This is a genomic window from Shewanella sp. 10N.286.52.B9 (assembly GCF_002873635.1).
Lineage (GTDB): Bacteria > Pseudomonadota > Gammaproteobacteria > Enterobacterales > Shewanellaceae > Shewanella.
Genome location: NZ_MCTY01000231.1, coordinates 1 through 51964, shown reverse-complemented (window position 1 = coordinate 51964; position 51964 = coordinate 1). Strand labels below are relative to the sequence as shown.

General features: G+C 40.2%; 47 protein-coding genes and 1 rRNA gene. 41 read left to right on the top strand and 7 right to left on the bottom strand.

The genetic code is table 11. The features are described 5' to 3' along the window. Positions 1-137: 137 nt before the first annotated feature. On the bottom strand, positions 138-941 hold the full coding sequence (gene suhB / locus BCU91_RS19515) for an inositol-1-monophosphatase (RefSeq protein WP_076542340.1): 804 nt from the start codon (positions 939-941) through the stop codon (positions 138-140). A gap of 149 nt (positions 942-1090) precedes the next feature. On the opposite strand from suhB, the gene trmJ reads away from it, so the two are divergent. The 15 genes from trmJ to BCU91_RS19440 all read left to right on the top strand — a co-directional run bounded on the left by trmJ (position 1091) and on the right by BCU91_RS19440 (position 15875). Further along, complete coding sequence (gene trmJ / locus BCU91_RS19510) at positions 1091-1828, top strand: tRNA (cytosine(32)/uridine(32)-2'-O)-methyltransferase TrmJ (RefSeq protein WP_102440394.1); 738 nt, start codon at positions 1091-1093, stop codon at positions 1826-1828. Between the two features lie 24 nt (positions 1829-1852). Then, a complete protein-coding gene (gene cysE, locus BCU91_RS19505) occupies positions 1853-2674 on the top strand; it encodes a serine O-acetyltransferase (RefSeq protein ID WP_102476087.1) in 822 nt (273 codons plus the stop codon). A 313-nt stretch (positions 2675-2987) separates the two neighbouring features. Then, the gene (iscR, locus tag BCU91_RS19500) at positions 2988-3449 is read left to right on the top strand and encodes a Fe-S cluster assembly transcriptional regulator IscR (RefSeq protein WP_076542338.1); all 462 of its coding nucleotides are present in this window, start codon (positions 2988-2990) and stop codon (positions 3447-3449) included. A 79-nt stretch (positions 3450-3528) separates the two neighbouring features. Continuing rightward, positions 3529-4743 (top strand): IscS subfamily cysteine desulfurase, encoded by a 1215-nt coding sequence (locus BCU91_RS19495; protein ID WP_102440392.1) that lies wholly within the window; start codon positions 3529-3531, stop codon positions 4741-4743. A gap of 39 nt (positions 4744-4782) precedes the next feature. Beyond that, positions 4783-5166, top strand: a complete 384-nt coding sequence (iscU, locus tag BCU91_RS19490; RefSeq protein ID WP_076542320.1) for a Fe-S cluster assembly scaffold IscU — start codon at positions 4783-4785, stop codon at positions 5164-5166. Positions 5167-5180: 14 nt separating this feature from the next. Then, complete coding sequence (gene iscA / locus BCU91_RS19485) at positions 5181-5504, top strand: iron-sulfur cluster assembly protein IscA (protein ID WP_102440391.1); 324 nt, start codon at positions 5181-5183, stop codon at positions 5502-5504. Between the two features lie 60 nt (positions 5505-5564). Beyond that, a complete protein-coding gene (hscB, locus tag BCU91_RS19480; RefSeq protein WP_102440390.1) occupies positions 5565-6089 on the top strand; it encodes a co-chaperone HscB in 525 nt (174 codons plus the stop codon). Positions 6090-6178: 89 nt separating this feature from the next. After that, positions 6179-8041 (top strand): Fe-S protein assembly chaperone HscA, encoded by a 1863-nt coding sequence (hscA, locus tag BCU91_RS19475; protein ID WP_102440389.1) that lies wholly within the window; start codon positions 6179-6181, stop codon positions 8039-8041. 8 nt (positions 8042-8049) lie between these two features. Further along, positions 8050-8385: an ISC system 2Fe-2S type ferredoxin gene (gene fdx / locus BCU91_RS19470; protein WP_076542310.1), complete on the top strand. Its 336-nt coding sequence runs from the start codon at positions 8050-8052 to the stop codon at positions 8383-8385. Positions 8386-8672: 287 nt separating this feature from the next. Next, complete coding sequence (locus BCU91_RS19465; RefSeq protein ID WP_102440387.1) at positions 8673-9080, top strand: GFA family protein; 408 nt, start codon at positions 8673-8675, stop codon at positions 9078-9080. Positions 9081-9095: 15 nt separating this feature from the next. Continuing rightward, a complete protein-coding gene (locus BCU91_RS19460; RefSeq protein WP_102532190.1) occupies positions 9096-9578 on the top strand; it encodes a Rid family detoxifying hydrolase in 483 nt (160 codons plus the stop codon). Positions 9579-9670: 92 nt separating this feature from the next. Then, the gene (locus tag BCU91_RS19455) at positions 9671-11074 is read left to right on the top strand and encodes an amidohydrolase family protein (protein WP_102532189.1); all 1404 of its coding nucleotides are present in this window, start codon (positions 9671-9673) and stop codon (positions 11072-11074) included. 126 nt (positions 11075-11200) lie between these two features. Further along, a complete protein-coding gene (locus tag BCU91_RS19450) occupies positions 11201-11848 on the top strand; it encodes a TetR/AcrR family transcriptional regulator (protein WP_102519477.1) in 648 nt (215 codons plus the stop codon). 148 nt (positions 11849-11996) lie between these two features. Continuing rightward, a complete protein-coding gene (gene ndk / locus BCU91_RS19445; RefSeq protein ID WP_102440383.1) occupies positions 11997-12428 on the top strand; it encodes a nucleoside-diphosphate kinase in 432 nt (143 codons plus the stop codon). An 816-nt stretch (positions 12429-13244) separates the two neighbouring features. Continuing rightward, entirely contained in the window at positions 13245-15875 is a 2631-nt protein-coding gene (locus tag BCU91_RS19440; protein WP_102532188.1) for a TonB-dependent receptor, read from the top strand. 177 nt (positions 15876-16052) lie between these two features. On the opposite strand, the gene BCU91_RS19435 is transcribed toward BCU91_RS19440, so the two are convergent. Both BCU91_RS19435 and BCU91_RS19430 read right to left on the bottom strand, forming a co-directional pair. Then, positions 16053-16415, bottom strand: coding sequence for a TraR/DksA C4-type zinc finger protein (locus BCU91_RS19435; RefSeq protein WP_241904123.1), 363 nt, complete (start codon positions 16413-16415; stop codon positions 16053-16055). A gap of 333 nt (positions 16416-16748) precedes the next feature. Next, positions 16749-17705: a tRNA-dihydrouridine synthase gene (locus tag BCU91_RS19430; protein ID WP_102476091.1), complete on the bottom strand. Its 957-nt coding sequence runs from the start codon at positions 17703-17705 to the stop codon at positions 16749-16751. 314 nt (positions 17706-18019) lie between these two features. Here BCU91_RS19430 and BCU91_RS19425 point away from each other — a divergent pair, with 314 nt between their 5' ends. The 16 genes from BCU91_RS19425 (at position 18020) to nadE (ending at position 33707) form a co-directional block, all read left to right on the top strand. Then, on the top strand, positions 18020-18481 hold the full coding sequence (locus tag BCU91_RS19425; RefSeq protein WP_102532187.1) for a hypothetical protein: 462 nt from the start codon (positions 18020-18022) through the stop codon (positions 18479-18481). A gap of 156 nt (positions 18482-18637) precedes the next feature. After that, positions 18638-19471, top strand: a complete 834-nt coding sequence (locus BCU91_RS19420; RefSeq protein WP_102532186.1) for a DUF692 domain-containing protein — start codon at positions 18638-18640, stop codon at positions 19469-19471. Continuing rightward, positions 19471-20220 (top strand): putative DNA-binding domain-containing protein, encoded by a 750-nt coding sequence (locus BCU91_RS19415; RefSeq protein ID WP_102436340.1) that lies wholly within the window; start codon positions 19471-19473, stop codon positions 20218-20220. Before BCU91_RS19420 ends, BCU91_RS19415 begins: the two co-directional genes overlap by 1 nt. Positions 20221-20569: 349 nt before the next feature. Continuing rightward, on the top strand, positions 20570-20935 hold the full coding sequence (locus BCU91_RS19405; RefSeq protein WP_102436336.1) for a YbaN family protein: 366 nt from the start codon (positions 20570-20572) through the stop codon (positions 20933-20935). Between the two features lie 158 nt (positions 20936-21093). Then, positions 21094-21645 (top strand): adenine phosphoribosyltransferase, encoded by a 552-nt coding sequence (apt, locus tag BCU91_RS19400; RefSeq protein WP_198589273.1) that lies wholly within the window; start codon positions 21094-21096, stop codon positions 21643-21645. A 219-nt stretch (positions 21646-21864) separates the two neighbouring features. Further along, on the top strand, positions 21865-24579 hold the full coding sequence (gene dnaX / locus BCU91_RS19395) for a DNA polymerase III subunit gamma/tau (RefSeq protein WP_102532185.1): 2715 nt from the start codon (positions 21865-21867) through the stop codon (positions 24577-24579). Positions 24580-24709: 130 nt separating this feature from the next. After that, the gene (locus tag BCU91_RS19390; RefSeq protein ID WP_076542292.1) at positions 24710-25039 is read left to right on the top strand and encodes a YbaB/EbfC family nucleoid-associated protein; all 330 of its coding nucleotides are present in this window, start codon (positions 24710-24712) and stop codon (positions 25037-25039) included. 121 nt (positions 25040-25160) lie between these two features. Beyond that, positions 25161-25556 (top strand): GFA family protein, encoded by a 396-nt coding sequence (locus tag BCU91_RS19385; protein ID WP_102436332.1) that lies wholly within the window; start codon positions 25161-25163, stop codon positions 25554-25556. 114 nt (positions 25557-25670) lie between these two features. Then, complete coding sequence (locus BCU91_RS19380) at positions 25671-26168, top strand: hypothetical protein (RefSeq protein WP_102532184.1); 498 nt, start codon at positions 25671-25673, stop codon at positions 26166-26168. Beyond that, positions 26161-26391, top strand: coding sequence for a helix-turn-helix transcriptional regulator (locus BCU91_RS19375; protein ID WP_102436328.1), 231 nt, complete (start codon positions 26161-26163; stop codon positions 26389-26391). Before BCU91_RS19380 ends, BCU91_RS19375 begins: the two co-directional genes overlap by 8 nt. A 219-nt stretch (positions 26392-26610) precedes the next feature. Then, the gene (recR, locus tag BCU91_RS19370) at positions 26611-27210 is read left to right on the top strand and encodes a recombination mediator RecR (protein WP_076542258.1); all 600 of its coding nucleotides are present in this window, start codon (positions 26611-26613) and stop codon (positions 27208-27210) included. 295 nt (positions 27211-27505) lie between these two features. Further along, the gene (gene htpG / locus BCU91_RS19365) at positions 27506-29419 is read left to right on the top strand and encodes a molecular chaperone HtpG (RefSeq protein ID WP_102435782.1); all 1914 of its coding nucleotides are present in this window, start codon (positions 27506-27508) and stop codon (positions 29417-29419) included. A 74-nt stretch (positions 29420-29493) separates the two neighbouring features. Next, entirely contained in the window at positions 29494-30366 is an 873-nt protein-coding gene (locus tag BCU91_RS19360; protein ID WP_102435780.1) for a tetratricopeptide repeat protein, read from the top strand. 120 nt (positions 30367-30486) lie between these two features. Then, positions 30487-31131, top strand: coding sequence for an adenylate kinase (adk, locus tag BCU91_RS19355; RefSeq protein ID WP_076542252.1), 645 nt, complete (start codon positions 30487-30489; stop codon positions 31129-31131). Positions 31132-31380: 249 nt separating this feature from the next. Continuing rightward, the gene (locus BCU91_RS19350) at positions 31381-32685 is read left to right on the top strand and encodes an inosine/guanosine kinase (RefSeq protein ID WP_102435778.1); all 1305 of its coding nucleotides are present in this window, start codon (positions 31381-31383) and stop codon (positions 32683-32685) included. Positions 32686-32876: 191 nt separating this feature from the next. Continuing rightward, the gene (gene nadE / locus BCU91_RS19345; protein ID WP_102435776.1) at positions 32877-33707 is read left to right on the top strand and encodes an ammonia-dependent NAD(+) synthetase; all 831 of its coding nucleotides are present in this window, start codon (positions 32877-32879) and stop codon (positions 33705-33707) included. Between the two features lie 17 nt (positions 33708-33724). Here nadE and BCU91_RS19340 read toward each other — a convergent pair whose 3' ends face one another. After that, entirely contained in the window at positions 33725-34324 is a 600-nt protein-coding gene (locus tag BCU91_RS19340; RefSeq protein ID WP_241903441.1) for a hypothetical protein, read from the bottom strand. 118 nt (positions 34325-34442) lie between these two features. On the opposite strand from BCU91_RS19340, the gene BCU91_RS19335 reads away from it, so the two are divergent. Beyond that, a complete protein-coding gene (locus BCU91_RS19335; protein WP_102476096.1) occupies positions 34443-35888 on the top strand; it encodes an alpha/beta fold hydrolase in 1446 nt (481 codons plus the stop codon). A gap of 65 nt (positions 35889-35953) precedes the next feature. Here the strand turns inward: BCU91_RS19335 and BCU91_RS19330 are convergent, their stop codons facing one another. Continuing rightward, entirely contained in the window at positions 35954-38074 is a 2121-nt protein-coding gene (locus BCU91_RS19330; RefSeq protein WP_102532183.1) for a diguanylate cyclase, read from the bottom strand. Between the two features lie 445 nt (positions 38075-38519). Between BCU91_RS19330 and BCU91_RS19325 the strand changes: the two genes are divergently transcribed. The 4 genes from BCU91_RS19325 (at position 38520) to BCU91_RS19310 (ending at position 43342) form a co-directional block, all read left to right on the top strand. After that, entirely contained in the window at positions 38520-38786 is a 267-nt protein-coding gene (locus tag BCU91_RS19325) for a DUF4212 domain-containing protein (protein WP_076542242.1), read from the top strand. A gap of 10 nt (positions 38787-38796) precedes the next feature. Further along, positions 38797-40515 (top strand): sodium:solute symporter family protein, encoded by a 1719-nt coding sequence (locus tag BCU91_RS19320; protein ID WP_102435770.1) that lies wholly within the window; start codon positions 38797-38799, stop codon positions 40513-40515. A 243-nt stretch (positions 40516-40758) separates the two neighbouring features. Further along, positions 40759-42609 (top strand): DUF294 nucleotidyltransferase-like domain-containing protein, encoded by a 1851-nt coding sequence (locus BCU91_RS19315; protein ID WP_102532182.1) that lies wholly within the window; start codon positions 40759-40761, stop codon positions 42607-42609. A 55-nt stretch (positions 42610-42664) separates the two neighbouring features. Further along, the gene (locus BCU91_RS19310; protein WP_241900982.1) at positions 42665-43342 is read left to right on the top strand and encodes an exonuclease domain-containing protein; all 678 of its coding nucleotides are present in this window, start codon (positions 42665-42667) and stop codon (positions 43340-43342) included. Between the two features lie 96 nt (positions 43343-43438). Here BCU91_RS19310 and BCU91_RS19305 read toward each other — a convergent pair whose 3' ends face one another. Both BCU91_RS19305 and BCU91_RS19300 read right to left on the bottom strand, forming a co-directional pair. Continuing rightward, positions 43439-44512: a ketoacyl-ACP synthase III gene (locus tag BCU91_RS19305; RefSeq protein WP_102435766.1), complete on the bottom strand. Its 1074-nt coding sequence runs from the start codon at positions 44510-44512 to the stop codon at positions 43439-43441. A gap of 86 nt (positions 44513-44598) precedes the next feature. Beyond that, complete coding sequence (locus BCU91_RS19300) at positions 44599-45270, bottom strand: GntR family transcriptional regulator (protein WP_102435764.1); 672 nt, start codon at positions 45268-45270, stop codon at positions 44599-44601. A 156-nt stretch (positions 45271-45426) separates the two neighbouring features. Here BCU91_RS19300 and gmhB point away from each other — a divergent pair, with 156 nt between their 5' ends. The 5 genes from gmhB to BCU91_RS19275 all read left to right on the top strand — a co-directional run. Then, complete coding sequence (gene gmhB, locus BCU91_RS19295; RefSeq protein ID WP_102532181.1) at positions 45427-45981, top strand: D-glycero-beta-D-manno-heptose 1,7-bisphosphate 7-phosphatase; 555 nt, start codon at positions 45427-45429, stop codon at positions 45979-45981. 144 nt (positions 45982-46125) lie between these two features. Further along, complete coding sequence (locus tag BCU91_RS19290; protein ID WP_102532180.1) at positions 46126-48051, top strand: hypothetical protein; 1926 nt, start codon at positions 46126-46128, stop codon at positions 48049-48051. A 48-nt stretch (positions 48052-48099) separates the two neighbouring features. Then, positions 48100-50553 (top strand): WD40 repeat domain-containing protein, encoded by a 2454-nt coding sequence (locus tag BCU91_RS19285; protein ID WP_102532179.1) that lies wholly within the window; start codon positions 48100-48102, stop codon positions 50551-50553. Between the two features lie 37 nt (positions 50554-50590). Further along, complete coding sequence (locus BCU91_RS19280; protein WP_102532178.1) at positions 50591-51463, top strand: toll/interleukin-1 receptor domain-containing protein; 873 nt, start codon at positions 50591-50593, stop codon at positions 51461-51463. Positions 51464-51852: 389 nt separating this feature from the next. Further along, positions 51853-51964 (top strand): 16S ribosomal RNA (locus BCU91_RS19275); the annotation flags it as partial.

The following is a 51964-nucleotide window of genomic DNA, read 5'->3' as shown; positions in this document are numbered from 1 at the left end:
GAATAATACTGAGTGATCTAGTTCAAATAATATAAATTTATCCCAATATCATCACTATTTAGCAGTGCCATTGAAGGCTAAAGAACTGCAGATACAAAAAAGCCGCCATAAAAGGCGGCTTTTGGCATTAATTGAAATTAGCGTTTTAAGCCTTCATTTAATAAAGGACGCATAATTTTAACTAACTCGGAAGTCACTTTAGGAGAACCTGCAACAATATTACCTGAAGTCATATAGTTATGGTTTCCGGTAAAGTCAGCTACAGTACCGCCAGCTTCACGACAGATTAAGTCGCCTGCTGCGATGTCCCAAGGCTTAAGACCGATTTCAAAGAAACCGTCAAAACGACCCGCGGCAACATAGGCTAAATCAAGTGCTGCTGAACCGGTGCGACGAATGTCTGCACATACAGGGAATACTTCACCTAAGATGTTTAGGTAAGATTCAGTGTGTTGGCGAGCTTTGAACGGGAAACCAGTACCAATAATGGTGCCATCAAGTGTTTTAACATTAGTTACACGTAGACGGAAGTCATTAACTTTAGCGCCTTTACCACGAACGGCAGAGAACAGTTCTTCGCGTACAGGATCGTAAACAACGGCAACTTCAATTTTGCCTTTGTATTGAACAGCGATAGAAACTGCGAAATGAGGGATACCACGAACGAAGTTGTTGGTACCATCCAAAGGATCAACTATCCACACATAATCTTTATTGGTGCCACGGTTTTCACCGTTTTCTTCGCCAACAATCGTATGATCTGGGTAAGATTTACGAATTTGGTATGTAATGGTAGATTCAGCTTCCTTGTCTACACTCGTAACAAAGTCATTTAGACCTTTTGAATCAATCTCAACATTGTCGAGTTCAGTGTAGGCGCGCATAATAGTTTGGCCCGCAGCGCGTGCAGCGCGCGTGGCAATAGTCAGCATCGGATGCATAGCAATCCCCTGGATGTTAAAGAACGAATAAATCAGCGGCATATTATACGCTTTTTGACAGTTATATCAAATGCAGATTTTCATATAACGAATTAATTGCTGCTTGTGTTACTATTCCAAAATAGTTTTTTAAAGAATAAAGTAGTTTCATGCTGAGTAATATACGCGTTGTTTTAGTGGGTACATCACACCCTGGTAATATTGGTTCTACAGCAAGAGCCATGAAAACCATGGGGTTATCAAATTTATATTTGGCTGAACCAAGAGTTGAGCCTGATGGGCAATCTATTGCACTTGCTGCTGGCGCAGCAGATTTAATCCGAGATATCACTATTGTTGATTCTTTAACGGATGCAATCAAAGACTGTAGCTTAGTCATTGCAACCAGTGCCAGAAGTCGTACTTTAGATTGGCCAATGCTAGTGCCAAAAGAAGCAGGTGAAAAACTTGCTCTTGAAGGGATAAAAGGGCCTGTAGCGATTGTCTTTGGTCGTGAGAACCACGGGTTAAGCAATGAGGAATTACAAGAGTGTCATTATCATGTAGCCATACCTGCAAATCCAGAATATAGCTCATTGAACTTGGCGCAAGCGGTACAAATCATTTGTTATGAAACCCGCATGGCCCACCTTGCGTTAGATGAAAAAGCAACGGTTGAAGAAGAATACCCGTTAGCAGAAGACTTACAGCGTTTTTATGTACACCTTGAGTCAACACTAACAAAAACTAACTTCATTATTAAGAATCATCCAGGGCAGATTATGACCAAACTTAAACGTTTATTCGCCCGTGCAAGGGTTGAAACTGCGGAGATGAATATTCTGCGCGGTATATTGACTTCAATCGATAAAAAAGTCGCGAAATCAGACGAGAACAAAGATTCATAACGTTAACGTATTAAGGATTGTTATATGGGCGTGATTGCGCGACTAAAAGAAGATATTGAATCTATATATCACCGCGATCCCGCGGCGAACAGTAGTTTCGAAATATTAATGAACTACCCTGGTATGCAGGCAATTTGGATCCATCGCATCAGTAACAAGCTTTGGAATGCAAATTGGCGTCTGCTATCTCGATGTTTGTCTACTTTTTCGCGTTGGTTAACAGGGGTCGAAATTCATCCTGGTGCGACTATTGGCCGTCGATTCTTTATCGATCATGGTATGGGCGTTGTGATTGGTGAAACAGCCGAAATTGGTGATGATTGTACGCTTTATCATGGCGTTACCTTAGGTGGCACAACATGGCAAGCGGGAAAACGTCACCCAACACTGCAAAATAATGTGGTGGTTGGTGCTGGGGCACAAATTCTGGGGCCTATTACGATGCATGATGGCGCAAGAGTTGGCTCAAATTCAGTAGTGGTTAAAGATGTTGCTAAAGACACTACTGTAGTGGGTATACCTGGCCGTGTGGTATCAAGTCCTTCAGCGCAATCGAAAGAACAAACTGAGCGTAGAAGCGCCATGGCGAAAAAATACGGCTTTGATGCCTATGCAGTGTCGCCAGACAACCCAGATCCTGTTGCCAGTGCCATTGGGCAAATGCTTGATCATATGCATTTAATGGACTCTAAAGTACAAGAGATTTGCCAAGCGGTGCAAACCATGGGCGGTGAAGTCTGTACTGAAAAGCTACCAGAGTTGAATGTTGACGACTTTACTGAAGCTGAACAAGAAGCGGCTGAAAAACGTACTCAAGAAATTGATAAGTTTGACCCGATTATATAATCAGTAGACTTGAAAATGACACAATCGGCACCCACTTATCTGGGTGTCGATTTTTTATTTCTGTACTGCAAATTTTAACAACTGAAGCATTTTTGTAAAAGTAGGACGAATTTATCACAAATTAGGGCTTTTAATGGCTCGCTGGCATTGAATCTTGCACTATAAAAAGGTTAAATAGCCCTGCAAATTTTAAGACCTAAATTGTTAGATGTGAACGAGAGATAATACTTGAGTAAATTACTTGGTTAAATACTTGACTAAAATACTCGGGTATGGTGAAATTGCTCTATGGTTTATGGGAGCAAATAACGTTATGAAACTGACATCAAAAGGTCGCTACGCAGTGACAGCTATGCTGGACGTTGCAATTCACTCAGCTACCGGACCAGTTCCCTTAGCGGATATTTCTGAGAGACAGGGGATATCGCTTTCCTATCTTGAGCAACTTTTCGCCAAGCTTCGTAAACATGGTCTTGTATCAAGCGTGCGTGGTCCTGGTGGCGGTTATCGCCTAGGCCAAGAAGCCAATGATATCTCTGTAGGCATGGTTGTCCATGCTGTTGACGAGTCTGTCGATGCGACTCGTTGTCAGGGAAAAGGGAACTGCCAAAGTGGCACCCGCTGTCTAACCCATTCGCTATGGGGTGACTTAAGTAAACAAATTTCAGATTTCTTAGATGGCATTACACTTGCTGGATTGATGCACAAACGAGATGTTCAATTTATCTCACTAAAGCAAGATGAAATGCAGAATGAACATAGAGTTAGTTTATAATTTCCTGTTCATATATTGATAACTATTTATATGTACGTTGTTAGTAGCCTCCTTTGGGCTACTCAGTACGGAGTGTATGATGAAGCTTCCTATCTATTTAGACTATGCCGCAACAACCCCTGTCGACAAACGCGTTGCCGACAAGATGGTGCAATTTATGACAATGGACGGTGTGTTTGGTAACCCAGCATCTCGTTCTCATCGTTATGGTTGGCAAGCCGAAGAAGCAGTTGATATTGCTCGTAACCAAGTAGCAGATTTAATCAACGCTGATCACCGTGAAATTGTATTTACATCTGGTGCGACTGAATCAAGTAACCTTGCCATTAAAGGTATTGCGCATTTCTATCACAAGAAAGGCAAGCACATCATCACTAGCAAGACAGAACATAAAGCAACGTTAGATGTATGTCGTCAGCTTGAACGTGAAGGCTTTGAGGTCACTTACCTTGAACCAAGTGCAAACGGTTTAATTGCATTGTCAGTGATTGAAGCTGCCATGCGTGAAGACACTATTTTAGTGAGCATCATGCATGTAAACAATGAAATTGGTGTGATTCAAGACATCGAAGCCATTGGCGAATTATGTCGCTCAAAAGGTATTTTCTTCCATATGGATGCAGCACAAAGTGCTGGTAAATTACCGATTGATGTACAAGCAATTAAAGTTGATTTGATTTCAATTTCTGGCCATAAAATGTATGGGCCTAAAGGCGTAGGTGCATTATATGTGCGCCGTAAGCCTCGTATCCGTTTAGAGTCACAAATGCATGGTGGCGGACATGAACGTGGTATGCGTAGTGGTACATTAGCGACACATCAACTTGTTGGTTTAGGCGAAGCAGCCGCGATTGCTAAGCAAGATATGATTGAAGACAGTGCCCGTATCCTTCGTCTACGTGACAAGTTATGGAATGGCATTAAACATATTGAAGAAACTTATATTAATGGTGACATGCAGCAACGTTATTGCGGCATTTTCAACGTCAGCTTCAACTTTGTTGAAGGCGAGTCATTAATGATGGCGCTTAAAGATTTAGCGGTTTCATCAGGGTCTGCATGTACTTCAGCAAGCCTAGAACCAAGTTACGTATTACGTGCACTAGGCTTAAATGATGAAATGGCACATAGCTCAATTCGCTTCTCAATCGGTCGTTTTACCACTGATGAAGAAATCGAGCATGCAATTAAAGTAATTGATGAATCTATCGGTAAATTACGTGAAATGTCTCCATTATGGGAGATGTTCAAAGATGGTATCGACCTTGATCAAGTTCAATGGGCACATCACTAATACATTATTATCGATAGCGATAAACGGAGCAGAATTGTTATGGCTTACAGCGAAAAAGTAATCGAACATTATGAAAATCCACGTAACGTTGGTTCATTTGATAAAAATGATCCATCAGTGGTAACCGGAATGGTAGGTGCACCCGCATGTGGTGATGTAATGAAATTACAACTTAAAATAGGCGAGAATGGCATCATTGAAGATGCTAAATTCAAAACTTATGGTTGTGGTAGTGCCATTGCATCAAGCTCATTAGTAACAGAATGGGTTAAAGGCAAAACTGTTGAAGAAGCCGCTACGATTAAAAATGCAGACATTGCAGAAGAGTTAGCGCTTCCACCAGTTAAAATCCATTGCTCAATTTTAGCTGAAGATGCTATTAAAGCAGCGTTGGATGAGTACAAATCAAAGCAAGATAAGTAATACCTGGAGTTAAGATGGCAATTACAATGACCCCAGCTGCGGCTGATAGAGTTAAATCTTTTCTAGTAAATCGTGGGAAAGGTTTAGGTTTACGCCTTGGGTTAAGAACATCTGGTTGTTCAGGTATGGCTTATGTCATCGAGTTTGTCGATGAAATTAATGACGACGATGAAGTTTATGACATCGAAGGCGTAAATATCATCATAGATGCCAAAAGCTTTATTTATCTGCAAGGTATAGAGTTAGATTTTGTTAAAGAAGGCCTAAACGAAGGTTTTCAATTTAACAACCCTAATGCCAAAGGTGAATGTGGTTGTGGTGAAAGTTTCACTGTTTAGTTAATCTATACTATGAAGCTTGTATCGCAAATCACCAATCAAAGAGCATGATATCTGCCAATGAATTATTTTGAGTTATTTCAATTTTCACCTTCCTTTGATATCGATATCGCCCAACTTGCAGAACGCTACCGCGAACTGCAAAGGGCGGTTCATCCCGATAAATTCGCTAATGGATCTGAGCAACAAAAATTATTATCCGTGCAGCGTACTGCACAAGTTAATGATGGTTATCAGACTCTCAAGAATCCGCTCAGACGTGCCGAACACATATTGAGCCTTCGTGGTATTGATATAAGCCATGAAACCACCACAGTTAAAGACACTGCATTTTTAATGCAGCAGATGGAATGGCGTGAAGCATTAGAAGATATCGAGCACAGCCAGCAACCCGACGACTTAATCAGTGACTTATTTGACTCTTTTGCTGATTTTGAAAAGTCACTCTCGCAAAGCCTTGCTATTTTACTGGTTAAAGACACCGATAATGATAATTTATTAGCGGCAGATCAGATCAGAAAGCTAAAATTTATGGCAAAATTGCAAGATGAACTCGCTAAAATTGAAGATTCATTACTAGACTAATGGATTGGTAAACTTAATGCTCTGTTTTTAACAGAGCATTTTGTTTTGATTTAATCGATGAATGTTCACTAATAAACTATTGGATTACTATGGCCCTTTTTCAAATCGCTGAGCCCGGTCAAAGCGCCGCGCCCCATCAGCATCGTCTCGCTGTTGGTATCGACTTAGGTACCACAAACTCTTTAGTAGCGGCTGTTAGAAGTGGCGAAGCATCAACATTAGTTGATGATAACGGACAGCATTCTCTTCCTTCTGTGGTCCATTATAATGCCGAATCTATTGATGTTGGTGTTAATGCGCAAGCACAATCTGCCCAAGATCCTAAAAATACCATTGTTTCAGTAAAACGTTTTATGGGTAGAAGCCTTGCTGATATTCAAGCAAAAGAGCAACAGTTACCCTACGACTTTAGCTCAAGTGACAATGGCTTACCGATTTTTAATACTGCTTTTGGCGCTGTTAACCCCGTGCAAGTCTCGGCTGAAATTTTAAAGCCTCTTATTGCTCGCGCCGAGTTGACATTAGGTGGCAATCTTGAAGGTGTGGTGATTACCGTACCGGCTTATTTTGATGATGCCCAGCGTCAAGGCACTAAAGATGCAGCAGAGCTATTAGGTGTTAAAGTATTACGTTTACTCAATGAGCCAACGGCAGCAGCAATTGCCTATGGTTTAGATTCAAAACAAGAAGGTGTGATTGCCATTTACGACTTAGGTGGCGGCACATTTGATATTTCAATACTGCGCCTAAATCGCGGCGTGTTTGAAGTATTAGCCACTGGTGGTGACTCTGCGTTAGGTGGTGATGACTTTGACCATTTATTGCAAGCACATCTACAGCAAGCTTTTGGTTTAACTGATTTGTCTGCCACGCTTTCACGTCAATTATTGATTGAATCGAGAAGAGTTAAAGAGCACTTAACCACATCTGAGAGCTGCATAGCATCGATTACGTTAGATAATGCTGAGCGCGTAGAAACACAAGTGACTAAAGCTGATTTTGAAACATTGATCAGTTCACTGGTGAAAAAAACCATTGCCAGTTGTCGCCGCACGTTACGTGATGCCGATGTCAGTACTGATGAGATTATCGAAACTGTAATGGTTGGTGGTTCAACTCGCGTGCCTTTAGTACGTGAACAAGTTGAAAATTTCTTTAAGAAAACCCCGTTAACCTCAATCGATCCTGATCGCGTGGTTGCCATTGGCGCTGCGATCCAGGCTGACATTTTGGTGGGTAACAAACCAGAATCTGACTTATTATTACTTGATGTTATTCCATTGTCTTTGGGTATCGAAACTATGGGTGGGCTGATTGAAAAAGTCGTCACCCGTAACACCACCATTCCAGTGGCGCGAGCTCAAGAGTTTACCACCTTTAAAGATGGTCAAACGGCGATGGCATTTCATGTGGTGCAGGGCGAGCGTGAAATGGTTGACGATTGTCGCTCATTAGCGCGCTTTACCTTAAATGGTATTCCAGCACTTGCAGCCGGCGCTGCGCATATTCGCGTGACCTTCCAAGTGGATGCAGATGGTTTACTTAGCGTAACCGCTATGGAAAAATCAACCGAAGTGAAGACCACGATTCAGGTTAAACCTTCATTTGGTTTATCTGACTCTGAAATAGCGACTATGCTGAAAGATTCAATGAAGCATGCTAAAGATGACATTAGCCGTCGTATGCTAGCTGAGCAGCAAGTTGAAGCGTCTCGAGTAGTGGAAACACTAACCGCAGCATTAGCAAAAGATGCGGACTTATTAAATGAGCAAGAGCGCAGTGCTATTTATAGCGCCATTGAACAGTTACAAGTGACCGCTCAAAGCGATGATACTGACGCGATTGAAAAAGCGATTGAAGCGTTAGATGCACAAACCCAAGAGTTTGCTAATCGTCGTATGGATAATTCAATTCGAACAGCACTGAAAGGCCAGTCTGTCGATAATATATAGGTGAACAAATGCCGCAGTTAGTATTTTTACCCCATGAAGAGCTGTGTCCTGATGGAGCAGTTCTTGAAGCAGAAATAGGCGAAACGATTTTAGACGTTGCTTTAAAAAATGGCATTCATATTGAACATGCTTGTGAAAAGTCATGTGCCTGTACCACTTGTCATTGTATCGTCCGTGAAGGCTTTGATGAGCTAGAAGAAAGTGATGAATTGGAAGATGACATGCTAGATAAAGCTTGGGGTTTAGAGCCTGAAAGTCGTCTAGCTTGTCAGGCTAAAGTGGTTGATACCGATATGGTTATCGAAATACCTAAATATACTATTAATATGGTCAGTGAAGGCTAGAATCTTCAAATACAGTTAACGGGTGTAATAAATTGAGCAACGTCTATATCTATAGAGGTTGCTTTTTTTTGGACAATTTTTAGAAACAGTTAACTTTTCTTTGCGTCATTATTCATATCCCCCTTCGCTCGATATTCTTTATGTTCGTTATGCTAATTATCTCTAAAGCAATTTACTTCTTTACTCATTGACACGATTTTAAGTTGCAATGTTGAATTAATGTAACTATCTTGTTTGTGAATTTGCATTCGCAAACTAAGTTGGCATCATTTTATCTAGAGGACTATATGAACATCACCGGACATTGCCATTGTGGTGAGTTAGTTTTTACTGCCAAGGTTTTACCAGAAAAAGTTGTCATCTGTCATTGCACTGATTGCCAATTACTATCGGCTAGCGCCTTTAGGACGGTAGTGATGTCAGAAGTTGACGGTATGAATTTTATCAAAGGCACGCCAAAGGAATACATCAAAGTTGCCGAAAGTGGTAATCAACGAGCCCAAGGTTTTTGTCAGCAATGTGGCTCAGCAATGTACGCCACTTCCGTTGGTGATAAGTCTAGGGTGTATGGAATTCGTTTAGGGGTTGTGGATCAAAGAAATGAATTAACGCCGGTTATGCAAATCTGGCATCGTTCAGCACAACCTTGGTTGAATACTTTAAATGACATAAGCACATTTTCAACAACACCATAATATTAAGGGATGACAATGAAATTGATCGTCAGTTTATCTATTTTAGCGAGTTTTTATGTTAATGCTGTGCAGAGTTCTGAACAGAAAGTGCTGCCAGTAAATCTTGGTAGCTATTCAGAGGGTGAAGTTAGTTTTTTAAATACCCAGCAAGGTGACATGACCTTGCCATTTTCTGAAGGGGTGAAAGTCGGCGGGACTGTCTATTTATCTGGTCAAATAGGATTTAACCCTGAGACTAAGACCTTAGTTAAAGGTGGCATCGTTGCGGAAGCTCAATCGACATTATTAGGCATTAAAGGGTCTTTAGGTCGAATGGGTTATGAAATGAAAGATGTGGTTAAGTGCACTGTGATGCTTACGGATATTGAAGATTTCTCAGCATTTAATCAGGTATATAAGCAGCATTTTAGTTCCCCATATCCCGCAAGAAGTACTATGGCAGTCAAAGGTCTCGCTCTTGGTGCCAGCATTGAAATTGAATGTATTGCTGCAAAATAACAATAAAAACCGCCCCTAATGTGAATCTAAATTTACATAAATCTGTTTGCACGATATCATCTTGTTCAAAATAAATTTGAATAAGGTTAAGGATGAATCAATCTAAATTGTTTTGCACATTAGGTATGCTGCTTTACAGTATTTCTTTAAGTGCTGTGGCGAGTGGTTATGTATCATATGATCAACCTAAAATTGCAATTACCAATGTCAATATCATCGATGGCACTGGCAGTAAAATTAAGGAAGCGCAAACTGTTGTTATTGAGGCTGGGAAAATTAAAACGATAATGGCTTCTGCTTCGACAACGATTGCAGAGGACGTCACTATCATCGATGGTAAGGGAAAAACCTTAATTCCTGGCCTGATCATGATGCATGAGCATATGTTTTATCCCACCGGAAATGCCCATTACACCGAAATGCTCCACAGCTTTCCCAAACTTTACCTAGCTGGCGGTGCAACCACGGTAAGGACTGCTGGCACCACTTCACCTTACGGGGATTTAAATGTAAGAGATGCCATTAACTCAGGTGACACTATTGGGCCTGCTATGGATGTTACTGCGCCGTATTTAAATGGTCCTGGGCTGCCAATTCTAAAACTCAAAGCGCTGCGGGATGCAGAAAATGCTAAGGCAATGATAGATTACTGGGTTTCTGAAGGGGTAACGTCATATAAAGCCTATATTAATATTCGTACAAAAGAGCTTGAAACAGTCATAGAGCAAGCGCATTTGCGGGATCATAAAGTGACAGCACATCTTTGCTCTATTACTTACCGAGAAGCCGCTGAGATGGGAATTGATAACCTTGAACATGGTTTCTTTGCCGCAACTGATTTTGTTAAAGACAAACAGAAAGATATGTGCCCAGAAGGGGCACATCAGTCATTAGTTGATTTAGATATTGATTCACCTGAGGTCAATGATCTCATTGCCTATTTAGTCGAAAAGAAAGTCGCTATTACTTCTACGCTAACTATTTATGAAACGTTCACAAAAGGGCGACCACAAGCCTACCCATTAGCATTAGAAGCGCTTATTCCACAAGTTAGGGAGCAGTATCAAAATCGTTGGCTCACTATCTCTCAGCAAGAAGATGCTACTTGGCCTGTCGTGTTTAATAAAATGATGCAATTAGAAAAGAAGTTTGTTGCAGCTGGCGGCTTGTTGATGGCCGGAACGGATCCTACCGGTTATGGCGGGGTCGTCGCTGGATTTTCAAATCAACGTATGATTGAGCTACTTTATGAAGCAGGCTTTAGTGTCGAAGAAGTGATTAAAATCGCCACCTTGAATGCAGCAAACTATCTTAATAAGCAGCAAACTATTGGCTCAGTTGAGGCCGGTAAAAATGCTGATCTAGTATTAATAAATGGCGATTTGAGTGTTGATATTAGTCGTATTCAAGACATGCCAGTAGTATTTAAAAATGGCATTGGCTTTGACACTAAAAAAATCGTTGCTGATAATAAAGCGATAGTAGGGTTACATTAACTTAACAGCGCAGTAAATGACCTGTTGAATTAGAGTTTAGCCAGTAGAAATTGTATGATGCTTAAGGTAACAATACACTGGGTTTGTTACCTTGGTTTCCTCCCTGATTTCGAACTGGAAAAATGCATGTCAGCCATAGATTTACGCCCAAAACAAAAACGTAGCCAAGTGACTCATGATAAATTTCTGCAGTCTTTACAAGATGCATTAAAGGTTAAGTACTTTGAACATATCAGTATTAAAGAATTAGCTGAAGGTGCAGGGGTGTCTGTAGGGACGTTTTATCGTCGATTTGAGAACAAAGAAGCCTTGTTGCCTTTGTTATACGATGACTTTGGGCGCGAATTATCTCAATGGGTTGATGAATTAGAATTGATAGAGTGTGAAACCTTAGAACAGCAAGTTTTGTTGATGTGTCAGCAAACATTTGATTTTCTTGATAGCAGACGCAGTGTTTTTAGAACTATTCATCTTAATGCGCGATTGCATCCGGACACTATTTTTTCTAATCCTACCTTAAGCAGGAATGAAACCTATAATCGACTTTCTAAGCTGTTGTTGAAGTTCACTGTGACCATAGCGCCATCAAACGTTGAGCAACAAGCAGCCGATATGGTTATTTATATGCTGATAAATAGTTTGCTGGATAAGATCTTATATCCTACATTGACCCCAGCAATTGCATGTTCGATGTCTAGTGCTAAATTTGTGGAGCAGTTACCTAAAATGCTATTGGGCTATCTTAATCAATCTTTCCAACAGCATTCGTTGTAAGTATGAGTTTAATCACAATTTTTGTATAACCTAGCTCACATGATTACAATTTGGTTATGTGACATCAATAACACTATGCATTACAGGCTAAATTACGTATAATCCGCGCGAATTTTAAAATATATTTGTTATTTAAAGGAAGCTCACAATGGCGATCGAACGCACTTTTTCAATTATTAAACCAGATGCAGTTGCTAAAAACCACATCGGTGCTATCTACAACCGTTTTGAAACTGCTGGTCTTAAGATCATCGCTTCTAAAATGGTGCACCTTACTAAAGAGCAAGCAGAAGGTTTCTACGCTGAGCATAGCGAGCGTCCTTTTTTCGGTGCTTTAGTTGCATTCATGACTTCTGGTCCTATCATGGTTCAAACGCTTGAAGGTGAAAACGCTGTTCTAGCTCACCGTGAAATCTTAGGTGCGACTAACCCAGCTGAAGCTGCTGAAGGCACTATCCGTGCAGATTTCGCAGAAAGCATTGATGAGAACGCTGCTCACGGTTCTGATTCTGTAGCATCTGCTGAACGTGAAGTTGCTTACTTCTTCAGTGCAGAAGAGTTGTGTGCACGCACACGCTAAATTCTACATTGATTTTAAAAAGGAGCCTTATGGCTCCTTTTTTATGCCTGTCTATCCAGCAACGTAGAGATGCCCTTATTTCTGACTTACCCAAGCTTGTTGCTTACTTCGTAATTATCACCCCAGCCATAACAACTCAGTAAAATTACTCTTCTATAAAACCCCATTCTAACTTTTACTTCATCGTCTCAAGCCCCAGGCCCGAAGTTCCAAGTTCCAAGTTCCAAGTTCCAAGTCCAAAGTCCAGTTCGAACTATCAAGATTAAGCTAGATATATTTCACTATCGCCAAGTGAAAAGTCATACAAAATTGAAACCAAACGCACTTTTGACTGAAGAGATTGAACTAAAATGCTATCTAAATGTTAATTTCAAAGGGCGATTTAATAATGAAATAAAATTAAACCATAATAAATAAAGGTTACTTAGGTTAATGGTTTGTTATAAGTGTTGATTTATATGATCTTGGTGTTACTTTTAATTGGTGTTTAATCTATTTATTTAAGCTGAGCTGTTCGTTTATCGATCCTTTTTAATGTTACCGATTACAACCTGGTAACATTAGTATCGGTTGGCGGTAACATTGTTTGTTTTTTTAAATATAAGGCGTTGTAAATAAAAGGTTTACTTATTATGTAATTATTACTTACTTGTTTTGTATATAGATGCTCAAGTGGTTGTTTATTTATTTGTGAAAGATGTTGACTAATTCGTCTTTATTTAACAATATTAACCTTAGTTAATAGGAGCTATTAACTTAAAAAATAAAAATATAACGTTGTGGCTTTATTTAGAACATAACGAAGGGAGTATAATAATGAGTTCATTATCTTTGACAGCTAAGGCTATTCGCCGTGGTTTATTAACTGTAGCTGCAACAGCCGTTGCAACAACTTCAACTTTTTCTGTTAGCGCTGCAGAAGAAGCTCAAGTTGATAAAGTAGAAAGAATTGAGGTTACTGGTTCTCGCATTAAACGTACCGATATGGAAGGTTCATCACCAATTACTACCATTGATGCTGCCGCAATCGAAAAAACTGGTGAAATGTCAGTAGCCGATGTATTGCGTCGCTCAAATCTAAATACTTTTGGTTCTTTTTCTGAATCTTCAGGTAGTACTTGGCAGAGTCAATCAAATATTAATTTACGTGGTGCCGGTGCTGATAGAACTTTAGTTCTATTAAATGGTAAACGTATGCCAGGTTCACCAACTATGGGTGGAACGGCAGTAAACTTAAATACAATCCCAACAGCAGCTATTGCGCGTATTGAAGTTTTAACTGACGGAGCATCAGCTGTATATGGTTCAGATGCTGTTGCAGGTGTTGTTAATATTATCACTAAGAAAGGTTATGAAGGTGTAGAGGTTTCTGCAACTATGACTAACCCTCAACAGGCTGGCGGCGATGAGTGGAAAACTCACGTAGTTGGTGGTGTCAATAGTGATAAAGGTAGTATGACTTTCTCTTTCGAGCATCAAAATCGAGATATTATTTATCAAAGAGATCGTTGGTTCACAAGCTCTACTAATGTATTAGCTCCAAACTATGGCGATACTACAGGTGTTTCACCCTACGCTCGAAACTTCTTAGATATGACAACTTTCCAGTTTAGCCCAATGGATGCTTGTAACAATGATAAAATGGTAGGTGGTGGTCATGTTTATGATTGGGGTGGTGGCGATTTTATCTGTGGTTATGACTACACTTCAGAAGCTGCAGACCATGCCTCAAGAGGCTATACTGCTGGCTATGTAAATGCTGATTATGAAATTTCTGATGAAATAACATTTATTGGTCAGGGTTTATTTTCTCGCAATGAAACTTTTGGTCGTTTTGCTCCTGCTGCTGGTTGGTTTAATGTCGATGCAGGCCAGATTGATATTCAAAACTATGACGAAAATGGGAACTATCTAGGCACCTCGAAGAACGAAAATGCTGGTCGTACGTATTATCGTTTTACAGATGTAGGCACTCGTGATTCGACCACAATCGACTATAGTACCGATATCCAAATTGGTTTAGAAGGTTCACACGATGACTTTGGCTGGGATTTCACATATCACTATAACTTAGCTGAAAATAGTAACTACGGTTCAGGTTATGTTCATCGCCCTACAGTAGAAGCGCTTGTTAAGTCTGGCGATTTTAACTTTGGCCCAGAAGGTAATAACGCTGCTGTTGTCGCTTCAATCAGCCACGATGTTCTAGCTCAAGATATTATGGAGTTTCAAAGTGTTAATGCCGGTATAAACTTTGAGGCATTTGAATTACCAGCTGGTACAGTTGGATTCTATTTTGGAACAGAGTTCGCTCAGTATAAATATACTTCTAAAGTTGATGCTGAGTCTGCGGCAGGGGAAGTAATTGGTTCTTCGGGTAACGGTTCTGGCGGCGATAGAGATGTATTTGCTGTGTTTGGTGAGTCAATTATACCCGTTACTGATGACTTAGAGTTTAACGTTGCTCTTCGTTTTGATGATTATTCTGATTTTGGTAATGCGACAACACCAAAAGTTGCTTTAAGATATAACATTGTAGATGATTTAGTACTTAGAGCTTCTTGGGGACAAGGTTTTAGAGCTCCTGCATTATCAGATTTATATGCCGCAGATTCATACAGTGCAGACGACGCGACGGATTATCATGTTTGTGAATTAGCGGGCACAGCACCTGTTGATTGTCCTTCCGCTCAATACGATGTTACTCGAACGGCTAACTCAGAATTAGAAGCTGAAACATCTGACTTCTATAACATGGGTTTAATTTGGAATCTAACGGATGATTTAAGTGCTAAAGCTGAGTACTACCATTTATCTGTTGATAATGTTATTCAATTCGTTTCATTAGACTCATTGTTAAAAGAAGAAGCGAGTGTAGGATACGGTAACTTGTCTCGCGGTGAAATTATACGAGCGGGCGATAATGCTGACGGTAAAATCTTAGAAGCAACAACTCCTCAAGTAAATGGTAATGGATTTGATACATCTGGTATTGATTTTAATATAACTTATACAGGTCTTGAAACTGCAGTTGGTGACTTTGGGACTACCTTTGACTTGACTTGGGTTCTTGCATACAACGATGAAGAATATTTCGATGGCCCTGTAAATGATCAAATTGGTCGTAATGGTTTACCTGAATACAGATTTACTTGGGTAATCGATTGGTCATACGGCGATCACGCAGCATCATTATTAACTCAATATATTGATGGGCAGGCTGAAACAATAGATCCAGAAACATATGCTCAAGTTGGTAAACTGAATTCGCAAACTACTTTCGATGCAAGTTATAGTTACTCTACATCGTGGAATGGTAAGTTCGGATTAGGTGTTCGTAATATCACCAATGAAGATCCAGTTTTAGATTCAAATCTTGCTTATGACTCAGCACTTTATAATTTATACGGTCGTACATATACAGCAAGTTATACGCAAAAATTCTAAAAAAACTTAGAATTTTGGCCTTCAATATTATTGAGGGGATTGTATAAGAAACCAAAAAACCTCCGCTTGCGGAGGTTTTTTTTATTTATAAAAGCAATTAATCGCAGCGACTATAAAGCCTTTAGTGAAGAGTAATGTTTATTGGCATGATATAAGTGCATTAGTAATACAGGCCAATTAATGACTTAATTTAAGTTCATGGCGATGTTGCTGATGGTATTTTTCTGCACAATGAGCACAGCGCTGCTCTGTGGGGTCGGCGGCCAAGCGCTCCGCTTCAATGTCAGACTCACAGTCAGAACATAAACCATAGAGGCCAAGTTCAAGCTGGCAAAGAGCGGCATCAAGACGGGTTAGTTGTCCAAATAGAGGGGTGTCAGTTAATCGCTGCTCACTCATGAGTTCAATCAACTCGGTCAAACTCATATTAAATTGAACTTGAGCAGAAGGCTGAGTTTGTTGGTTTAATTGATGTACAAGTTCATATTTTAACTGTGCTTCTCGTTGCAATAATATTTGTTGTACGTCTTGAGTGTTCACAAGATCACCTAATTAGTTTGTTCATTTCACTGGTTATCCAGTCTACCGTTAATCAATATGCTTACTATGATGGAGATCAATTGAGAGTTAATTTAGGATTTCAGTATTAGGCTTTATTTATATAGTGTGAACTATGTAGGTAACTAAACGCGCAAAATCTTATATTTTGTGCTGTAAATTAAGCAAGATAGCGAAGGGGATAGCTCAATGATGGTCTGTATCGGGGCAAATTGCTGACTCAAAAAGAATTATGCAGTTTGTTTAACCGAAAACCCATCACTGAAATGAGTTCTCAGTTAATGAAAGCTGTTAATGCTAAAAAGACTGCTTAAGTTAGCCGTTAGTCGCTAACTGTTGTTCATGGGCTTTTTCTAAAATGGCAATGATACCTTCAGCCGTTTTAAGCACTCTGAGCTCTCTGAATAACACATCAGCTTCAGGGTACTGTTTATTCAAATAAGTAAACCATTGCTTTACTCGGGCAGGGTAATAATCAATTTTCTTGTTAACCAACTGCTTTTGGGTGTAGTTCAGTAACAAATTTAGCGTTTGTGACCAAGTGTAAGGCGCTTCAACGCCTTTTATGGTGGCAGCAAGGTTTGGCAGAGACATTGCCCCGCGCCCCAGCATTATGCTGTCACAGCCTGTAACTGCCATACAGCGCTTAGCATCATCACTATTCCAAATCTCACCGTTAGCAATAATAGGGATAGGTAAACGCTCACGCACCTCGGTTATGTATTCCCAATAAGCAGGCGGCTTGTAACCGTCAGTCTTACTGCGAGCATGAATAGCAAGCTCGGTAGCACCCGCTTCATACACAGCGATAGCGTTTTCCATAAATAATGATTTATCTTCGTAACCGAGACGGATTTTAGCAGTAACAGGTTGATCTGCTGGTACTGCATCACGCATTGCTTTGACTATATCGTGAATTTTATCCGGGTATTGCAGTAATACTGCGCCGCCATTACTGCGGTTAACCATTTTAGCAGGGCAGCCAAAGTTAGCATCAACACCGCATGAGCCTAGCTCAACCGCGCGCTGGGCGTTTTCTGCCATCACTTGCGGATGTTGCCCTAATAATTGAATTCTTACCGGGGTGCCTGATGCGGTCAAACCGCCATTACGCAGCTCAGGGCATAATTTATGATAAACCTTCTCAGGAAGTAACTGATTAATCACCCGCACAAATTCGGTTACCACCAAATCATAAGGGTTGATTTCAGATAAAATTTCTCGCATCAAATCATCAATGACGCCTTCCATCGGAGCTAAGACTACGTGCACAGTACTACCTGGTTAACTATAAAAGGAGCGCTATTCTAGCGAGTTTAATTTTTTATACAAATTCATTTCAAGTATTTGAATTCACTGTTATCTGCTGCAACTGCATATTTAATCTTTTATATCAAATTGATAGATGAATATTTTGTCCTATCCTTAATCATTAGAGAACTTCTCTAGCAATATTTTTAATAAAAAATGATGATTTAGATCAATTAATGTGAAATAAAAGTAACAGGTTGTAGGTCTATTCATCTGTAAGCCAGCACTGTTTGTTGTTGGTCATCATTATTAAGTTTGAATTTAAGGAAATTATTATGAACTCAGTAAAGCAAACAACAGTCGCATTGGCATTAGGTGCAGTAGTATTAACCGCTGGCGTATCAACGTCTGTAGAGGCAAATCCATTTGGTTTTGAGCAAATGAATTCAGGTTACCAGTTAGATGGCGGCGATAAAAAAGCTAAAGAAGGCAAGTGTGGTGAAGGTAAATGCGGCGGCGATATGAAAAAAGCTGCAGGTAAAGCCGCTGAAGGTAAATGTGGTGAAGGTAAGTGCGGTGAAGGTAAGTGCGGCGGTGATATGAAAAATGCTGCAGGTAAAGCCGCAGAAGGCAAATGTGGTGAAGGTAAGTGTGGCGGCGATATGAAAAAAGCTGCAGGTAAAGCCGCAGAAGGTAAATGTGGTGAAGGCAAATGCGGCGGCGATATGAAAAAAGCGGCTGAAGGTAAAGCCAAAGAAGGCAAATGTGGCGAAGGTAAATGTGGTGGTGCTAAATAATCAACTAGATTATTAGCATGTTGATTAAGTGGCTTATATTGTTTTAAAAGCTTTCATGCCAGTTAAATCTACGCCAAAATAAGGCCTGTTATGCAGGCCTTTTTAGTCGATAACTTTCATTCATTTTAGTGATTAATAGCGTGTTTGAGGTGATTTATGGCAAAACAAGCAACCGTAGGACTAGGTTTACGCCGAGAGATGCTTGAAGAGTTTTGTCAGCATGTACCTGATGAAATAAACTTTTTCGAAGTGGCGCCTGAAAACTGGATGACCCTAGGCGGTAAGTTTGGTAAGCAGTTTAGGCAACTTACAGAGCAACATGAATTTTTTTGCCATGGTTTATCTTTATCTATCGGCAGCCCACATGCGTTAGATACTGAGTTCGTTAAGCAAGTAAAACGCTTTTTAGATAGCCATCAAATCAATATCTACTCTGAGCACTTAAGTTATTGCTCTGGTAGCGGCCACATGTATGACTTAATGCCGATCCCCTTTACCGAAGAAGCGGTAACTTATGTTGCAAAGCGTATTAACCAAGTTGAAGATATTTTAGAGCGGCCGTTTATTTTAGAAAATGTGTCTTTCTACGCTGCGCCTGGCGCGAAAATGACTGAGCAGCAATTTGTTAATGCTGTGCTGGATGAGGCAGATTGTAAACTGCTGCTTGATGTTAATAATATTTATGTAAACTCAATAAACCATCAATATGATGCCGCTGAATTTCTCAGCTCAATGCCGACCAAGCGGATTGAATATATGCATATCGCGGGTCATTATGAAGAATCATCCCAGTTAATGGTCGATACCCACGGCGCTGATGTGATTGATCCTGTTTGGCAATTATTGCAACAGAGTTATCAGCAACATGGGGTGTTTCCGACATTATTAGAGCGTGACTTTAATATCCCCAAAACCGCTGAATTACTGCAAGAGATCAATCAAATTCATCGCTATCAACAAGCCGCAAAAGCGATCAAAAGGAGTGCTTAATGGATTTTATTAACACTCAACAAGCCTTTATGGATTATATTCGCGATCCCAGCAAGCCACTGCCACAAGGCATGACATTTGAGCGAATGAATGTTTACCGTGAGCTATTTTTCAATAACATCAATGGCTTTGTGTCAGGCGCGTTTCCGGTACTGAAAAGTCTTTATACTGATGATGCATGGACCAAACTCATTCAACAGTTTTTTGTAAGTTTTGACTGTAAAACCCCCATATTTATTGAAATATCCCAAGAGTTTATCTGTTTTTTGCAAACTCAATATCAGCCTGCGGATTACGACCCTGCCTTTATGTTGGAGCTAGCACATTACGAATGGCTAGAGTTATATATTGCCACTGTTTTCGATGATGTTAATGAGCAGCCAATTGCCAAAGACTTGATTACCGAGCTACCGCTAAAGCTGTCAGTGACCGCCACTGTGGCGCAATATCAATATGATGTGCAACACATCAGTGTCGATTACCAACCCACAGAGCCCAGTGAGCAGGGGCAAAGCTTTTGTGTTTATCGCGATGAACATGATGAAGTTAACTTTTTAAAGTTAAACCCATTAACAGCCCAAGTGTTAGCCTATATTGCTCAAGCCGAGCAATGTTACTTTAATGATGTATTGACATGGCTTAGCGAGACCTACCCACAGATGACGCCGGAAACCTTATCTAATGGCTGCTTGCAAATGTTGCAACAATTGGCCGACAAAAGGGTTATCTGTTCGTTAACACAGGCTTAAACAGTGGATAAAACTCCTACTTAATTTGTGGTTTATATTAAAAGTCTTTTTACATACAATAGCGCAATTTTTGTGATCCAGTTCACGCTGCTGTAAGGCGGCCAACATTACTGTTAGGAAGTAAAAACTATGAGTCAGCCGTTTAAAGACCCATTTAACATTATGTATTTTATTGGTTTTATTCTTGTTTTATTGTTACCAACGCTACCAGCGTCTCTATCTGCCTTGCGACTTGCAGGCTTAATTTAACAGCCAATCTCAGTTATTATACCGCTCAGTTAAGTCATAGAGTCGGTTATCCAAAAACCATTCTATTGAATGGTTTTTTTTGATTTGGGCTTGGAGTCATATGGCGTTAAAACGAGGCTTGTTCCTCATTACTGGTTTAACGAGCTTAACGCTTGGCACCATTGGTATTGTGGTGCCCTTATTACCAACAGTGCCTTTTATCTTGCTGGCTGCTTATTGTTTTGCCCGCTCAAGTACGCGCATGCATCACTGGTTGATGACTCATCCTTGGTTTGCTCAAGGGTTAAATGATTGGCAAGATAAACGAGCAATCAACAAACGGCTGAAGAAAAAAGCCATGATAATGACCACCTTAAGCTTTGTTGTGAGCATTTTAATTGTGCCATTAGTTTGGGTGAAAGTGATGCTCGCTTGCATGTTATGTTGCCTACTGGTTTATCTGTGGCAGATCCCAGAGTTAGATTAAAAGTTACCTTTAATTTGCTCGTTAGTTGCAACTATCTTAAAACATGCTTAGTATCACTGCCATTGAGTGATATGCCAGAAACTATATTTTCAATTTCAAGCTAATGATATTGAAAATGATGGCTATTAAAACATTCCTTTTACAATAGATTATCTAATATGACTATGAACTCAGAACGTTTAGCGCTTATCAAAAACAGTATTAAAGCTATTCCTGATTACCCAATCCCAGGCATTATGTTTCGCGATGTCACCAGCCTTTTAGAAGACTCTGAAGCTTATAAAGCCACTATCGCTTTATTTGTAGAGCATTATAAAGATCAAGGTTTCACTAAAGTTGTCGGTACTGAAGCGCGTGGATTTTTATTCGGTGCGCCATTAGCATTAGAGCTTGGTATTGGTTTTGTACCCGTACGTAAGCCGGGAAAATTGCCGAGAAAGACGATTGCGCAAACATACGATCTTGAATACGGTAAAGACACCTTAGAAATTCACGTAGATGCGATCACCCCTGAAGATAAAGTATTGGTCGTTGATGACTTACTTGCTACAGGCGGCACCATTGAAGCAACGGTAAAATTAATTCGTGAATTAGGCGGCGAAGTTAAGCACGCTGCATTTGTTATTTCTCTGCCAGATATCGGCGGCGAAAAACGCCTTGAAGGTTTAGGGGTTGAGTTATTGACCTTATGTGAGTTTGAAGGCGAATAGCCAAGCACGCATAATATGTTAGTGGCTTTGTTGAGCTTAACTCAATAAAGCCTGATTTTTGCTCTGCATCGATTGAATCTTCAGCAAATTATCCAGCCTTTTAGAGTAGCAATAGCCTGTGATTGATGAGCATGCTATTGTTATTTTTATTTTCGGGTACAATTAATTACCATTGGTATTATTTAGATCATCCCGTTTCATTAAAGCTTGGGGAATTCCATGTCTTATCAGGTGTTAGCCCGTAAATGGCGCCCTGCCAAATTTGAAGAAATGGTAGGGCAGTCACATGTTCTACTGGCACTTACAAATGCACTCACACAGCAACGATTACATCATGCGTATTTATTTACTGGCACTCGAGGTGTGGGTAAAACCAGTTTAGCGCGCCTATTTGCTAAGGGGCTTAACTGTGAGCAAGGGGTCACTTCGACACCTTGTGGCGTGTGTTCAAGTTGTGTTGAAATTGCCCAAGGCAGGTTTGTTGATCTTATTGAAGTGGATGCGGCCTCAAGAACTAAGGTCGATGATACCCGTGAGCTACTTGATAACGTGCAATATAAGCCTTCAAGAGGCCGTTACAAAGTCTACTTAATCGATGAAGTGCATATGCTGTCTCGAAGTAGTTTTAATGCCTTACTGAAAACCCTTGAAGAGCCGCCTGAGCATGTGAAATTTCTACTGGCCACCACAGATCCGCAAAAATTGCCGGTGACTGTGTTGTCTCGCTGTTTACAATTTAATTTAAAAAGTCTGTCTCAAGATGAAATTACTAAGCAGCTAGATTTTATCTTAACTCAAGAGCAATTAACCTTTGAGCCCCAAGCATTAACACTATTGGCAAAAGCGGCTAACGGCAGTATGCGTGATGCCCTGAGCTTAACCGATCAAGCGATTGCCTTTGGTAGCGGCCAAGTGATGCACCAACAGGTGCAAACCATGCTTGGCAGTATTGATGCCCAGCAAGTCTTAGTGCTGCTAAAAGCCTTATGTGATGCCGATATTGCTAACTTAATGCAAACTATTCAGCAAGTGCTGAGTTTTGGCGCAGATGCCGATGAGGTGCTGCGCAGTTTATTGGAATTACTCCACCAAATTACCTTAACGCAGTTTGCGCCAGCCGCGGCGCAGCAGTCGTTATACAGCGAACAAATTTTAGCCTTTGCTCAGCAATTAACCCTTGAGCAAGTGCAGCTTTACTATCAGTTATTGTTAACGGGTCGCAAAGAATTAGGCTTTGCTCCTGATCCTAAATCAGGTCTTGAAATGGCGTTACTTAGAGCCGTGGCATTTGTACCTGAAAAGCCCGTTAAACGTTGGCACACCGATGAGCCAGTAACGATTTCATTGACGCCAGACCCCGTGACCCCAGAAACGGTTAAATCGGCGCCGGTTAGCTCGAAGGCTGACACTGCTACAAATAATGCAGGCGCTTCAGTTGCAGACAATGAAGCAATAACGGCTACTAAGCCAGCCCAAGTAAGCAATACTGCAGTTGATAGCAGTTCTGTGTCTGCGGCAATAACGCTGCCACAAACTGCAAGTATCGCAGCTGAGGACGATAATCTAAATGCTGCTCCCGAGATAGCCGCAGAGCAAGCTATTATCCTTAGTCAAGCTGACAGTTTAGGTTTCAATCAGCAAGCAGCGACTGAAACGCAAGCAGTTGACTCAGGCGTTATTGCAGCGCCAGCAGTTAAAGCCGCTGCAGTAGAAACACCTAGAGTAGAAACGCCAGCAATTGAAACTCAGCCTGTCACATCAACAACATCGTCAAATGAGATGCCCATTGATGCCTACGAGCAGTTTGCTCAGGCAAGTGACGAATCTTATGCTGAATTTGATAACGACGATCACAATCAATATCAGCAGGCAGAAGCAAGTACTCCGCAAGCTAATGTTCAGCAAACTAGTGCCGCGCAAGCTAAGCTTGAGCAAACAACCGTTGATACTACAGAAGCTGACTTAAGCGACATGGATGCTTTACTTGATGCTGTGCTCGCTACCAATGATTCATTAAAGGCGGAATTAAATTCGCTAGCCGAAGAAGGTGAACAAGCAAAAAAGCAACAGGCGGTAGCCAATCCAAGTATTAAAATTCCTGCACCCAAAGCGAAAATGCAGTCGATTGAAAATACCGCCACAGTTGATGCTACTATTGATGTAACCACGCAAGTAAACACAAGTGCAGCAAATGATGCAGCAGATAGACCGCCATGGGAAAAGCCCACTGAATTACCTGCAGCTTCAGTTTTAACTGCAATAGCAACAACTGAGCCTGAGGTGAGCCATAGTGCAGCAACTAACATGGCAGTTGACAATGCACAAACTACTATCGCCGCCGTTGAAGTGCCAACAAGCGCTGTTAATGAGGAGCCGGGAAGTCGTCAGCATGCACACACTGCCATAGCGTCAGCTGAGAATAATGCCCCAGTGGCTGAGACAGCAGTCGCTCACGTATCGACTGAAGTGGCATTAAACGGTCACCATGAAATCTCAGGTGATAGCCTAGATTTGCACTGGTACAAAATTATGTCGCAGTTAAGCATAGGCGGCAGGGTAAGACAGCTCGCCGTTAACTCGGTATGCCAACGACTGGACAATCCGATCCCGTTATTACTTAAACCGGATCAAAAACATTTATCCGCCGAAGTGGCGATTGAGCAATTACAAATTGCCTTATCGGAGCTTTTGGGCGAAGACACAAAGGTGCAAATTCAGGTTGGGCTTGATCCACAACATGAAACCCCACTTGAATTGCGTAAAAGATTTCATCGAGAGTTATTAGCTAATGCAAATTACGCTTTAATTAACGATGACAAAGTACAATGGATGTTTACTCGTTTAGCGGCTCAGCTAAATCCAGATACTTTAGTGTATCCGGTTGAAAAGCTACAGGCGATAGGGCAACAAATTCCAGCATTGACTGTTCAATAAAACAGCTAAAGCGTTATAGGCGTCAAAACTTTGATAGCAATAGCCGCGGATTTATTGCCAATTTATTTTTTTTCAGTAAGATTAGCCCCACTTTGGCTGCTTGCTAATAACCTAATTAAGAGAAAAGACTATGTTTGGAAAAGGCGGTATGGGCAACTTAATGAAACAAGCCCAAATGATGCAAGACAAAATGGCTAAAATGCAGGAAGAAATCGCACGCACTGAAATGACCGGTGAAGCGGGTGCAGGTTTAGTTAAAGTGACCATGACGGGTTCACACAACATTCGTAAAGTTGACATCGACCCTAGTTTGATGGAAGACGACAAAGAAATGTTGGAAGATCTTATTGCTGCAGCATTCAATGACGCAGCACGTCGCATCGAAGAAAACCAAAAGACTAAGATGGCTGAAGTCACTGGCGGTATGCAATTACCTCCAGGAATGAAAATGCCATTCTAAATCTTAAAGGTTTTAAGATTCAAAAGCCCAAGTTTATCTTGGGCTTTTTTGATCGCGTTTCGTTCAGATTAAATTTTCTGCTAAATTGTACCGCCATGTCAGAGTCTTATAAGGATATATGATGCTAACCAAGGTCGGTGAAACCGTTATAAAGTCGAAACACTTAGCCAGTTGTCATTGCGGCGCGGTTGTATTATCACTTTCATTACCCAATGGCATTGAAAAGCCAAGACGCTGTGACTGCTCAATTTGTCGCAGAAAAGGCGCCATTGTGGGCTCGGTAGAATTAGCTGGCATTCAAATCGTAAAAGGCGCGGATGCTCTCAAGTTATATCAATTTAATACCCACACTGCTAAGCACTACTTTTGTCGCCATTGCGGTATTTATACCCACCATCAACGTCGCTCTAATCCTACAGAATATGGCTATAACATTGGCTGCTTAGAAGGTGTTAATCCTTTTGATATTGATGATGTTGTGCTTAACGATGGTATAAATCACCCCGCAGACAGCTAAGCGATAAAAGCATTAATTTGTTAACCCAAGGTTAAAAATATTTGACATGGTTGATTGTTAGCCTAAACTAAAAGCATGTCAAAAATAGTTAACACCAAGTGAGGTTTAATTAACATGAGTAATGTAAATAAATTACTGCAATGGCTGCAAGAAACGAGCTTTCGAGAAGTCACTTTATCCGTGGATTTACTGGTAACGGGCTATATTTTCTATTTTTATGGCAGCAGCTTATTTCATGCTAGCCCTGAAGAATTAGCTTCAATACAGTGGGTTTCAGGTATCTTTTTAGAAATTATAATTTATTCAGTAGTGCTAATGGTGGTGAGCTACATTGCTCTGGCATTAATCACAGACGATGAACTGTCACAACCTATGGATGTACGCGAAAAACAAATTAATCTCATTGGCTATAAGTATTCAGCGATTATTTTGAATGTAGGCGTGATACTGGCCATAGTGCAATACAGTGTTGAAGCCAATGACCTTGGTCTATCACAATTGGGCTTTGCTCATGCGCCGCTGCATATTTTAGTGGTGTCTTTTTTGTGTGCTGAGCTGGCATTTTATGGGGTGCAGCTATACAAGGGGCGTACAGGTGATATTTATGAGTAAACCGGCGATTTCTAACGCTATCCGCACCTTGCGTTTTTTAAATGGTGAAATGACACAAAAGCAGCTTGCTGAATTAATAGGTGTCACTAGGCAAACCGTGATGGCCATTGAGTCTAATAAGTATTCACCCACTCTTGAAGTGGCTTTTAAAATTGCTGAAGTGTTTGAACTGCCGCTAGATCAGGTATTCAGTTATCACCCCGAAAGTGATACTAAGTCCTAGCACTAATAGTTAGCAAGCTAGCTAGCCTTGGCAACAGTTAATACTGACAAAGAAACGCTAACCGAACTGACGAGTTCTGTGTTGTGAGTAGCATTAGCAATAACATCATTCTTTTGTCGCAATCATAATTACAGTACCATACGCACATTGATGCTGATTGAATGGTTTATTAACTTAAATCAGCACGCTTAATTAATAAAATAAGGCAATGAAGTATTTATGAAATTTAGTCCACTGGTTGATGAGCTTATCGAATCTTTGCGCTGCTTACCGGGTGTCGGACCAAAATCAGCCCAACGCATGGCGTTTCAATTATTAGAGCGTAACCGCAAACAGGGCCATAAATTAGCCAGTGCGTTAGAACGTTCAATGAGTGAAGTGGGGCATTGCCAAGCCTGCCGTACCTTTACTGAAGAGCAGCTATGTCCGATCTGTAGTAGCCCTAAACGGGGTAATTCAGAAGTAATTTGTGTGGTTGAAACCCCAGCTGATGTGTTAGCCATTGAAGCGGGTGGCCATTTTAGCGGCCGCTATTTTGTGTTACTTGGGCATTTATCACCCCTTGATGGTGTGGGCCCTGAAGAGCTTGGCTTAGCGTTATTAGAGCAACACCTTGCATCAGATGATGTCACAGAGTTGATTTTAGCAACCAACCCCACAGTAGAAGGTGATGCCACGGCGCATTTTATTGCTGATATGGCCCGTAGACATAATGTAGTGATCAGCCGAATCGCCCACGGAGTCCCTGTTGGTGGTGAGCTTGAGTATGTTGATAGCACCACGTTAGCGTTGTCATTCAATGGTCGTATTCCGCTGTAGTTGCGAACTGTAGTTATAAATGATAGTTACGAACTATAGTTGTGAATTTGTGTCTTATTTTAAAGCCCAGCTTATGAGTGAGTAAGCTGGGCTTTTTGTTTCCAATATTAGCCGTTATTAGCTCAAATCGATTGCTAATCGCCAGTTATTTCGCCAGTTCATGGTTTTTTTTCAGCAATAAAATAATTTCCCCTTGAATTCTATTTATCGCGCCCCATTTCCTAGGTAACAAAGATTTTTATACCGTGTTGGATACAACATGGTTGATGTATTAACGTAAACAAGGGAAATTTTCATGTCTCAACAAGAAACGCATGGCTTTCAAACCGAAGTAAAACAGCTTCTACATCTGATGATCCATTCTTTATATTCAAATAAAGAAATTTTCTTACGTGAACTAGTCTCAAATGCTGCGGATGCGGCAGATAAGCTACGTTACTTAGCATTAACTGATAACGCATTATATGAAAGCGATACTGAACTGCGTGTTCGTATTAGTACCGATCAAGAAAAAGGCACTGTTACTATTGAAGATAACGGTATCGGTATGACACGTGATGGTGTGATTGAACATTTAGGTACGATTGCAAAATCAGGTACTGCAGACTTCTTTAAAAACTTATCAGGTGAAGAGTCAAAAGATTCGCAGCTTATCGGTCAATTTGGTGTAGGTTTTTATTCTGCCTTTATCGTTGCTGATAAAGTCACTGTACGTACCCGTGCAGCAGGTGCAGCAGTTGATCAAGCGGTTCTGTGGGAGTCAGCAGGTGAAGGTGACTTTACCGTTGATACCATCACTAAAAATAGCCGCGGTACTGAAATTACCCTTCATTTACGTGATGAAGAAAAAGAATTCGCTGATGATACTCGTTTGCGCTCAATCATTACTAAGTACTCTGATCATATCTCAGTACCAGTAGAAATGTTTGAAGCTGGCCTACCAGAAACAGATGGCGAAGATGGCGAGAAAATCCCTGCTACTGAAGGCGAGTGGAAGCCAATGAACAAAGCCACTGCGCTTTGGACTCGTAGCAAATCAGATATATCAGATGAAGAATATCAAGAGTTCTACAAGCATATTTCTCACGACTATGCTGATGCAGCAACGTGGTCTCACAACCGTGTTGAAGGTAAGCAAGAATATACCAGCTTATTATATATCCCAACTAAAGCCCCTTGGGATATGTTTAACCGCGACGTTAAGCATGGTCTAAAACTATTCGTTCAACGTGTATTTGTACTAGATGATGCTGAACAGTTTATGCCAACTTATTTACGTTTTGTTAAAGGCTTAATCGATTCAAATGATTTGCCACTCAACGTATCGCGTGAAATCTTACAAGATAACAGCGTAACTAAAGCATTGCGCACTGGTGTGACTAAGCGCGTTCTTGGCATGCTAGAAAAAATGGCTAAAAACGATGCTGAAAAGTATCAAGCTTTCTGGGCTGAATTTGGTCAAGTATTAAAAGAAGGCCCAGCTGAAGATTTCGCTAACCGTGAGCGTATTTCTGGTTTACTGCGTTTTGCTTCAACCCATAACAATTCACCAGTGACAGATGTGTCATTAGATGATTACATCAGTCGCATGAAAGAAGGCCAAGATAAGATTTACTATATCGTGGCTGATAGCTATGAAGCGGCAGCTAACAGCCCGCATTTAGAGCTACTGCGCAAGAAAGACATTGAAGTTCTATTAATGTCAGAGCGCATCGATGAATGGCTAATTAACCACTTAACTGAATTTAAAGACAAGAAACTGCACTCAGTAACGCGTGGTGATTTAGAGCTAGGTGAACTTGAAGATGCTGCTGAAAAAGAAGCTCAAGAAAAGTTAGCTGGCGAAGCTGAATCATTAGTATCACGTATTAAAACAGCGCTAGAAGGTAAAGTATCAGATGTTAAAGTGACTTCTCGCTTAACGGATACCCCTGCATGTGTGGTTGCCGGTGAAGGTGAAATGTCATCGCAAATGATTAAGCTTATGCAATCAGCAGGTCAGCCTGTACCTGAGTCTAAGCCGACATTTGAAATTAACCCACAGCACCCGCTGGTTGAGCGTCTAAATGACGAGCAAGATGAGCTAGCATTTGCTAACTGGGCAGATTTGTTATTACAACAAGCCCAGCTTTCAGAAAAGGGCAGCTTAGCGGATCCATCGGCATTCATTAAGTTAACCAACCAAATGCTAGTGGCGAGCTTAAAATAGTCATTAGTATTGCAATAAAGCGGGCTTAGGCCCGCTTTTTGTTAGCTATCACGAAATAGTTAAAAGGAATCAATATGGAACATATTATTAATTTAACTAAAGAAAATATTCAGCAAATTGTTGATGCTTCGATGGATAACTTTGTGGTGATGTCTTTTTGGGCACAACAGCAACCGCAAAGTGTACAAATGCTACAAGTGATGGAACAGATTGCCAATGAGCAAGCTGGGCGCTTTATCCTTGCGAAAGTGAATTGTGAAGCTGAGTTAGAAATTGCTAATTACTTCCAAATTCAGAGCTTACCTACCCACCTAGTGCTGAGTAAAGGTCAGCCGGTTGATGGTTTCGCTGGGGTGCAAAGTGCAGCGCAAGTGAATGAATTACTTGATAAGCATCTTCCTGCGTTATGGGTAACAGATTTTAATGCTGCAAAAGCGATTTTGGTTGAAGCAGGCATTGAAAAGCCAAGCGACGAAAAACTTGAACAAGCCTTAGCATTACTGAAAAGTGCCTTTGCTGAATCTCAGCAACAAGCAGAAGTGGCCTTAGTGCTTATCGATGTTTATTTACAATTGGGCATACTGGCTGAAGCTAAGACCTTATTAGATACGATAGGGCTTGCAGATCAAGACAGTTACTATCAGAACTTAAAAGCCAAGTTAGCCCTAGCAGAAGACGCTGCAGATACCCCTGAAATTCGTCAGTTACAACAATCATTACAACAGCAGCCTGGTAATATTGAACTGACTATCGATTTGGCCAAAGCATTGAATCAAGCTAATCGTGGCGAAGAGGCACTTGAGTGTTTATTTGCCATTTTAGAGAAAGATTTATCCGCTGCGGATGGAAAAGTTAAACAAGTGTTTATGGAAATATTGACAGCACTAGGGCAAGGCAACGCCATAGCCAGTCAGTATCGCCGCCGTTTATACAGTTTACTGTATTAAACACGGAAAATTTTCGTATTAGATATTGGTCTAAATCTTGAGGTTTTACCTTCTAAAGACCGTCTAAATGTGCGAAAATCGCCGCCTAAAAATATGAAAGCAATATAGAGGACTTTTGAGATGCGCATTATACTATTGGGTGCCCCTGGTGCCGGTAAAGGTACACAAGCTCAGTTCATTATGGAGCAGTACGGTATCCCACAAATCTCAACTGGTGATATGCTGCGTGCAGCAATTAAAGCTGGCACTCCGTTAGGATTAGAAGCTAAATCAGTGATGGATGCGGGCCAGTTAGTATCAGATGACCTAATTATTGGTTTAGTTAAAGAACGTATTGCCCAAGATGATTGTGCAAAGGGTTTCTTACTTGATGGTTTCCCTCGTACTATTCCTCAAGCAGACGCTATGGTTGCTAATGGAATTGAAATCGATCACGTGATAGAAATTGATGTGCCTGACGAAGAAATCGTTAAGCGTATGAGTGGTCGTCGTGTTCACTCAGGCTCTGGCCGTGTTTATCACATTATCTTCAACCAACCTAAAGTTGAAGGTAAAGATGACGTCACTGGTGAAGACTTATCTATCCGTCCAGATGATGAAGAATCAACTGTACGTAAGCGTCTTGGTATTTATCATGAGCAAACTAAGCCGCTAGTAGAATACTATGGTAAAGTCGCAGCTGCTGGTAACACTCAATACACTAAGTATGATGGTACTCAAACTGTTGCCGCTGTTAGCGCGCAAGTAAAGCAGTTGTTAGGTTAATACCTACAAAGTAGTATTTTTATACTGTTGAATTATAAAAAAAACCTGCATTGCAGGTTTTTTTATGTCATAAATAAAATCATCGTCACAAAAACTGAGAATGATTGACATCTATCTTGGTGTTGATTGTATTTGTGTTAAAATTAGCGTTTGGTAATAAGAACGTTTCTATTAAAGCGTTACTGTTTTCAAAAGCTGTGAATAACCCATAATCCTTATTGCATGGATGCCTACTCAAGAGAGTTTAAGATGAAGTTCCCTGGTCAACGCAAATCTAAGCACTATTTCCCAGTAAACAACCGAGACCCATTATTGGCTCAGTTAACCCAGCAAGAGCAGTCTGTATCTACCTATATTTGCGGTATTGACCAAACTCTTGTGGATATTGAAGCAAAAGTCGAAGATGAGCTACTGGGCCGTTACGGGCTTCCAAAAGGCAACTCAACTCTTATTGATGATCAGCAAGCTCACGAACTTTATAATGAACTAAAAAACAATGAGATGATCAGCGATGAATTTGCTGGTGGCACCATTGGTAATACCGTTCATAACTACTCAATTTTAGCTGATGACCGTTCGGTATTATTTGGCGTTATGAGCCAGAATATCATGGTCGGTAGTTATGCCTATCGCTACCTTTGTAATACCTCCTCTAAAGTGGACTTAAACTACCTGCAGCCAGTAGATGGCCCTATCGGTCGTTGTTTTACTTTGATCTCTGCTGAAGGTGAACGTACCTTTGCGATTAGCAAAGGTGCAATGGATAAGCTAACCCCAGAATATATTAATAAAGACGTGGTTCAAGGTAGTTCAGCGCTAGTTTTAACTGCGTATTTAATGCGTGCCAGCGAAGGTGATTTAATCACTGAAGCGGCAATGAAAGCGATTGAATATGCTAAAGAAGCCGATGTGCCAGTGGTATTGACCTTAGGTACCCGCTTCTTAATTCAAGAAGACCCTAAATGGTGGCAAGATTTCATTTGCGATAATGTAACAATTTTGGCGATGAATGAAGACGAAGGCGAGGCCTTAACGGGGTTCAGCGATCCGCTATTAGCCAGCGAAGCGGCCTTAGAGTGGTGTGATATGGTGTTGTGTACTGCAGGACCGTTAGGTTTATATACAGCAGGCTATACTGAAGACTCTGAAAAAAGAGCCACAGCCCATTTATTATTACCGGGCGCAATTCCTGAATTTAACCGTTACGAATTCTCGCGTCCTAAACGTAAATCAGACTGTACTACACCGATTAAAGTGTATGCTCATATCTCGCCTTATATGGGTGGACCAGATTATATCCGCAATACAAACGGTGCCGGAGATGGAGCGTTATCAGCATTACTGCATGACTTAGCAGCTAATACTTTCCATAAAACCAATGTACCGGGTTCAAGTAAGCATCAGCGTGATGGCCTGTGTTATTCATCTTTCTCGCAAGTGTGTAAATATGCTAACCGCGTCGCTTATGAAGTATTAGCCCAGCATAGCCCAAGATTATCTCGTGGTTTACCTGAGCGTGAAGATAGTTTAGAAGAGTCATACTGGGAAAGATAACCAGACAGGTTTTCCGTTTATATAATCAGTGACTAAATCAAGGGCAATCACCAAGTGGTGATTGCCCTTTTTGTTTGCATCAAGATAAACAAGTACTTGGTAGACGCTGAAAAATTCAGTAGGATGTTGAATATGCAGAAACATACCTCATTTTAAGTAATTCTGGTTTTAAAAATACATTGGAGAGCATTGTGAAGGGACAAATCTTAAGAGAAATGAAAGTACTTAAGGCGATTGAACCTGCTTATGAAGTCGAGCGCCGCGTAGCATTTCTTAAAACCAAATTGGTCGAGGCTCACAGCCATTGTTTGGTATTAGGGATTAGTGGTGGCGTTGACTCATCTGTAACCGGCAGATTATGCCAGTTAGCGGTAGACAGCTTAAATGCTGACAATCCACAGCAGGCTTACCAATTCATTGCGGTGCGTTTACCATATCAAGTACAAAAAGATGAAGATGAAGCTCAGCTTGCATGTCAATTTATTCAACCCTCAAAGCAGGTAACAGTGAATATTGCTGATGGGGTTATTGGTGTGCATAACGCAACGGTTTCAGGACTTGAGGATGCCGGTATTCAAGTCGCTAATAATGATAATGTTGATTTCATTAAAGGTAACGTCAAAGCCCGTATGCGAATGATTGCTCAATATCATATTGCAGGCCTAACTGGCGGCTTAGTCATTGGCACCGATCATAGTGCAGAAAATATTACCGGTTTTTATACTAAATTTGGTGACGGCGCCTGTGACTTAGCACCCTTGTTTGGTCTTAATAAGCGTCAAGTTCGCCAATTAGCCAGTTACCTTGGAGCGCCAGATATATTAGTGACCAAAGCGCCAACGGCAGATTTAGAAGACGATAAACCGCAATTAGAAGATGAGGTGGCATTAGGGCTAAGCTATGATCAAATCGATGATTTCTTAGAAGGCAAAGAGGTTGATAGCTTTGTTGAAGATAAACTTATTGCGATTTACCAGCGCACCCAACATAAGCGTCAACCTATCCCGACGATTTATGACTAATTTAACTTCCCACTAGCTTAGAGCAAGGATTGTTTAAGTGAGCTTAAATAGCGCCTTAGCTGCTCAATTAACACATTGGGAAACTGGCGGTAATCTAAATATGGCGTGATGAGTATCTGCTCATGCGCCATTATTTTTTGGCTTTCATCTATGGCGGTTAACGCAGATATAAACGATTGATCGCTTATATTAGCGAATGCAGCTTGGCCACAAATGATATGAATATGGCTATTCACACTAAGCTTAGTAGCATTAATGATAATGTTACATTGACTAAAATCTACCCGCTTTAAATCATCAGTAGCTTGCGGATTAAATAATTGGTTGCGGCAATCTCGCCATGTATCTGGCGCTTTATCAGTAACAGCAATCTTGGCCATGATAGTAAATATTTTTCGCCAATGATTGCCATTATCGTTAATGATTTGCTCGATAGCATTTGTATTTTGCCAATGCCATGCTTTGGAGACTTTAGGTGGCGTTGGCAAATAGAATGTGATTTCAGCTTTTTCAGAGCCTAATAAAATAGCTTTTGAGCTAAGCTCGGCGTTTGGCTTAGTCGCGTTATTTGTGATAACAGCAGGCTTTGTATGAATGCTTGGCTGAGTTGATTTCATTATGGGTTTGCTACTCAATATTTTCGGCCTGATGGCATATTATTATTTGTAAATTCAGACTCTTTTTAGACTATCATTAAAACTATACGGACAAAAATTAATTCCATAGGGCTGGCGAATGAAAGCAATAGTAATCGGTTCGACTAAACATCTGTTATTTTTTGCTATTTATGGTTTTATTGCCAGTTTACTGCTTTTTATCGCCGCCGTGGTGTGGTTTTTAACGGCTCGCTCTGAATTAGAGATTTGGCATACAACACGCTTGAAAAGTGAGTATCATCAACAGTCTGGCTTAACAGACTTTTCCCAGTATCTTGCTCTTGAAGACAAGCTATTTAATGAGTTAGACCGAAAAATATACCAACAATATACTCCTAAGCTGGCTTCACCTATTAATCGTTACGAAGCCAATAGCTTATCAGATCCAAATCATTGGGATGTAAACTGGAATCGCTCTTTTGAGTGGTCAAACCCCGATGCCAATTATGGCATTTTATTTCTCCATGGTATGTCAGACTCCCCTTATGCGATTTCAAACCTAGCGCGACATTTTAGCGCTTCAGCCGATGTTTTAGGACTACGTTTACCAGGGCACGGCACTATTCCTGCTGGCTTAGCAGATATCACTTGGCCAGATTTAGCCAGCGCAGTAGCATTAGCGACTCAGCACATGAAGCAAAAATTGGCCGGTAAACCGTTATATGTCGTGGGCTTTTCTACCGGTGCAGCACTGGCATTAAACCTTCAACTAGAAGCAATTGCTGTTAATAACCCTACAGATTATCAAGCAATGATGTTTCTTTCGCCAGCTATAGGGTTAGCGCCCATTGCAGCAGGCGCAAAGTGGCAAGCGAGGTTAGGGCGTTTAATTAATCAAGAAAAACTGTTTTGGAATACCATTGAGGTTGAATACGACCCTTTCAAATATATCTCATTTGCAGTGAATGCCGGTGACGTTGTTTATCAACTGGCTGAAAGAAATCAATATTTAATAAAACAATTTGATCAGCAGCAATTAGCCAATATTCCTCCTATTTTAACCTTCCAGTCAATTGCAGATGATACCGTTTCTACTAACGCGGTGGTCGAGCATTTGTATCAATATTTACCCTCAGATAAGCATAGCTTAGTGATATTTGATATCAATCGTAACCGTAATAATCATCAATTGATCACTAAAAACTTGTTAAACGAAATGGGGCCACTTTGGCTCAACATGCCCATGAACTACCGTTTAAGTTTAATTGAAAATAGCCAGCAATCTGAGTATGGCGTGCAAGAGCAAAACTTGGTTGAGAGCGAAGAGGGAGCAGCAGTAGACTTAGCACTGAAATGGCCAGCTGGGGTGTATTCATTATCGCATGTTGCCTTGCCTTTTCCTGAAAATGACCCCTTATACGGACCACATTATCAGCCTCAAAGTCAGCATATTCAGATAGGGCAGGCAATCTTTAAAGGTGAGCGGGGATTGTTTGGGATCCCCGCCGCAGAGATGTTAAGACAGAAATGGAATCCATTTTATCCGTATATGTTAGATAGATTGGAGCAGTTTATTGAGCCGTGATTATCGCGGTAGCTAAACTCGTCACTAGCTTAGCGATTATGGTTTTGATATGAAACGTTAGTGGGCTACTCTGGGTCACTTGGATCATTAATCACATCAATAATGACTTTATTTCGCCCTTGCTCTTTTGCTTTGTATAGGTTGTCATCTGCAACTTTTATCCAGTGATCAATGTCTTTAGAAAAGTTGGCGTTAGCCGTTATCGCGCCAATACTGGTGGTGACTGAAAAGTGCTGTTCATCCGTTGGCGAGTTAATTATTACTTTGGCTAACTGTTCTCTAAAATGATTGAGATGCTGCTCAATTTTAAGGGCATTAGATAAAGGCAATATCAAAATAAACTCTTCACCACCATAGCGAGAAACGATATCGGTATCGCGTTTAAATTGCTGTTTTAATAGTTTAGATACGACTCTTAAGCATTCGTCCCCAGCCAAATGACCGTAGCTATCATTGACCTGTTTAAAGTAATCTAAGTCAAGGATAGCAATGGTAATGGCATGCTCACCTCGCAGACAAAAATCCAGCAAGCTATCAAATCTATCTTCTGCATAACGGCGATTATAAAGCCCCGTTAGTGGATCTTTATCCACTAATGCCAATAACTTTTGATTGGCTTTTTCAAGCTCATCGGTGCGAATCGCGACAGTTTCTTCTAGCTCCAGTTGGTGCTTAAGTAAGTCACGTTTACTGGCGGTGAGGCTCTTGTACAGGTTATATACTTCCTCTGATGTACTTTCATTATCAATTTGTTCTTTTAATTCAGTACCACTGATTTGTCCGAATTGATTAGCCACAATTTCTAATGAGTTAGTGAGTAAACGACACACTCTGGAGGAGATTAAAAAGGTCAAAATGATGGAGATGAATAGCATCAAGTAGGTGCCTAGCATTTGTGTTTCGGCGGTTTTAACTAACGGAGACAGTGGCTGTAATACATACAACTTCCAACCATTGTTTAGTCGATTACTGATGTACACGTATTCAGGTGATGTGGCGGTTAAGTTGTGAATATTGATCACATTTAAACTGGTGCGGTAATTTCCTTTTTCATTTGAATAGGTAAATTCTACGTGAGTGCTTAAGTTTAGAGAAGGGGTGGAATAAATGATGTTGTTATTGTTATCAACGATGATAATAAACTCTTTATCCCCTGTTCCATTTTGATTATCTATCTTAGAAAAGAACGCTAAATCCAGCGAGCCTTCAATAATTCCACTGACCTTTGATTGATCATTATTGTGATAAAAAGGGGCACTGATGGCGATAATTGATTCGTCACCAAAGCCGCGGCCTTTAAACACAGGCGAAACAAACAAGCGCTGATTATAAAAAGACTCAATAAAGTAGTCTCTATCTGAAATTGATAAATCCAGAGGTTGCCCTGTTTTATTGAGCATAATACTGCTGGGGCTTGCGGCAATCACTTGAGCATCAGTGTCTGCCAGCAGCATAGTAATAAAACTAGGATAATGCTGATGCAGTTTGATTAAAACTTGTTTTAATTCACTGTAGGATGACGTCGTTAAGCTGATTAAATCTGCTGCATAATCAATGACCATTTTATGTTCATTAAGGTATTGCTCGGTTGCCGTACTAATATGTTCGGTGGTGTCAGTTAAATTTCGCTTCAGTAACTCTTGTTGTTTTTCAAGAAACAAATAATTAAAAGTCAGTGCTGATAATAACAAGCAAAGGGTGATCATTAACGTCATAAAGTAGGTGACTTGAGCGTTAAAACTACGACGTTTTTGGTTGGTTTTTGTGTCATTTAACTGCCACGTATTAGGAATAAACAAGATGAACAGTGACGCCAAGCCAGCGTAAATTAAACCGTTGATGCTTTGCTTGATAATGGCGAATAACATGTGGCTATCTGGAAAATCAGCAAGTGTCACCATGTATATATAGGTTAATGGCATACCAAGAGCTAACCAATAAATACCACTGCTATATAAGGGAAACAGGCCTTTTCTGCGAGCAATGCCAATGAATATTGCTTCGGTACAAAATAGTAAATATACATGGGGGCTACCCCAAGTGAGCATTAATCCACTTGCGCTGAGTATGGCGGTGACTAAACCATACCAAGGGCCTAAAAGCACAGCTGAAATAACGGTAAAAGTATTACCTAGCACTAATTGGACATTGGCGAATATTGGAATGGGGTAGCAATTAATTACCATTCCTAATAGGCCAAAACAGAGTGCAATCAGGAGGTTTTTTTTATTTATTATAGGAAACTGCAATCGAATACCATGTGATCGAACTGTTATGTAAAAATTTTATACTCGTCAAGCATTTAACTCAAGTGGAAACGATATTGTGGCCCCCGTAATGTGAAAAATCTGAATTCTGCTTGTGAGCTCAATACCCATTTGAGGCAATACTTTCCTGCTGCTTATCTTAGTCAATCACTAAATTCAGTTCGACCTTGGTCTACATTAGCTTAATTGGTGATGTAGACATAACTTCAGCATTTCATAGGTTAAGTTGTTGTTAATAAGTAACTATTTTGTTTTTTCTATAACTGGCCAAACCAAATCTTAGACTAAGGTCGTGATTGTGGTCACATTTTGAGTTGTTAGATTAACTATCGACTTAAAAAATAATTAGCACTGGGGAGTCACTATGAGTTTCGAAAATCAAGATACAGCAAGTGGGTACTGGCGTGAGAATTTACGCTTAGTATTGGGGTTGCTGGCAATTTGGGCTGCAGTATCATTTGGCTGCGGTATTTTACTGGTCGATGTTCTTAATGAAGTCCACTTCATGGGCTTTAAATTGGGATTCTGGTTTGCACAACAAGGTGCCATGTATGTGTTTGTTGCACTGATTTTTGTGTATGTAGCGAAAGCGAATGCTTTAGATAAAAAATATAACGTACACGAAGACTGAGGAATAAATCATGGATGTTCAAACTTTAACTTATATTATCGTGGGCTTGACGTTTGCCCTGTACATCGGTATCGCAATATGGTCTCGTGCTGGCTCAACTAAAGAGTTTTATGTCGCTGGTGGCGGCGTGCCGCCAGTTATGAACGGTATGGCAACAGCGGCGGATTGGATGTCCGCGGCATCATTTATATCACTTGCCGGTATTGTTTCATTTACTGGTTATGATGGTTCTGTCTATTTAATGGGCTGGACCGGTGGTTATGTTCTGCTAGCGCTTTGCATGGCTCCATACTTACGTAAGTTCGGTAAATTTACTGTGCCAGACTTTATTGGTGATCGCTATTACTCACAAGCTGCGCGAACTGTTGCAGTCGTGTGTGCGATTTTCATCTGTTTCACCTACATCGCCGGTCAAATGCGTGGTGTTGGGGTGGTATTCTCCCGTTTCTTAGAAGTCGAAGTTGAAACTGGGGTTTATATCGGTATGGCAGTGGTGTTCTTTTATGCTGTTTTAGGCGGTATGAAAGGGATTACTTACACTCAGGTTGCGCAGTATTGTGTGCTTATTTTTGCCTTTATGGTACCAGCCATTTTCATCTCGGTAATGATGACAGGTCATGTGTTACCGCAAATTGGCTTTGGTGCAGAACTTGTTGATGCAGCAGGTAATGGAACAGGAGTTTACCTGTTAGATAAGCTTGATGGCTTGTCGGCAGAACTTGGCTTCTCTCAATATACTGAAGGCTCAAAGAGCATGATTGATGTGTTCTTTATTACTGGTGCCTTGATGTTTGGTACCGCTGGTTTACCCCATGTCATCGTGCGTTTCTTTACAGTGCCTAGAGTAAAAGATGCGCGTGTATCAGCTGGTTGGGCATTAGTATTTATTGCTATTATGTATACCACAATTCCAGCATTGGCAGCTTTCTCTCGTGTAAATATGATTGAAACCATTAATGGCCCAGAAAAAACCGGTGTTGCTTATGAAACAGCGCCTGAATGGATTAAAAACTGGGAAAAAACTGGCTTAATTACTTGGGATGATAAAAATGCTGATGGCAATATCTATTATGCTAAAGGCGATACCAATGAAATGAAAATTGACCGCGATATCATGGTATTAGCAACGCCTGAAATTGCATCTCTGCCAGCATGGGTCATAGCATTGGTCGCTGCTGGTGGTCTTGCGGCGGCACTGTCTACATCTGCGGGTTTATTATTAGTTATTTCTACCTCGGTATCCCATGATTTATTGAAGAAAAACTTCATGCCAGATATCTCAGATAAGAAAGAGCTTTTATTTGCGCGAATTGCCGCGGCGCTAGGTATTGTCATGGCGGGTTACTTTGGTATTAACCCACCAGGCTTTGTGGCCGCGGTTGTTGCGATTGCATTTGGTCTAGCTGCCTCGTCATTGTTTCCAGCCATTGTTATGGGGATCTTTTCAAGAACCGTTAACAAAGAAGGTGCGATTTCAGGGATGGTTTTAGGTTTACTATTTACTGCAAGTTATATCGTGTACTTTAAGTTTGTTAACCCAAGTGCCAATAGCAGTGAAAACTGGTTCCTAGGTATTTCGCCTGAAGGTATTGGTATGCTAGGTATGATGATTAACTTTGGTGTTGCATTTGCTGTTAGCAAAGTCACTGCAGCGGTACCTGCTGACGTGGTTGCTATGGTTGAGTCAATTCGATTCCCGAAAGGCTCAGGTGAAGCGCACGACCATTAAGATTCATACAATATGAATTTTAAAATGTGAGTATTTAACTCTCGGATAAAAAAGCGCTTCGGCGCTTTTTTTATTGGTGACAGTGTTCAATTCTTTATGAACAAATGCTGTTAGCAAGTGTTTAATATTAGTGAGTTAAATATTGCCACTTATGGCCATTGGTCGAATATCAGCCTCAATATAATTTACGTATATTAAATTAATAAGACAGAAAATGATTTGGCAGTAAGTAAGAGGCCCGCGATGAAAGATGCCAGTGAACTGCAACCCATTGTTCAATTTATTAAAGAGTTAGTGCCATTTGATAGTCTTTCAGAGACAAATTTAACGCGCTGCTGCAAGCAAATCACCATTGGTTATTACAGTAAAGCATCGGCTGTAGTGCCCTTAGATGCCAGTCATCCACAACTTTATATTGTTCGCTCTGGCGCATTTGAAGTAAGAGACAATCAAGGTGAGTTATTAGATAGGTTGGGCGAAGGAGACTACTTTGGTTTTCCGTCTTTGCTATCTGGTGAAAAAGTCAGTAACCAAGTGCAGATTTTAGAAGACAGTTTGGTGTATCACTTAGATCCCGAAACCTTTGATTTTTTGCGTAGTGAAAGCCGCAGCTTCGATCGCTTTTTTAATCGTGCCTTTGCCAGAAGAATGCGTCATCAAGCTAGATTTAAAGCAAAAGACTTAACCACAACCAATCGTATCAATAGTTTAATGTCTGCCGATCCTCTAATTATAAATTGTAATGCCAGTGTCAGTGAAGCGGCGAAAAAAATGCGTTTAGCCAGAGTGTCATCAGTGCTAGTGATGGATAATCAGCAATTGATTGGTATTCTTACCGATCGAGATTTACGTAATCGAGTGCTTGCTGAAGGCTTTGATGGCAATTTGCCGGTTCATCAAGCGATGACTCCCAATCCCACCAAACTTGAAGCTAACGCCTTAGTATTTGAAGCAATGCTGTTGATGAGTGAACATGGCATTCATCACTTACCCATTATGGAACAAGAAAATGTGGTGGGGATATTAACCAGTACTGATATTTTACGCGGCCAGAGTTCACAGCCCTTGCTATTAATCGGCGAAATAGAGCGGCAAACCAATATTGATAGCCTGATTAATGTCAGTAAACAAATTCCGGTATTACTACAAAATCTAATCAGTGCAGATGCCCGAGCAGAAGAAGTGGGTAGAGTATTAACCTCGGTTACCGATGCATTAACCCGGCGATTAATTATTTTAAATCAGCAAATTTTAGGTGAAGCGCCAATGGCCTTTTGCTGGTTAGCGTTTGGCTCACAAGGCAGGCAAGATCAAGCGGCCTGTTCAGATCAAGATAACGGTATTTTGCTGACCCATGAGCCTGATGAGCATGCAAAAGGCTATTTTGACGCGTTAACCCATGCGGTTTGTAAAGGGCTGGATCAATGCGGCTATATATATTGTCCCGGGGATATTATGGCGCAAAACCCCAAATGGCGTTTGTCACTGTCCCAATGGCAACAACACTTTGAAAAATGGGTGCTATCACCCGAACCTAAAGCCTTAATGCATGCCAGTATCTTTTTTGATATGCGCTCCGTTTATGGGCCGCAGAATTTATTTGATCAGTTACAACAGCACGTCTTAAGCAACACCAAAGATAATGATATTTTTCTTGCTGGAATGGCGGGTAACTCACTGGTTGAAACGCCGCCGCTAGGCTTTTTTAGAAAGTTTGTGTTAGAGCGTGACGGCAGTGAAGTAAAAGGTATGGATTTGAAACATAAAGGCGTAGCGTTAATCAACGATATCGCCAGAGTGTATGCTTTAAGTGCAGGTATTACTGAAGTGAATACGCCTAAGCGGATCCGAGCATTGATGGAAGCCAATATCATTAACCGTAAAGATGCCCTTAATCTAGCGGATGCCTTAGAGTTTATTGCGCATATGCGGTTATCAAATCAAGGTCAGCAGCATACACAACAACAAGAAGTCACCAATTACTTAAAACCGCAGCAAATGTCATCGTTATTGCGACATCAACTCAGGGATGCTTTTAAAGTGGTTCATGATGCGCAATCTGGCTTAAGAATGAAGTTTATGCGAAGTTATTAATGGTATTTCTATGTGGGTTGGCCTGTGATGTTAATAGTGTGGAGTAAACAACTTAGTGAATGAGTTATGGCTTAAAACGCGCTTACAGTTAGAACTTCTCGGTCAAAAAGACGAGCTTGCGGCTTACCAGTCGAGCGTTAAGCCATGCCTTAGTGCTACGATTGCGGATCTACCGATTATGGCAATAGATCTAGAAATGACCGGGTTAGATCCTCATAACGACCAAATAATCAGTATTGGTATCGTGCCGATTGAGCATGGCGCCATTCCGTTATCAAAAGCCCTGCAAGTGATGGTGACAATCGATGGAAGTGTAGGACAGAGCGCAGCTGTGCACGGGATTATCGATAATCATTTAACAGAAGCGTTATCACTAACACAAGCCATGGCCTGGTTGCTTGCACAAACTCAAGGCTCAATTTTATTAGCTCATCATGCACCAATGGACATTAGTTTTATCCAAAGCCATTTAGAAAAAGTCTATAAAAGAAGCATTAAATTGCCTTTTATTGATACCTTAGCGATAGAAAAACAACGACTTTTACGCCAACATGATGTGCTGCAAGAAGGTAGTTTACGACTGGATGCTTGTCGAAAACGATACGGTCTGCCGACTTATTATGGCCATGATGCCCTCACAGATGCACTAGCGTGCGCCGAATTGTTTGTGGCACAAATAGCCTCTATTGGCGACAGTAAAACCATGAAGGCGGCGCAATTTATTAGTATATAAAGGCAGTAGCCTGAATTTAATCAAATCAGTTTAAATCCAGTAAATAGATATAAAAAAACCAGTACAAGGCTGGTTTAATGGTTTAGCAAGCTGAGTTTACTTTGATTTGTTCATGAAGAAATCAACAGCTGGCTTAATGAGTTCTAAGGCAGTGACTTCACAAGGTGGAAGCTCGGCAGTAGGTGGGTTAATCGGTGTAGTACGCTCACCCCATTTAACTAATGCAGCCGCTGAGGTTAAACCCGCGCCAAAGGCACATGATAAAACAGTTTGACCTGCTTTCAACTTACCTTGTTCAAGAGCATCACAAATCGCAATAGGGATAGTGGCTGCCGAGGTATTGCCATATTTTGCAATATTAACAAAGGCTTTTTCTTTTGGAATTTTCATGCGGCCGATTAAGGTATCAATAATACGTTCATTGGCTTGATGAGGAATAACAAAATCAACGTCTTCTTTATTGATATTGCACTTTTCAAGCACTTTAGTGCTTAGACCACCCATGCCATGAATCGCGCGTTTAAACACTTCTTGGCCATTTAGATGAATGAAGAAGTCTAAAGAAGATGAATCAAAGCGATCCATTTTGGTACCAAAACCAGAGGCTAAAATATCACGCGCAGCAGGGTCATTATTTAACTCGTAACCTAAAACACCGCCTGGTTGGTCGCTTACTTCTAATACCACCGCGCCGGCGCCATCACCAAATAATACAGCGGTTTCACGTCGAGACCAATCAAGGTAAAAAGACAAACGCTCTGCACCAATAACCAACACTTTTTTATTTTGACCACTTTTGATCATTGAACTACCTAGACCAAGACCGTATAAGAAGCCACTACAGGCCGCGTTGATATCAAACGCGCCGCAAGTTGCACCAATATTGGCTTGCACCGTTGAAGCAATGTTTGGAATTAAAGTGTCAGGGCTTGCTGTTGCTAAGATTATTAAGTCAATCTCACTGCCATCAATACCTGCCGCTGATAACGCATTTTGCGCTGCAACGGTTGCAAGTTCTGAGGTATTTACGTGGCTAATACGTCTTTCGCTGATCCCGGTACGAGTTTTAATCCACTCGTCTGACGTTTCCATAAATGTGGCTAAATCGTCATTGGTCAGAGTTGCTGGTGGGACACATTTTCCCCAGCCGGTAATATGAGCATACTGCATGTGGTGATCTCTCAAATAAAAATTAAAAAATAATCTGGTAATAAAATGTCTTCATTTAATAGAGGGACTGTTACTCCCCACTAAACCTACTTTAAATGCTGGACCACAAGTGCCTTAATGGCTTCTGCTGCATGTAAAATATGTTGTTGTAATAATTTGGTCGCTTTGCCGATATCTTTGCGTTTGCACAATTCGAAGAGTTCGCGATGCTCTCGTTCCGCCGTTGGTATTCCACCGGTTAAAAGTAGCTGTAAACGGATATAGCGATCACAGTTATTATTTAAACCATGGACAACTTCGAGAGTATGAGGTCGATTAGCGGCTTCATATAAGCACGTATGGAACTGGATATTGAGTTCGCTCCAAGTTGCAACTGAGTCCTCTTGCTTAAAAGCCGACTCGAGTTTGGCTAGCACCTTGTCAGCCCGCTCAAAATCATCATCTTGTAGATTAGGAATTGCTTTTGCAAGCAAATCACTCTCTATCATAGCGCGTAGCTCAAATAATTCTGTGACCTGCTCAACAGAAAGCATTGTCGCAGTGGCACCTTTATGGGCTTCAAACTTGACTAACCCTTCAGCCTCTAACTGTACTAAAGCCTCACGAACAGGAATACGACTGACATTAAGTTGCGCAGCAATTGCTGACTGTCTAAGCGGTTCACCCGCTTTGATATAGCCAGAAAGTAATTGTTCTCTCAAAACTTCTACTACAGCTTGGGTGCGAGTTTTATGAATTATTGGCGTTATTTGACTCATTACTTCTTATAATTGTCACAAAATATCTACGGAAGGGTAACCTTTACTGGCGTTATTATAAAGTATCGATGTAAAAAATCTTCCTTTTATAATACATGTGCATATTTAACTAAGTAGTGGGATAATCACTGTAATTGAAATTTTAGGAGTAGTACCGTGAATAAAGCCATTTTTTTAGACCGTGACGGCGTTATCAATATCGATAAAGGCTATGTGCACTTGGTTGATGACTTTGAATACATTGAAGGTGTGTTTGAAGCATGCTTAGCATTTAAAAAAATGGGCTACATGGTCGTGGTGGTGACAAACCAATCTGGTATTGCTCGCGGTATGTATAGTGAAGATGATTTTCACCATTTAACTGAATGGATGGATTGGAACTTTGCTGATAAAGGTGTGGAGTTGGACGGTATCTATTATTGCCCCCATCATCCAGAAAAAGGCCTTGGGGATTACAAACAAGATTGTGATTGCCGCAAACCTAAACCCGGTATGCTTAATAGTGCTGCAGAATTTTTAAAAATTGATATGAGTCAATCTATCATGGTGGGTGATAAAGCCGATGATATTCGCGCTGCAAAAGCTGCTGGTATTAATACCGCTATATTGGTACGAAGCGGCAAAGTTGTCGATGAAGCAGGAATTGAGCTTGCGACAGTAGTTGTAGATAGCATTGCGGATGTAGCATCATTTATACAAAATAACACTTAAACCAGCTTGTAAAAGCCCTTGTTTCTTTTGTGTTTCTTTTGTGTTTTTTTGGGTAATTTGTTGATTTTTTTGAAGTGGGCGGTTTAAATATTGATGGTGTAAGTGTAACATCTTCCTATGTTTAATAGGGATATGAGAACTAGCATGGCTTTAAGTCGTCGCCATTTATTATCAAATTTACCATTTATTATTGGCTTCAGTGGGCATCGAGATATATTTCATGCGGATGAATCCATAGATTGTAATAAAAATATAAAAGAACAAGTTCGCTCGGTGATATTGCATTGGTTTAATCATCTAAATCCAACATCACATCATAACGCTTCAAATGAAATTACTACTCCAATCTGGATTTTAACCGGACTGGCGGAAGGCGCAGACTTACTCGCCATTGAAGTAGCTTTAGAGCTACAGACTGAGCTAGGTAATGATGCTATTCGTGTCATTGGTTGTTTACCTATGCCGCTGGAAAATTTCAAACAGGATTTCGAGTTTGAGTCTGATAATAGCTTAATATCGATTGAGCAATTCAACTTTCTTGTAAATGAGTTAAGACAGCCTTATAACGAGTTGATAGAAGTAAAACATGCTTTAACTGATGACGAAATGCATCAGGCTGTAAATGATGTTAACTATGGTAGCCTTAGGAATAGTTTATATCTTAATCAAGGTCTTTTTATTGCAAAGTATTGCAATGTATTAGTTGCATTGTGGGATGGAAAAAAAGCACAAGGCACAGGCGGTACTGCTGACATTGTCCGATACAAGTTGGGCTTTGATATCCAATGGCCATCAGGTACGGAACACTCAGCACTACAAGCAATATCAGAGTTTGACGGTCAGACGGCCGGACTTGTGCACCATTTGCCTACAGTACGCTTAAAAAACACTTCCGTTCAGAATGAAAATCAAAGTGTAATAATTGATACCCTAAGTGCAGATGATCAGGTATTGATTAATTATGAACCTCCCATTGGTAAATTATATTCCTATCATTATGAACAAAATGGTCAGCAAAGTGAGTTGACTTGCTTTATTTCAAAAGAATTCAATACGTTAGTTAATGAGCTGAAGTATTTTAATGAGTTTAGTGCTAACAAACTGTCAGAAATAACTGAACCTACCTATAAGTCACCACATAAATCAGGTTTATCTGTGTCTCAGCCAATCTTCGAAGCTGCCGACAACATCGCTCTTAAAGCTCAAACGAGTTATCGCAGTCTCGTTAAGTGGTTTTTTATATTCGCAATACCTGGTTTTGCTTGTTATGAAATCACGGGTAATTTCGTTAATTCAATTACGGGTTCAACAATCATATCTGTCACATTATTGGCTATTGTTGCTTGTTCGCTAATTGTAACATTCGCAGCTAAACGAAACTTAAAATGGAAATATCAATTAGCTCGCGGAGTCGCTGAAGGCATCAGGATCAGAGGCTTTTTAAATCTTTCTAATATACCTCCGGCTGCAACTTCAATTATTCCGAGACGCTTTCGCAGTTTTTATCCATTATTTAATCATGCTATTTCAGTTGCTGAACTGGATTGGTGGCGCCAAAATGAAGTCGCTACTATGGATGAAATTAATGTCGGTTGGTTAGAAGATCAGCGCCTGTTTTTAAATTCTAAATTACAGCTTAACGCAAGCTCATTAAATGACATTTTGTATAAACGTCCTTTATACGCCAGCAGGTTATTTTCACAGGCAGCAAAAACCTGTTTTAGAGTATCAATTATTTTAGGAGCACTGCTCTTATTATCAATGATTAGTCAACAAGTGCTGAAAGTAAATTTGTTCAATGAATCAAACAACTGGTTAATGTTAACTCTACAATACAGTTTAATGACAAGTGGCTTATTTGCTTTATGGAATGAACTTTGTGGTTATGAAGAAACGGCCAAGGGCTATCAAAGTTTATACGAACTTTATTGCCGAGCTCAGTCCTTATTTACTGGCCAAATGTCTCAAGCGAAATCTGTTATGTTGCAAGACTTAGCGAAAGAAGCAATGTTTGAACATGTCAGTTGGTCAAATGCAGAATCAAGTACTGATTTAAAGCAAAAAAAATGATACAAAACAAATAACACAGAAGAATATATTCAATTGGGAATAAGAAGAATGACTCAAGAAATCCAAAAGTATAAAACCCGAACAATAGACGAATTAAAAAAACACAAACAAGTGAAATTAGTTTTTGGTCGTTATCATTTAGAGTGGGATAGCGAAGGTAATTTAACTTGGTTTTGCCAAGAAGAAGATGCAAAGAAAGAAATCAATAGCCATATTGGTAGCATCATTGGCTTAATGGCTTTGGTTAACCAAAAGAATGGATCCCACTTTCTAACCGTAGATGATGCACATACTATATACATTGCCCAAAGCAGAAATGGAAGTTTAATTAAGCAACTTAGTGGCCACGAAGGTCGCATCACTGGTTTGCTTGAACTCGTCAATGGTAACTTATTGAGTGTGAGTGATGATGGCACCGTAAAATATTGGGATTTAAAAACCTACAAGTGTATTGCGACATTAGATGTGCATATTAAATCAGTTGACGATATTGAAGTTCTTGAAGGGATTGAGCGAACATTTATTATAAATGTTGGTAATGATACTCAGCTTTGGTCGCTTAAAGGAGATCTACGCGTTGAATTAAAAGGCCTTAAAGAAGAGATTCGATTCTATGGTCAATTAAATTCAGGCAATTGGCTAGTTGAGCCAATGAAAGGTCATCCAATTCTTTGGTCATCAGATGGCAAGCCGATTTGCAAATATAAATTTAGTTTTTCAGTAAGAGATGGATTTATTGAGCTTGAGAATGGTCAATTGCTAATTAAAGACCAATCAAATGTTTTGCAAATTTGGACTCAATCAGGGGAACTGGTAGAAAAACACACAAGTGACAATGTTATTGCTGAACATTTTGATGAGCTTGAAGCTGCAAAAGACAAAACTTCTCGCTGGTTACATCAGCATCGTTCAAGTGATGATTATCCACAAATATCAAATAACTTTAACTGGGATAACATTGATCCAGATAAAGAAAAAATAGATAAGCCAAATGAAAATAGCGGCTTTCCTAGATTAGAACAAGGCGGTACTGTCGAACAGCAGAGACAAGGCTTAAAACTAAAGCAGGGTTCTGATCAAAGAACAATTTGGGACTTCTTTTTCCGCCCCAACATCCGCAGTATAAAAATGGCTTTACGACAGCAAATTGATACAGCAAGAAGCGCAGAAGAAAATCTAACGAAGCAAAAAGAGCAGGCAGAATTAAAAATAAAAAAACACACGAGTAAACGAAAGTTTGCCAAGTTTGCAGCATTCTTTTTTGCGATACCTACAATATTAATGTGCTTAATAAGTTATTACAGTTATGCCATGCTCAAACCTGCGACGTTAATTACTCATACTGACTCTGTTGTTAACTCAATACTAGGTGTGGTTTCCCCAAACGATGCTGGCACCTTTACAATAAGCACTAGGAATATTAGTGAAAGTGCACAACATATCCAAATTGCATTAGCGGGCATAAGTGGAATTTTATTACTAATAACGCTGTCTTGGTTTTGGCGTAATAGAAGTCAAAAAACAAAACAATTGGAAAAAACCGGTAACTTGCAGCTTATCAATGTAATGATGGAAAACTTTGAAAAGCTAATCAACACAATTAAAAATCATCGAACTAGTATGCTTGAAAGTGTTCCTGCGAATAAGAACCCTCGTTTGTTTGCCAGCGCAGATGTGCATACCTTGATAGAAGATAAAATAAATAATGAAATTCAACAAATAGCATTAGACAAACTAAATCTTGATAAAAGCGAACTTATTCATAGAGATGGAGGCGCTGTTTTACAGGATTGGTCGATCATCCAAACTGGTAAGCCAAAGAAAATTAATAGACAAAATGAAGTTTGCGTTCATTTTGATGGCCATGGAAACTTAGTTAGTGCTGTCAGAGTTATTCAATTTATCTTTTTAACAAAAGAACAAGTTAATGTTTTTTATACCTATTATGATTTTATTGCAGATGAATTCATAGAAGAAGGGGAAACTGACTTATCTCTTTTCTATACAGACATCAGTACTGTTATTCGAAGCAATGTAGAAAGTAAATTGTTCAAACAGGATCTATTAAATACTAAAATTACGCTTTCGTTAAATAGTGGTAAGAACATTAGTTTAGTCATTCTTAAAGAAGAAAGTGTAAAAGCACTATCCAGCGAATTGGTTTCTAATGAAGATGAAGCTGAAGTAATAGAAGAAATGGATGATGAAGCTTCTTTAGAGCTTGTTAGAACATTACTAGAACAGGAAGAAGCTGAGATAAGTACCCAGTTTGAAGCTGATCTAGATATGGCAAAAGAAGATAATAATGAAGAGTTAGTTAACCAAATATCTAGAGCACAAGCTCAACTCCTTGATTATGTACGAAAGCAACAAGCGTCTGTAGATAATTATAATTCTGATGAAAGTGTATCTAACATTTCAAAAGATAATCTTGCAGATTTAACATACCGAAATATTAAAACTCAAATTGAAGCTAAGAAAAGTGAAGCTACAGCAGCTTAAAGACCAAGATTATCATTAATAGAAGAAGTAAAATCAGATGAAAAAAATATTTGTTAGTTACAGCACTAAAGATAATGATGCAGCAAATAAAATTGTTGAAGGTATTAAGCTTGCTGGCCACGATGTATGGTTTGCACCAGATAAAATTCTTGGTGGAGATAATTACGCTGAAAATATTGAGCAAGGTATAGAGCAGAGCGAACTGTTTGTTTTGTTAGCCTCTAAACATGCTATCGGAAATAAAGAGTTGAAACTTGAGGGCTCTGAAGAAGTTGCCAATGAAATTCAGCTTGCCAAAAAACATGGTTTGAAAATAGTACCCTTGAAACTGGATAACAGTTTAATTGTAGGAGCATCGGGTGGTAATAATTATCACTTTATTCGAAAACAATGGATAGATGTTGCCGCTGCTTTGGAAAGTGGTGATTTTGATTCGGTAGTGGGACAAATCGTTACCACTGCAGACTCTTTAACATCTAAAAGTTTTGATGAAGCTTATATAGAAGAGGCAGAGCTTGCATTACTTGTCGGGGATACTCAACAAGCAATGGATGTTATGGCATTACATAGCTTTTCAAAGAGCAATAGAAGCAGAGCAGAGTTTGTTAAGCTTTTAGCCAAATTGCTAAAGTCAGGAGTTAAAGGTTTAGATATCGATAAAGCTAATACGATAGCGACAACATTACAGCGACTTCGAGATAGCGATATTAAACCAAGTGCTACTTACTTGCTTGCCGTTTTAAATGAGTTCTGTTTCCGGAAAAATGGTTTTAAAACTTCGATTGAGCCTTTCAACTTACTTAAAGACTCAGTAAAGACCCATGAAACAGTACCATTAAAGTACCGAGCTATCATTGATAAACTTTTACCACATGAAAGCCAGTTCGCTGTTGAGTGGCTTATACACTGATGAAAGCTTAGTATTTGATGATGAATATCACTAAAAGGTTTGATCTTGTATATTATTTGCGCTGTTGAGCTTGATTTCTTAAATTAATTAATAAAAGCACTTGCGGGAAAAAATGTTTTCCCTATAATGCGCAACCACTGACACGGAACAAGGCGTCTAGCGCTAGTTACCGAGTCCGCTCTTTAACAATTTATCAAGTAATCTGTGTGGACACTCACAGGTGTTGAGTTAATCGAAATTGTCACTTAGGTGGCAATCAAAATTATTATCAATGTAACGATGAGTTTTCATAGCAATATGTAACAAACAGGATGTAGATTCTTCCGAGTCTGCATAATGTAATCAGAATTCATTGAGCCGAAGCATTTTCGAATGTTTCAACAAAACTTTAATTGAAGAGTTTGATCATGGCTCAGATTGAACGCTGGCGGCAGGCCTAACACATGCAAGTCGAGCGGTAACAGGAAGAAAGCTTGCTTTCTTTGCTGACGAGCGGCGGAC

What these genes read in the sequence shown, in the direction of transcription:
- iscU (WP_076542320.1), top strand. Translation starts at nt 4,783, where the DNA reads ATGGCTTACAGCGAAAAAGTAATCGAACATTATGAAAATCCACGTAAC.
- BCU91_RS19415 (WP_102436340.1), top strand. Translation starts at nt 19,471, where the DNA reads ATGGATTTTATTAACACTCAACAAGCCTTTATGGATTATATTCGCGAT.
- hscB (WP_102440390.1), top strand. Translation starts at nt 5,565, where the DNA reads ATGAATTATTTTGAGTTATTTCAATTTTCACCTTCCTTTGATATCGAT.
- trmJ (WP_102440394.1), top strand. Translation starts at nt 1,091, where the DNA reads ATGCTGAGTAATATACGCGTTGTTTTAGTGGGTACATCACACCCTGGT.
- BCU91_RS19425 (WP_102532187.1), top strand. Translation starts at nt 18,020, where the DNA reads ATGAACTCAGTAAAGCAAACAACAGTCGCATTGGCATTAGGTGCAGTA.
- fdx (WP_076542310.1), top strand. Translation starts at nt 8,050, where the DNA reads ATGCCGCAGTTAGTATTTTTACCCCATGAAGAGCTGTGTCCTGATGGA.
- BCU91_RS19450 (WP_102519477.1), top strand. Translation starts at nt 11,201, where the DNA reads ATGTCAGCCATAGATTTACGCCCAAAACAAAAACGTAGCCAAGTGACT.
- recR (WP_076542258.1), top strand. Translation starts at nt 26,611, where the DNA reads ATGAAATTTAGTCCACTGGTTGATGAGCTTATCGAATCTTTGCGCTGC.
- BCU91_RS19495 (WP_102440392.1), top strand. Translation starts at nt 3,529, where the DNA reads ATGAAGCTTCCTATCTATTTAGACTATGCCGCAACAACCCCTGTCGAC.
- hscA (WP_102440389.1), top strand. Translation starts at nt 6,179, where the DNA reads ATGGCCCTTTTTCAAATCGCTGAGCCCGGTCAAAGCGCCGCGCCCCAT.
- BCU91_RS19405 (WP_102436336.1), top strand. Translation starts at nt 20,570, where the DNA reads ATGGCGTTAAAACGAGGCTTGTTCCTCATTACTGGTTTAACGAGCTTA.
- iscA (WP_102440391.1), top strand. Translation starts at nt 5,181, where the DNA reads ATGGCAATTACAATGACCCCAGCTGCGGCTGATAGAGTTAAATCTTTT.
- BCU91_RS19325 (WP_076542242.1), top strand. Translation starts at nt 38,520, where the DNA reads ATGAGTTTCGAAAATCAAGATACAGCAAGTGGGTACTGGCGTGAGAAT.
- BCU91_RS19465 (WP_102440387.1), top strand. Translation starts at nt 8,673, where the DNA reads ATGAACATCACCGGACATTGCCATTGTGGTGAGTTAGTTTTTACTGCC.
- BCU91_RS19440 (WP_102532188.1), top strand. Translation starts at nt 13,245, where the DNA reads ATGAGTTCATTATCTTTGACAGCTAAGGCTATTCGCCGTGGTTTATTA.
- apt (WP_198589273.1), top strand. Translation starts at nt 21,094, where the DNA reads ATGACTATGAACTCAGAACGTTTAGCGCTTATCAAAAACAGTATTAAA.
- BCU91_RS19390 (WP_076542292.1), top strand. Translation starts at nt 24,710, where the DNA reads ATGTTTGGAAAAGGCGGTATGGGCAACTTAATGAAACAAGCCCAAATG.
- BCU91_RS19420 (WP_102532186.1), top strand. Translation starts at nt 18,638, where the DNA reads ATGGCAAAACAAGCAACCGTAGGACTAGGTTTACGCCGAGAGATGCTT.
- htpG (WP_102435782.1), top strand. Translation starts at nt 27,506, where the DNA reads ATGTCTCAACAAGAAACGCATGGCTTTCAAACCGAAGTAAAACAGCTT.
- BCU91_RS19455 (WP_102532189.1), top strand. Translation starts at nt 9,671, where the DNA reads ATGAATCAATCTAAATTGTTTTGCACATTAGGTATGCTGCTTTACAGT.
- adk (WP_076542252.1), top strand. Translation starts at nt 30,487, where the DNA reads ATGCGCATTATACTATTGGGTGCCCCTGGTGCCGGTAAAGGTACACAA.
- BCU91_RS19330 (WP_102532183.1), bottom strand. Translation starts at nt 38,074, where the DNA reads ATGGTAATTAATTGCTACCCCATTCCAATATTCGCCAATGTCCAATTA.
- BCU91_RS19290 (WP_102532180.1), top strand. Translation starts at nt 46,126, where the DNA reads ATGGCTTTAAGTCGTCGCCATTTATTATCAAATTTACCATTTATTATT.
- BCU91_RS19320 (WP_102435770.1), top strand. Translation starts at nt 38,797, where the DNA reads ATGGATGTTCAAACTTTAACTTATATTATCGTGGGCTTGACGTTTGCC.
- BCU91_RS19350 (WP_102435778.1), top strand. Translation starts at nt 31,381, where the DNA reads ATGAAGTTCCCTGGTCAACGCAAATCTAAGCACTATTTCCCAGTAAAC.
- BCU91_RS19305 (WP_102435766.1), bottom strand. Translation starts at nt 44,512, where the DNA reads ATGCAGTATGCTCATATTACCGGCTGGGGAAAATGTGTCCCACCAGCA.
- iscR (WP_076542338.1), top strand. Translation starts at nt 2,988, where the DNA reads ATGAAACTGACATCAAAAGGTCGCTACGCAGTGACAGCTATGCTGGAC.
- BCU91_RS19360 (WP_102435780.1), top strand. Translation starts at nt 29,494, where the DNA reads ATGGAACATATTATTAATTTAACTAAAGAAAATATTCAGCAAATTGTT.
- BCU91_RS19315 (WP_102532182.1), top strand. Translation starts at nt 40,759, where the DNA reads ATGAAAGATGCCAGTGAACTGCAACCCATTGTTCAATTTATTAAAGAG.
- BCU91_RS19380 (WP_102532184.1), top strand. Translation starts at nt 25,671, where the DNA reads ATGAGTAATGTAAATAAATTACTGCAATGGCTGCAAGAAACGAGCTTT.
- BCU91_RS19335 (WP_102476096.1), top strand. Translation starts at nt 34,443, where the DNA reads ATGAAAGCAATAGTAATCGGTTCGACTAAACATCTGTTATTTTTTGCT.
- suhB (WP_076542340.1), bottom strand. Translation starts at nt 941, where the DNA reads ATGCATCCGATGCTGACTATTGCCACGCGCGCTGCACGCGCTGCGGGC.
- BCU91_RS19375 (WP_102436328.1), top strand. Translation starts at nt 26,161, where the DNA reads ATGAGTAAACCGGCGATTTCTAACGCTATCCGCACCTTGCGTTTTTTA.
- dnaX (WP_102532185.1), top strand. Translation starts at nt 21,865, where the DNA reads ATGTCTTATCAGGTGTTAGCCCGTAAATGGCGCCCTGCCAAATTTGAA.
- ndk (WP_102440383.1), top strand. Translation starts at nt 11,997, where the DNA reads ATGGCGATCGAACGCACTTTTTCAATTATTAAACCAGATGCAGTTGCT.
- BCU91_RS19340 (WP_241903441.1), bottom strand. Translation starts at nt 34,324, where the DNA reads ATGAAATCAACTCAGCCAAGCATTCATACAAAGCCTGCTGTTATCACA.
- cysE (WP_102476087.1), top strand. Translation starts at nt 1,853, where the DNA reads ATGGGCGTGATTGCGCGACTAAAAGAAGATATTGAATCTATATATCAC.
- BCU91_RS19300 (WP_102435764.1), bottom strand. Translation starts at nt 45,270, where the DNA reads ATGAGTCAAATAACGCCAATAATTCATAAAACTCGCACCCAAGCTGTA.
- BCU91_RS19280 (WP_102532178.1), top strand. Translation starts at nt 50,591, where the DNA reads ATGAAAAAAATATTTGTTAGTTACAGCACTAAAGATAATGATGCAGCA.
- BCU91_RS19385 (WP_102436332.1), top strand. Translation starts at nt 25,161, where the DNA reads ATGCTAACCAAGGTCGGTGAAACCGTTATAAAGTCGAAACACTTAGCC.
- BCU91_RS19285 (WP_102532179.1), top strand. Translation starts at nt 48,100, where the DNA reads ATGACTCAAGAAATCCAAAAGTATAAAACCCGAACAATAGACGAATTA.
- BCU91_RS19460 (WP_102532190.1), top strand. Translation starts at nt 9,096, where the DNA reads ATGAAATTGATCGTCAGTTTATCTATTTTAGCGAGTTTTTATGTTAAT.